Here is a 57,671-nt window from a genome sequence, read left to right on the forward strand (position 1 = left end):
TTCATAAAAAATATTTTTATCTCTTTAAAAACCTTAAAACCATTGATACATTAACTTTTTCGGAGGGAGTCTCGGGTTCTCCCTCCGCTTGTTCATAAGAAACAAATGGCGAATGATTCTTTAATTGAATCATTCGCCATTTTTTTGATTTTTAGTTTTGTCTAATTCTTGAATGTTTTATTAACGTAGGAATGAACGAAGCATCCAGTTGTGCTTCTCAAGCGATTGGTGAATCGCAAGCAGCATATCAGCCGTTGTTTGGTCGCCAAGGTTTTCAGCCGCTTCCATGCCTTCCTTCAGCTCATCAATTAAGATTGTAAAGTCATGAACGATATCTTCAACCATTGATTCTGCAGACAAATTATTTTCTGCTTCCTTCACTGTTGCTGTTTCAAGATGTTCTTTCATTGTTGCAAGTGGTTTACCTTTTAAAGCAAGTAAGCGCTCAGCTAATTCATCAATATAGCCAGATGCTTCATTATATAATTCCTCGAATTTTTCATGAAGAGTAAAGAATTGAGGTCCTTTTACATACCAGTGATAGTTGTGAAGTTTGGTGAAAAGAACGCTCCAATTCGATACTTGATTGTTTAAAATGTGTCCGATTTTTTCTTGTGACATGATCATGGCCTCCTATTATGATTTCTCTATAATCGTTTCCCGAAATTTGCTTTTTTAAACGCCTTGCACAAGGGACCATTCAGCTTCTCCACCGTGAACCTGAGTAAACATCTGAGCGGCACGGCTTAGAAGCTGACCGGCTTCATCAGCAGATAACGCAGGATTTAAATAAAAAATTTGGATGGCTTCAGTAGTTGTTGTCTGAATAGAAGAACGTACGGAATCCACTATCGGACTTCCAAATGGTCCATGTAGATCCGCACTGATTAGTTTTCCTTCAGCTTGGAACACTCGACCATTTAACCCATTATACATTTCTCCTGCCTTTCCTATACGAAAGCTTATCGGACCAGACAGCTTTGTCACATCATATATGCCAACAGGAATCTGATATTCTAAGGAAAAAAAGTTATTCAGGTCGATAGCAGAATGAGGAGCTTCGAGAAATTCTCCTTTTTTCACTCGGCGATAAAGTGCTTCATGTGAAGGACGATAACGCGAAGCAGGTATACCAAATGCGTTAAACACCTCTCGCCAAGCAGCAATGCCTTCTATAGTAGTTAGGTCACTCTCTTCTAAAGAAACAGAAAGTACCTCTTGAAAATACCTGATACGACCTTGTATCATTTGAGGTGACGTACTTATGGCAATTCGTTTGTAGGATATGATTCCAAATGTTAAGGTTGGATAAGTAGATAGAATGGTTGAGTCAATTGTAGCTTCTAGCACGGGACGAGCCCTCCTTTAAGAATAAGCATAGCATGATTATTGTTGGATATTAACTGAAATGCACTGTGAAAAAAGTGTAGGAAAAGGTGAGTAGGGCATGACATACGCCCAGTTAAAAGAAGAACTGATCGCATACAGTAAAACAATCGGGATCGATAAAATCGGGTTCGCGTCAGCGGATGCATTTTTAACATTAAAGGATCGACTTTTAGTTCAACAGGAGCTTGGATACCAATCGGGCTTTGAAGAACCAGATATAGATAAACGAGTGAACCCAGAGCTTAGCTTACCCAAGGCACGATCAATTATCTCTATTGCTCTTGCTTACCCCTCACGTATGAAGGATCCACCAAAAAGTACAAAAGGGGACCGAAGAGGCGTTTTCTGTCGGGCTTCATGGGGTAAAGATTATCACCACATTCTGCGTGATCGCTTAAAAAAACTTGAGGATTTTTTAAATGAAAAAGTCCCAGAAGCAAAAACACTCTCTATGGTCGATACGGGTGCTCTTTCAGACAGGGCTGTTGCAGAAAGGGCCGGTATAGGCTGGAGTGCCAAGAACTGTGCCATCATTACACCAGAGTTCGGCAGCTATGTGTACTTAGGCGATTTGCTTACAACCTTGCCATTTGAACCTGATACACCTATTACAGATCAATGTGGGACTTGTAATAAATGTGTGGATGCCTGTCCAACTGATGCTTTAATTCAAGGTGGGCAGCTCGACTCGACCAAATGTATCGCCTTTTTGACACAAACAAAAGGATTTCTGCCTGAACAATATCGTCAGAAGCTTGGGAACCGTATATATGGCTGTGATACGTGCCAGCAGGTTTGTCCAAAAAATAAAGGCATCGATGTGCACAATCATCCTGAGATGGAGCCGGACCCGGAAATTGCTAAACCACGGCTGGTTCCTTTATTAACAATGAGTAACCGTGAATTTAAAGAGAGATTTGGTGACATATCTGGCTCATGGCGTGGAAAAAAACCAATTCAACGAAATGCTATTATTGCACTTGCTCATTTTAAAGAAGAAAGTGCATTACCTGTCTTAAAATCATTGCTTACCTCTGATCCTCGGCCAGTGATTCGGGGAACAGCAGCTTGGGCGATCGGCAAAATCGGTCGGACGAATGAAGAAGAAGTAACCCTAAAACATGCAGAAAAACACGAAAAAGATGAAGATGTGTTGAATGAGATCAAGAAAGGTCTGGATTTGTTGGAAACAAACGTAACAAGGAACTAGCTTGTCTAGTGAACCTGGGTTAGAATGATAGGGACCTAAGGAAAGTGAGAGGAGGATTGTGAAATGAACCAACGCTCAGCTTGTTTTGTAGACGAAATGACAAGTCCCATTGGCCCATTAACCATTGTTGCATCCGAGCAAGGAGTATGTCACCTCCACTTTGGAACCACTGAAAGTATCCACTCAACTCTTAGAGCAAAGCTTTTAAAACTCGGAATGAGCGGAGAATGGCAGCAGTGTTCAGAAACATTAGCATCCGCAATTGAACAGCTGTCCGATTATTTTTCCGGTAAACGTCAAGCGTTTGATCTGCCTCTTGACTTATGTGGCACACAATTCCAAAAGCGAGTGTGGAAAGAATTAAGTGTCATTGAATTTGGTCAAACAAAGTCCTATAAAGAGATTGCAGAAGCCATTGGTGCACCGAAGGCCGTGCGGGCAATAGGGGGCGCGAATAACCGTAATCCAGTTCCCATTATTGTGCCGTGTCACCGTGTAATTGGCAGTAACGGTTCAATGGTCGGTTATGGTGGAGGGCTTGATAAAAAAGAAATGTTATTAATTCATGAAGGTTCAAGAGAAGAAGTATTAGCTCTTTAAGTAGATTAGACAGCATCACCTCATACAAATGAGGCAATGCTCGTCTTTTTTTTGTCTACTTTTCCAAGCTCTTTTCCTAAAAGAAGAACTGGCGTGGAGTGTTTTTGATCAGGGACAAAATGTTGATCTATCTGGTACCCATTTTTTTGATAAAAAGAGATGTTTTGAGTGAGACTTTTTCTAACCTTACATGTCACATGCATGAATCCTTTTTCAAGTGCGTAATCTTCCAGTTTGTGAAGGAATATACTGCCTACACCTGTGCCCTGCCTATCTGCTTTAACCGCAAATCGGAAAAAGTATATATTTTCCTCATACTCAGTAAATCGGCACATGGCAAGTAACTGTTGATCTTGATCCATTAGCAGAGCAGCATATTCACCGTTTTGAAGAGCTTGTTTTAAGGTGTCTTCAGTTTCAAGCAGTGCGCTTGACGGTGGATCAGTATAGATTGAAAAAGCTTCATGCATGAGCTGGCACATGGCTTGCGCATGCTCGGCGGTGGCGAGTTGGAAGGAAAAAGTCATAAAAGGCACCTCTTGTATATTTATAATTTTATATGTATTAATATAAGTCATCTCCACTGAATGAGTCAAGCCTTTCTCGAATAGCCTGTATAAGACATAGGAGGAGGGTGCGAATGGACCAATCTATTGTAAACGCCATTCATCAACTGGCAAAAAATCGAAATCAATCGTTTATTGAACCGGCTTTATATCAGACTAAAGATTTAATGAGAGGTAGAGACGCTCTCGATCGTCGTCAAGTGAGGCGTGTTCATTCAAAGGCTGCAGGAGATATTGTAAGGGTGCAGCGTATTACTAATCAAACCGTTGTTGATTATGTCATACAGTACGAATGGTTAATTAAACAAAAGGATCAGCTTTATGTAGAGGAAAGACAGGAAAGAAGAAGAGCTCAATTGCGAGCGGGAGAAGTAGAAAAAGATGAAGAGATCATGCTCGATGAACAAGAGCTCGATCCAACAAGTCCGCTCCTGCCAAACGTAGTGGAGAGGCTTGATGAGCTCAGGCATAAGAGTCGTTACAATCGCCTAGAAGCGGTTCGCTATGCCGAGCGTTGGTGGAATGACTACAACCCTGAGTACAATCGGTTCACTGACAATTGTACAAACTTCATTTCTCAGTGTCTCTATGCAGGAGGATCACCCATGAACCGAACCGGACAAAAGAGTAAGGGCTGGTGGACGGACGGGGCAAGCTGGAGTTTAAGCTGGTCCGTCGCGCATTCGTTGCGTTGGTATTTAAGTGGATCTTCACAAGGTCTTAAAGGGGAAGAGAAGGAGACGGCTTCAGAGCTTGAACCAGGTGATGTGATTTGTTATGACTTCACAGGTGATGGCCGGTGGCAGCACACAACCATCGTTGTGGCAAAAGATGAAAACAATGAACCGCTTGTTAACGCACAAACGGTCAATAGTCGAATGCGTTATTGGACGTATGAGGATTCAACGGCATGGACACCAGAGATTAACTATAAATTTTTTAAGATTGTCGTTATTTAGGAAAACTAATGATTCGTGGTATACTACAATCTGAACTTATCAGAACGAGGTGTACCAATGGGCTTAAATATTGTTTTATATCAACCTGAAATTCCTGCAAACACAGGGAATATTGCTAGAACATGTGCTGGTACGAATACATCACTGCATTTAATTCGTCCGTTAGGCTTTTCGACAGATGACCGCATGTTAAAAAGAGCGGGCTGTGACTACTGGCCGAATGTAAAGATCCATTACTATGATTCATTTAAAGAGCTGACTGATCGCTTCCCAGAAGCATCTGTTTACTTAATTGAAACAGTTGGCACAAAAAACTATTGTGATTATGATTACTCGGATGTTGATGAAGAGATCTTCTTTGTATTCGGACGGGAAACAACAGGATTGCCGGATGACATTATTGAAACGTACAAGGATGCATGCTTGCGGATTCCGCAAACGGATAAAGTGAGATCGTTAAACTTATCAAATACAGCAGCCATTGTTATTTATGAAGCGATTAGACAGCAAGGGTTTCAGGGGATTTAATGGCTCCGGTTTTATTGGATGTAAAAAAGGGCGGGACATAACATTAATGTAGCGAGTAAAACTCGAATATAGCAAATAATCCGCTACAGGAGAAACCCTCGCTTGTTCAAATAAAATTACGAAAGGCGAATGATTCTGCAATCGAATCATTCGCCTTCTTTAATTCGTTTTGAATTAAGTCCCAGTATCTAAATCCCTATGTACCTTTAAAACGGTATACTTTGAATAAAACTATTGTATAAGCGTAAGCTCGTATAGCCTACTAATAAAATAAAGGCTCCCCAGAAAACAACATGGAAGAAGATGAATCCGATTAATCCTAAAATACTTAGCGAATCATAGATTTTGTAGATGAAGAACATAAAATAAACGAGACATGCAGCAATAAAGAGAACAGCGATAAAAAAGATTTCCTGCATGAGTAAAAGGGATAGTAGACTGGCTCCGAGGAAAATCCATGATCCGGCCCGGACTTTATTTAGTTCAGATCCATCTTCATCCTTTGAGAAAAAAAGCATCGAAAGCTGAACCGTTGTATCAGAAATGAGTTTAAGAGCGGAAAAGACCATAAAGAAGATAAGTAAAAAGACAAATAGAATGGCTAGTTTGATTCCACCTTCAGTAAAAAACTCAAGCATTCCATTATACACACCTAAGTCTTCTAATTTATCTAAAACAAAGGATTGGGCATAGAAAGACAATGATAAACTAAATAAAATGATCGAGATTAGTGCAAAGTGCCCTGTTAAATATCGGTTTGACATTAGTAAAAAACTCCTGTTCTATACGCTGTAAATCGAATCTTATCTAGTTTAGATTGTACAGAGATTGGTAGTATTAGGCAAGTTAATCTTTCCTTTGACCGATGCGGCTCATGATGAATAATAGAGTAAGCCTTTTCAATCTACTCAGAATTCAGTATAATAAATCGTAAGCAATGGGTTTTCCGTTAAGGAGGCAGAAAAAATATGGGAACAGCATTAATTTTAGGTGTATGTGCCGTTTTTTTAGTGGCAATCTTCACAGCGGGCTACGATGGTAACCCTCACAAAAAGTAAAGACATGAAAGCAAGTGGCGAGCGTTCCAATCTAATGGAGCGCTCGCCATTTTTTAGTTCATAATATCATTAAAAATGCGTTGATGAGGATTTGACTGTGCAAAGCCTTCAATGCTTTTTGGTCCTTCTTGACCTTGGTCGCGGCCGATTAAGATACCAGCAGTGTATTGATCGGTAAGTCCTACAAACCAAATCTCATGGTAGCTATTTGATGTACCCGTTTTGCCTCCAACGTAAGGAGCATCAACACTTATCGTACGTCCTGTTCCGCTTTTTACAACATTCGCAAGCATTTGTCTCATCTTATCGTTAGTTGCTTGACTCCAAACTTGAGTTTCTGATTCATCCCAGCTGTATAACACATTTCCACCACCATCAACGACTTCGGTGATTCCATGTGCGGGGGAGTACGTTCCATTATGAGCAAAAGTCGTGTAGGCACGGGTTAACTCAAGAGGGGAGACTCCTTTGTTAAATCCACCTAAGGCAGAAGCTAGGTTTTGTTTATCTGATTCTTCAACATGTTCGAATTGAAATGGGTCAAGATAAGAATACGCCTTCTCAAGTCCAACACTATTAAGTAATGCTACGGCCGTCGTATTATACGAGCTTCCAAGTGCTTGATTTAATGTGACAGAGCCAACTTCTTTATCGTTATAGTTCTTTGGGCAATAATCTTCTGGACCATTAGGGTAACACTTATTCTTTGAATCAATTTTTGCAGATGGTCCAACCCCGGTTGTATCCATATATGGGGCGAAGGAAAGCAACGGTTTAATCGATGAACCCGGCTGTCTAAAATCTTGATAACCACGGTTAAAGTTAAATTTCTCGTAGCCTTTTCCACCTGTAATGGCAATAAGCTTGTTTGACTCATTATCAATAACTGCAAGCGAGCCTTGAATATCCTCATTAGGAATTCGGCTTACCACAGATTGAACGGCTTTTTTCTGCATTAAAGGTTTTAGGGCCGTATGGATAGCTATGCCTTCTTCGTAAAGTCTCTGAATGCGAGCATCCAGCTCCGCGTTAATGTCTTCTTTTTGTTCGGGTGTTGTCGCGTTTTTTAATTGATCAGCGAAGCCCTCTTTCTCAGCTACAAGATCCCTGAATTCGTCTCGGACATAAGTCACATAATCCGGAAACATATCGGTCCGATTTTGAACGGCAAGCTCGATCGTCTCTTCAGTCGCTTCAATGTATTCTTCTTCTGTGATGGTTTCTTCTTCAAGCATCTTTTTTAATACCCATTGTTTTCGCTCTTCCGTACGATCCTGATGATTAATCGGGTCATAGAAGCTTGGGTTGTTTGGAATGGCTGTAATAAAAGCAACCTGTGCAAGTGAGAGGTCATTGCTGCTTTTACTAAAATAATATTGGCTTGCTGCTTCAATGCCATAGGCCTGATGACCAAAAAAAATGGAATTTAAGTAGAGTTCAAGAATATCATCTTTCGTATAACGTTTTTCAAGCTCACGCGAGTACAAAATCTCGCTTAACTTTCGTTGATACGTTTGTTCATGACTTAAGTAAATGTTACGAACCAGCTGCTGCGTAATGGTACTTCCACCTTGCTCTGTTTCGCTACTAGATGTGTTCGCTACAAATGCACGAGCGATCCCGGCCGTATCATACCCTTCGTGTTCATAAAAGCGTCGATCTTCGGTTGATACAAATGAATCAATAAATAACTGAGGAATCTGATCAAATGGTTTATAAATTCGGTTGGTATCCTTATAGATCTCAGACACTAAGCGACCTTCAGAATCAAGGATGTAGCTATTAGATGAGAGAAACAACTCACCTAATTCGATATTTGTATCAAACGCCTCTGATAGTGTTTCTACTTCATTTACTTCTGCACCAACACGGGTTAACAGTAAGACAAATGAAGCACACAGTACGACGATGATAATCCAGCCTGTACTTTGTCTCATACTAATCTCACTTTCTTTAAGTCTACTTTTGCTAAAGTATACCATTGATTTGATGGAATTTACAGTTGACCAGCCGAATTTACTGCGACTTTATATGGGTTTATTTCATGTGTTGGATGATGAAAAAGGGGCATGTTCAACTGGGCTTTTGCATAGAATACATTAATCTCGGATTCACGAGGATGGAGGGGTATTGTGAGTATACTAAAAAAGATTGAGCGCTTTCGTGAAGAAGAAGAACAGTTGAAGTGGGAAGGAACCTTTGAGGATTATTTAGAGCTGATTAAAGAAAAACCTTATGTGACGCAGACCGCTCATTCCAGAGTGTTTAATATGATTGAAGATGCTGGAGTGGAGGAGAAGGATGGCAAAAAGACATTTTCCTTTTTTAAAGAGCAAATCTATGGGTTAGAAGAGTCAATTGAACAGTTGGTAGAAGAGTACTTCCACTCGGCAGCTAAACGATTAGATGTTCGTAAGCGAATTTTATTACTTATGGGACCGGTAAGTGGAGGGAAATCAACTCTTGTAACGATGCTTAAAAGAGGACTAGAGCAATATTCCAGAACGGATCGCGGAGCTGTCTATGCCATTAAAGGCTGCCCAATGCATGAAGACCCACTTCATCTGATACCTCAGCACCTTCGTGCCGACTTTCAAGAGGAGTATGGTGTAAAGATTGAAGGTCACTTATCTCCATTAAATATGATGCGACTTCAAGAGGAGTATGGAGGAAGAATTGAAGATGTGCTCGTTGAACGGATTTTCTTCTCAGAGGATAAGCGTACAGGAATTGGTACATTCAGTCCGTCTGATCCTAAGTCACAGGATATCGCTGATCTCACTGGAAGCATCGACTTTTCAACGATTGCTGAGTACGGCTCTGAATCGGACCCTCGTGCCTATCGTTTTGATGGAGAATTAAATAAAGCAAACCGAGGAATGATGGAGTTCCAAGAGATGCTGAAGTGTGATGAGAAGTTCTTGTGGCATCTTCTATCTCTTACGCAAGAAGGGAATTTTAAAGCTGGAAGATTCGCCCTAATCTCAGCGGATGAGCTAATTGTGGCGCATACCAACGAATCAGAGTACAAAACCTTTATATCAAATAAGAAAAATGAGGCGCTCCACTCACGAATTATCGTAATGAAGATCCCGTATAATTTGAAGGTGAGTGAGGAAGAGCGCATTTATAAAAAGATGATTGATGATAGTGATCTAGCACACGTCCATATCGCACCTCATGCGCTCAAAGTAGCAGCAATCTTTACAATCCTTACTAGATTAAAGGATACAACGAAGTCGGGTGTCGACTTAATCAAGAAGCTGCGCTTGTATGATGGGGAAAGTGTGGAAGGCTTTAACTCACAAGATCTGGCTGAACTGAAAAACGAGCATACGGATGAGGGAATGAGCGGGATTGATCCGCGTTATGTCATTAACCGTATCTCATCAGCCATTATTCGTAAGCAATTAACGTCCATCAACGCATTAGATGTGCTACGTTCCATTAAAGAAGGATTGGATCAGCATGCATCGATTTCAAAGGAAGAACGAGAGCGGTATATGGACTTTATCTCGATTGCACGAAAAGAATACGATACGATTGCGAAAAAAGAAGTACAAAAAGCATTTGTGTATTCGTACGACGAGTCTGCTAAAACGCTTATGGACAATTATTTAGATAACGTGGAAGCTTACTGCAACAAGAATAAATTACGAGATCCTTTAACTGGGGAAGAAATGACTCCTGATGAGAAGCTTATGCGCTCAATTGAAGAGCAGATTGGCATCTCTGAAAATGCAAAGAAAGCATTTAGGGAAGAGATCTTAATTCGGATTTCAGCGTATGCGAGAAAAGGCAAAAAATTCGATTACAACTCTCACGAACGCTTACGTGAAGCCATTCAGAAGAAACTGTTTGCTGACTTAAAAGACATTGTTAAAATCACCACATCTGTAAAAACACCAGACGAATCTCAGCTTAAGAAAGTAAACGAAGTGATTGCACGATTAATTGATGAGCATGGATATAATTCAACCTCTGCCAACGAACTTCTACGTTATGTGGGTAGCCTGTTGAATCGTTAAACAGGTGGAACCGGTGAAGCATAAAGCTCATCGGTTCTTTATGTACAGAAAGTAAGATAAAAAACGTTAATTTTACAAATAGATGAGGAAGGCTTGGTTTAAGCGTGTTGACTGCACAATCCGTTCTACATAGTCACTAGCAAAGCGGTACAGCAAGGTTGTCGTCTTTGTTTAAAAGTGGTAAATTGAAAAGAAAAGAATGGCGGAGGAACAGTGTGAGTACAACGAAAAGTGAGATCTTTGGCTGGGTAAAGGCAATTATTATTGCAATTCTACTAGCAGTGATCATACGTGCCTTCTTATTCACGAGTTATGAAGTCAGAGGTGAATCTATGCTTCCGACAGCTCATGAAGGAGAGCTGTTTATTGTGAATAAGTTAAATTATCAATTTGGGGAACCAAAGCATGATGATTTAATTGTTTTTCATGCGACAGAAGAGGAAGATTATATTAAGCGTGTGATTGGTTTGCCAGGTGATACGATTCGGGTAGAGAATGACATTCTCTATATAAATGATGAAGAAGTGTCAGAGCCCTATTTAGATGAAGTCAAACCAGGACCTGGAAAGTATACAGAGGACTTTGACGAGATTGTTGTACCTGATGGACATGTTTTTGTCATGGGAGATAATCGTCCAAGTAGTCTTGATAGTCGTCGGATTGGGCCAGTGAGTGAAGATCAAATTGTTGGAAAAGTTGATTTGCGCTTTTGGCCGTTACCTGAGTTTTCATTTATGGGAAATAAATAAGTAAAAGCCGGAATCCACTTGTGATTCCGGCTTTTTTAATGGTGATGCTGGCATGTATGAGAAGCAGATTCCTCTTCATCTTCCTCTCCTGGAGGCATGTCAATTCCACCTGGGTGAAAGGGATGACATTTAGCTAATCGTTTCAGTAGAAGCCACGATCCTTTTGCTGCACCATATCTTGTAAAGACCGTTGCTCCGTACTGCGAGCAAGTCGGGTAAAAGCGGCACGTTGGTGGTGTGTAGCGGGAGATAAACCGCCGATAAAACCGAATGATGGCTAAGATGAGTTGTTTCAAATGAACCTTCCTCCTAATGAGTAAAGGCTCGCAACGAGCGAGCCACACACATTATATTTCTTTCACCAAATCAAAGAATTCTTCAAGAGCTAATTGATTCTCATAAATCTCAATTGCTGCTTCTCCTACATAACGAAGATGCCAAGGCTCATAGCCGTATCCGGTGATTTCTTCTTTATCCTTTTGATAGCGAATAATGAAGCCAAAATGATGAGCATTCTCTGAAAGCCATTGACCTTCTTTTGTATCCTCATATTCCTGGACAAGACTATAGTTCACACTTGCACTTGAAACATCCATCGCAAGCCCCGATTGATGTTCACTACTTCCAGGGTTTGCGACAAATTCTTGATCAGGGCCAGACTTCGACACAGCTTGATCATAAAGCTCTTGTTGACGGTCATAAGAACGGTAACCTGAAACGGCAGCTAGTTCAATATTTTCCTCATTTGCAGCTCCAAATAGTGCCTCTAGAGCTCCAGCCGCTTCTTCGCGCATATAACTCTTAGGGATATCCTGATGACCATAAGAAAATTTCACATCAGGAATCACAAGATCCTCTGGTTCGTAGTCACTAGGTAACAAAAAGTCGTGATTCACAAAGGTTAAGATATTATCTGGATTTTGAATAATGGCTTGTCCATCAACTTCTTCAATGTCATTAAAATAGTCTGAGGGAAGAGACATAGTTTCTTCGTCAAAAGGTTCTTCTTCCTCTTCTTCAGTTGATTCGTTTTCATCCTCAGTTTTAGTTGAATCATCAGGTGCTGGTTGATGTTCTGTTTGGTCTTGTTGTTCATTCGATGGATTTGAATCGTCAGTTGACGACTGCTGGTCATCTTGTGAGCACGCACTAACCATTATGGCACTTAGTGCTACAATGAATAACCATTTGTTCTTCTTCATAAGTACATACCTGCCTAACTTAGTTTCTTTCATCTATATATATGATTATACCACACGGCTTATCTGTTCAAAAGCCAGCTACATAAGGATAGCCAGCTTTTTGTTGGTTTATCCGGACTTTGAGTAACGTTGTGTAACTGGCGCATAGGAAAGAATACGATCTAAGGAAAAACGCCTCATTTGCTTCTTGTGATGGCAATATGCAGAGAGAATCCCATTCGAGATGGACTCTGGTGTGATGACTCGATGACTGATTTCATTTGACTTTGAAAGGTACATAAGCTCAATCCGTGTTCTACTTAAACACATTTTTGTTAGCTGAGACGTATACACGTCATCACCTCCTTTAACAAAGTATATGCGAACATAAGTTCTTGAACAACTCTATTTACTCAATTGGAATACATTTCTTTATTGATTCAACTTGGACAGCAAAATGGTATTTGCCTTATAATGAGGGCTAAGTGAGGTGGATTGTATGGAAGCCATAACCGTGTCTCAGAAAATCTTGTCAAAATATAAAAATGTAAAACAAGCACTTGAGCTTGTTGAAGAGGGTGGAACGATTCGCCTTGATAAAGCCACATATAAAGGAAAGTATTTTATACATAAATCAGTAACGATTTGCGGTGCGTATACAAAAGACTCCGTTGTTTTAGAAGGCTCCTTTGTTATTAAAAATGGAGCCAAGGTAACCATTAAAAATATGACTCTTCAAGATGATGAAGTTGGTATCTTTGTTCAAGAGGGATCTCTAATTCTTGAGAACTGTGATATCAATCGAATGAGTGAATCAGCCCTTATGGTGAAGAAGAGTTGCCAAGCCACGTTACGAGATGTCATCATCCAAAATAATCAACACGCGCTTCTTTCCCAAGGGAAAGTGCAGATGCATTTTTGTGCACTATCAAACCAACAATCTACGCAAGTGATTCTTTACCCGGGTGCTGACTTAAAATCAAAGCATACGCATATACTTCAAGGAAAAAAAGAAGCCATGCTCCTAAAGGGGCAAACAAACGTAACGCTTGAAGACTGCTCCATCTTTGGTCATTCTGGAGAGTACGCTCAAATTCGTGTGCAAAAGGATGCAGAGCTTAATGTTTTGTCCAGTCGTATTTACGAAGGCGGCAATGGGGGGATTGACGTTCAAGGTGGCAGCTTGCTAATGAATGATGTGGAACTATATAAAAATGTAGGCACACAAATTCAGCTTGAAGACAGCACGGCAACGATTAGTCATTCAACGATGCATAGTTCAGATATTGGATGTGTGATTAGTAATGGCTCCACCCTTAATCTTCATCAATCGCGCCTGTCCGCTCACCTGCAAGCTCAGCTTCACGTAAGGGGTGGTGCCCTTCATGCGAAGCACTGTTCTATTCTAAGTGGGAAAAGTAACGCCATTCTTGTGACTGAATGCGGCGAGGCACATATAGCTGATAGTGAAATTGCCGATCATTTTCTACCACAGATTTGTGTATCCGAACAAGGCCATGCCCGGTTGGAACGCTCCTCCATTCATCATGGTGAGCATTATGGTGTGTGGTTAACTGAACAATCTTCTGCGAGTATTCTTCAATCAAACATCTATGGCCATCAGCAAATTCAAGTGGTTGTAGCGGGAGAGAGCTATTTAGAGATGGATACTAGCTCAGTGTACGAAGGCTATGAGAATGGATTGCATTTCCTTGAAGAAAGCAAAGGAGTCATTTCTCATTGCGAAGTGTACCGCCATGGACCTGAATTCCCGCAAGTGATCGTACGAGAGGGTGCAGATCCTCACTTTAAGCAGTGCACTATATCAGAAAGTCCATCGAATGCGGTTTGGTTTTTAGAGCATGCAAAAGGACAAGTTGAGCAGTGTACCATTGTTGGACATGGACTAGCGCAAATTGAAATAACGGGAGAAAGTAGGCCCCATGTATCTCATACAACGATCACAGAAGGAGGGGCGTGCGCGATTCACATTCACGAATCCGCACCCATTATTGAGGAATGTCTTTTTCCAGATCACATCGAAACAATCATCCTGGAGGGAAACTGCGCAGCTGAAATTGTGGGACAAGGAGCAGAGATTTTAGCTGATTATGCAGCATTTAAGCGTCACGAAGAAGAACGTCTCTCAAACCTTGATGAGAAGACGCTTGAACGAATTCAAAAAGCAGAGGACCTGGCTGAAAAAGAAGCCCGAACTGCTGAGATTGTTGGTTTAGTTGAAGAACTGGAGAGAAGACTCGGAACGAATTCATGAAGCAATAGAAGGGACAATCCTCAGATGAGGGTTGTCCCTTTTTGCCATGTAGAAAGGAAGGATGAGGCTTTTTAAGGTTGATCAGAATTTTTTGGCAACTCTTTCACTTGTCTGCATAGGATAAGGTAATCACTAAAAAACGACCTACTTTTAAATCTTGGACTGATTCCATCTTACTATATGCTGAAACGCCTGAATGTGTGCATAAAAGGCAGATCTGTTTATTGATATATTTAAGGAGGGAAACATGTGAAAAAAGATGACTATCAAGGGTTCGCTGTGTCTCAGGAGAATTGGTCCCTCCACCGAAAAGGCTACCAGGATCAACGAAGACACCAGGAAAAGGTGCAGGAAGCCATTAAACGTAATCTGCCTGATTTAGTAAGTGAGGAAAGCATCGTTATGTCGAATGGCAAAGATGTGATTCGCATTCCCATTCGTTCATTAGATGAATACAAAATTCGATATAACTATGATAAAAACAAACATGTGGGTCAAGGGCAAGGTGACTCAAAGGTTGGTGACGTCGTGGCAAAGGATCCAAATGCCCAAAAGCAACAAGGAGCCGGAAAAGGCCAAGGCGCAGGTGACAAAGCTGGTGAAGATTATTATGAAGCAGAAGTTTCAATAGCCGAGCTGCAGGATCTTTTATTCTCTGAGCTTGAGCTTCCTAACCTTCAGAAAAAAGAAGAAGACGAAATCCTGATTGAGGACATTTCATTTAACGATATCCGCAAAAAAGGACTAATGGGGAACGTTGATAAGCGCAGAACGATTCTTTCAGCGATCAAACGAAATGCGCTAAGTGGCAAACCAGGGATTAACCCGATCTCGAACGACGACCTCCGCTTTAAAACATGGACAGAAGTGACAAGGCCAGAATCCAAAGCCGTTGTCATTGCAATGATGGATACGAGTGGCTCTATGGGTCGATTTGAAAAATACATGGCACGAAGCTTTTTCTTTTGGATGTCGAGATTCTTACGGACTAAATATGAGACAGTAGATATTGAGTTTATTGCGCACCATACCGAAGCCAAACAAGTAACAGAGGAAGACTTTTTCTCAAAAGGAGAAAGTGGAGGAACCATTTGCTCATCTGCTTACCGCAAAGCACTTGAAATCATTGATGCCAAATACGATCCAAGCCGCTATAATATTTACCCATTCCACTTTTCAGACGGAGACAATCTCACGAGCGACAATGCCCGTTGTGTGAAACTAGTGAATCAACTCATGAATGTATCCAGTATGTTCGGATATGGTGAGGTCAATCAATACTCTAGGCATTCAACTCTTATGAGCGCCTACAAAAACATCGACGATCCGCGCTTCAGACACTACATTTTAAAAGAACAAGGCGATGTGTATCATGCGATGAAGGAATTTTTCAAAAAGGAATACGAAGAAGTGAGTGTATAGGAGAGGGGACCCGGCTTGGCCGGGTTTTTTTTTGTTACTTTCTTTGTCTTCTTTGCATGAACAAGTAAGTATTGTAAACTACAAAACAGATAGTAAATGTTATAGAAGAAACCCAAAGTAACATCAGCCAAAAAACTTGATCTCCTATGAGCCAGACTAAGAACCAGACCAAATAGAGTCCAATACCGAAGATAGACAATCTCTTAAAAAAAAGACATACATTCCTCCTGAAAAAAGGCTTGGGTGTATTGTACCGTACATCTGATTAAAAGCAATAAGTATAAAAACTAGATGGTGCATGCATGCTGATACATAAATTAAAATCTTCAGTGGCGATAACATTTTTTTTAATGATTCTTTTATCACCACTCATCATCATAGACGTACTGATCATTTATTTTCTCAGTGGTCCAATTATAAATATAACGCAGCTTTTACTCTTGCTCTTGATGTTCTATATTGTGGGTTTTATTTTAAGTATCGTTGTTGATGGGTTTATGGGAGTGCTAGGAAATCTATTTGATCTAAAGACACCAATAATAGTGTTAGTTGGTATAGATTTTCTATTAAGCTTAGGGGTTCTAGCCGTTTTACAGTCTTATTTTACTTCGGTTCAACTTTCGGTATCTCTTATGGTTTTGATTGTTAGTGTTCATGCTCTCGTAGGATTCCTTGTTGCTAAATCACCAGAAAAAGAAGAGGAAAAAGATGAGATCGAGTCGAATATTGAGAACGAAATCAAACACCTATTACATGAGAAAACCATTGTTGACTGCATAAATGAGATACGTGAGAATCATCCAGAGCTATCCAAGAAAACAGTAATGAAAGAAGTACGTAGGATCTTTAGAGAAATGAAAAGAGGAGAGAAAAATGACTAGTCATAGAGACTCTGAATACTATGATCGTTTAACCGACAATTTAAAACTTAATGATCGCATTAGTTATGATCATCTTTTGTATTTATTAGATCAGGGTAGAGAAATTGAGTTTACATACAATGGTGTAGAATATTTTATTGCTCATATGAAGGAAGGTAGAGTACTTTGGCATCAAAAACATCAACTCAGTGACTATTATGCTGATCGAAATGAGGCGTTTGTTGAAGAGACTAAAATTGACCAAATTAGTTTGGCGGATATCTTTAGACAGAAGAAAGCAGAGATCGGTACAATTTTTTAGAGTCATTACCTGATTAGAACCTGATCCATTCACGAAGCAGCCTCGTTAAGTAATAAGCGATTAACAAGATAAAAGGCGAGATAAAAAGTTGTAACGGCGCTTCAAAGGTGAGTGGGATGAAGGAATTCCATAAATAATTAAAACTCGTTAGCAAAAAAAGTAAACAAAAGATATAGATCGCACTTTCAATCAGCCACTGTTTTACATGTTGAAACAATCGCCCACCTCCATCTCGTGTTATTTTCCTATTCTACTAATTCTTTCTAAAGAAAGAATAAAGATTGTAGGGGAATGAAGACTGTCTGTAGAAAGTACTAGAGAGGAGGTGCGAGACATGTCGAGAGTGTTACCCTTTGGAATCTGTTTCATGGTTATGCTGCTTTCTGGTTGTGGTGGGACAAGTCATAATGATGATCCAACGACTCCTGCAGCTAGTCCAGCTAGAGACTCAGTAAATGTAGATTCAGACGTATCTTCAGCTCATTTCGCAACATCAGATGCGTTTTTTAAGGCAATTCTTCAAGAAGAGATGGACCAAAATGTGATGATCTCTCCATACAGTTTGCAGGTGCTTTTGTATATGTTAGCGAATGGACTTGGCGGGTCAGATCGAGAGGAGCTTCTTGAAGCATTACATGTGAATGAAACCGATCTAGAAGCACTTAATCAATCTGTTCAACAAACCATTCAATCCCTAGATGACCTACCTTTTTCTGATGTGAAAACCGCTAATTCGATTTGGCATCGAGATCATTTAGCCGTAGAGGATAGCTTTAAAGAAATGATAGGCACCTATTATAACGGTGAAGCTCACGAGCTAAAAGTAACAAACCCAGCTGAGGAGTTAAACAATTGGGTTCATCAGAAAACGAACGGATTGATTGAAGAGCTGGTAGATGAAGTACCATCCAACGTCATTGCATACCTTGTAAATGCCGTTTATCTTGATGCAGATTGGGAGAAACCGTTTGAAAAACATCTTACGAGTCCAGGTTCTTTTTATATGTTAGACGGCGAAGAAATTGAGCATCCAATGATGAAGCAAACAGAGACTTTTGAATACCTAGAGGGATCTTCGTTTGAAGCGGTCAAGCTTCCTTATCAAGATGAGGGGTTGTCTATGATTGTGGTATTGCCTGACACAGGTGCATATGAAGAAGTAGCATTCGATTTGGATTTTTCCATGTTTGTAGACGGAGATTGGAGCCGTTCAGAAGTGGACCTTCAATTGCCCAATTTTACATTTAAAAGGGAGTATGATCTAGAAGATATCCTAACAGAGATGGGTATGGGAATGTTATTTAATCAAGGCTTGAATACATCACCGCTATTTGGTGAAGGATCCAGTCACGAAATTGATGAGGTGTTCCAGAAAACGTACATCAACGTAGATGAAGAAGGAACAGAGGCAGCGGCAGTTACTGGTGCTGCAATAATAGAATCAGCTACAATTGTTGAAAAGCAATTTATCGTAGACCGGCCTTTTTTGTTTTCAATTATTGATGAAGAAACAGAAACGATTGTTTTTATGGGATCTGTCGTTCGGCCTGTGATTGAGCCATGAGATCTAGATTTAAAAGAATATTAAATGGAAATGGTCTTCTTTTAACGGCAATCGGCTTTGCTTTCTATTATATGTTTGCGAGTACTAAACTCCCTTATTCGTCGATGGGTAAGGTAGCGATCTTTTTCCTTGAGATACTTGTGCCGAGCTTTAATGATTGCGTTAGGTATGAAACTCCGCAAAGTCACATAAACAATTTACATGAAATTCATAATCGTTGTATATAATTTAAAAATGAGTGTTAAGTAGGATTGTCACTAGAGAAATGTGAACGGCGATCTTTTTGAGAGAGAGAAAAGGAAGGGTTCAATCATGCTTACAGAGTACATTATGGCATTTGTAGAATTCTTAAAAGGGTTTTCCTATTTTGGTATTATGCTAGCGTTGTGTTTTGAATTTGTTCCTGCAGAAGTGGTGTTGCCTTTAGCGGGCTTCTGGGTGTATGAAGGAGATTTTAACTACTACCTTGTTGTTATAGCTGGAGCAGTGGGAGGAACGATTGGTCCATTAACCCTTTATTACCTTGGGAAGTGGGGTGGGCGTCCCATGGTTATTAAATATGGAAAGTACTTTCTCGTTTCAGAAAAACAAATAAATGCGTCTGACCATTTTTTTGAAAAATATGGTGCAGGGGTGGCTTTTTTTGGTCGGTTTTTGCCCGTCGTTCGTACGGCGATCTCTGTTCCTTGTGGGATAAGCGAAATGAATGTTTTGAAATTTAGCGTTTATACATTTATCGCCATCCTACCTATAACTGCACTATATGTATACATAGGTTTTACGTTAGGTGAGAACTGGGAACAGGCAGGTCCACTCTTCAAGCAATATACGATGCCTATTGTCTACCTAATAATAACTGGGCTAGCCATCTATATTATCTATAAAATTATAAAGAGTAGAAGACTGAAGAAAGACAACATCTGAGTAGAAGATGTTGTCTTTTTTGATCTTGTTTAGAAAAATCCTTGCGCGTCTTCACTATAGCTAACGAGCAGATTCTTCGTTTGTTGATAGTGTTCAAGCATCATCTTGTGATTCTCACGGCCAATACCAGATTGCTTGTATCCGCCGAAGGCTGCATGTGCAGGATAGACATGGTAGCAGTTTGTCCAGACTCGTCCAGCTTGAATTTCTCTACCAAACTTATAGGCAGTGTTAATGTTACGAGACCAAATCCCGGCACCAAGTCCATAAAGTGTATCGTTTGCAATGGCTAGTGCTTCGTCTTCATCGCTAAAGGTGGTGACAGATAAAACAGGGCCAAAGATCTCTTCTTGAAAAATTCTCATCTCATTGTTGCCTTTAAAGATAGTTGGCTCAACGTAGAAGCCTTTTTCCATACCGTCAACCTGGCGTGTACCGCCCCCGATAAGACATTCGGCTCCTTCATTTTTTCCGATTTCAAGATAGGATGTAATTTTCTCGAGTTGCTCCTGAGAGGCTTGAGCCCCAATCATTGTGTTTGGATCGAGTGGATTTCCAGATGTAATTTCCTTCACTCGCTTCAGCGCTCTTTCTATAAATTGATCATATATGGATTCATGTATGAGTGTTCGTGATGGGCATGTACATACTTCTCCTTGATTTAGTGCAAACATGACAAAACCTTCAATTGCTTTATCAAGATACGCATCATCTTGATCCATGACATCTTTAAAGAAGATGTTTGGAGATTTACCACCAAGCTCAAGGGTGACTGGAATGAGGTTCTCTGACGCATATTGCATAATGAGGCGTCCTGTTGTAGTTTCTCCGGTAAAGGCAATTTTGGCAATTCGTTTGTTAGAAGCGAGAGGTTTGCCTGCTTCTTCTCCAAAACCGTTTACAACGTTAATCACACCGGCAGGCAGAAGGTCTTCAATTAATTCCATTAACACTAAAATGGAGGCTGGGGTTTGTTCGGCCGGTTTAAGGACAACGCAGTTACCTGCAGCAAGTGCAGGTGCCAGCTTCCAAACAGCCATAAGTATTGGGAAGTTCCAAGGAATAATTTGACCAACCACACCAAGCGGCTCATGAAAATGATAGGCAACCGTCTGCTCATCAATCTGGCTGAGAGACCCTTCTTGCGCACGAATGACCCCGGCAAAATATCGGAAATGATCAACTGCTAGAGGAATATCTGCATTTAACGTTTCTCGTACCGCTTTTCCATTGTCCCACGTTTCAGCAACGGCCAGTTTTTCAAGATTCTCTTCAATTCGGTCGGCGATCTTATTTAAAATAATCGCACGTTCAGTTGGAGTGGTTTTCCCCCAGCTTGACTTCGCTTCATGTGCGGCATCGAGTGATAACTCAATGTCCTCAGAAGAAGACCTTGCAATTTTGCAGAAGACTTCACCGTTCACCGGAGAGACATTGTCAAAATAGCGACCATTCGCAGGGGCTGTCCACTTTCCGCCAATAAAATTGTCGTACTGTTCCTTAAATGTAACCACAGAGTCGGTCGTTCCAGGCTGTTTGTAAACCATAAGAAATCCCTCCAACGTCATTTATTTGAACCACCTCCATTGTATACCCTTTTAGGAAGTTGTGTAAGCGCTTAATTTTATTTGGATAGGATTAATTTTTTGTTAAGAGGTTTGGGGGAGGAGGTGGAATCGATGAAGAGAAGGCGGTATCGACGAAGAGAGGTAGGAATCAACAAAGATGTCAGAGAATGATCTAAAGTTCACCACTCACAAAGTAGATCTAGTATAAATCGAAACAATTACGCTTTACATTCGGATGGGCCAGGTGTATAATTCGTAATTGTTACGATTTGAGTTCGTGAGAGGGGAAATGCTTATGTCAACAATACCTGTTACTGTGTTGAGTGGTTATTTAGGTGCGGGGAAAACAACGTTGATGAACCATGTGTTATCGAACAGAGAGGGACTCCGGGTTGCAGTGATTGTGAATGACATGAGTGAGATCAATGTAGACGCTGATTTGATTGAACAGGGTGGCTTCAACCGTACGGAAGAGAAGCTGGTTGAAATGTCAAATGGCTGCATTTGCTGCACGTTAAGAGAGGATTTGTTAATTGAGGTTGAGCGATTAGCGAAACAGGGAAACATTGATCATATTTTAATTGAGTCAACTGGAATTTCAGAGCCAGTGCCTGTTGCACAAACGTTCTCATATATTGATGAGGAGACGGGAATTAACCTTGGAGAGTATTGCCATCTAGATACGATGGTGACGGTTGTGGATGCAAATCGGTTTTGGCACGATTTTCATTCGGGTGAGTCCTTGCTTGATCGCAAACAAGCGGTAAGTGAAGCAGATGATCGAGATATTGTTGATTTACTTATCGATCAAATTGAGTTTTGTGATGTCCTTATCCTTAACAAAACAGACATGCTTGAGCAGAAGCAATTGAACCTCTTAAAAGGAGTACTAAAAAAGCTTCAACCCGAAGCTCGTTTGGTAGAGACAAATTACGGTGTGGTTGATCCGAAACAGATTCTAAACACTGGCCTGTTTAGCTTTGAATCTGCGAGCACAGAGGTTGGCTGGATCAAGGAGCTTGAGGCTGAGGAGCATACTCCGGAAACAGAGGAATACGGGATTGGTTCGTTTGTTTATAAGCGAAAGCGTCCATTTCACTCTGAACGATTTGAAGCATGGTCTGATTATTTTCCTAAAGAAGTGATTCGAGCGAAAGGAACGGTGTGGTGCGCGACTCGGAATGATCTTGCACTCATGCTTTCACAAGCAGGCCCGCAAGCGACACTTGAACCTGTTGCCTATTGGGTGGCTTCCTTACCTAAGGCTGAACAAGTCTACTATAAACAGATGAATCCAGATACTCTTTCTGATTGGGACGACATATGGGGAGACCGGAAAACAGAAGTTGTGTTTATTGGAATTGAACTAGATAAAGAACGGATCACTAGTGAATTGGATGGTTGTCTTTTAACAGATGAAGAAATGAAGCAGGATTGGAGTCAATTTGTCGATCCCTATCCGTGGCAAGTATCAAGAGCTGAACAAACCACTTAAATTGGAGGAAATAACATGGCCAAAAAATCTAAAATCGCAAAAGAACGAAAAAGACAGGAGCTTGTCGCAAAGTATGCAGAGCTTCGTAAAGAGTTAAAGGCAAAAGGAGATTATGCAGCATTAAGAAAATTACCACGTGATTCTGCGCCGACAAGATTAACCACTCGCTGCGAAGTAACAGGGCGCCCGCGTGGGGTGATTCGCAAGTTTAATTTATCGCGAATTAAGTTCCGTGAAATGGCTCATCAAGGGCAAATTCCTGGTGTGAAAAAAGCGAGCTGGTAGAAGAAGGTTATCCTTCTTCTGTTTTTTTATGTTTAATGTAGACTTTAATGTGGGTACCCAATAATTAGAGTTAAATTATTGGAGGCCTGTAACAATGAATATAAATGAACAATTAACAAATGGAATTCCGAAGCAGAAACAAGACAAACAACCTGGTAATGAACATGAAATGAATCCACTTCCTATCTATGAATATGAAGACTATCAGGGATCAGGTAAGCTAAAGGATAAAGTTGCTCTTATTACTGGGGGGGACTCAGGTATTGGTCGTGCTGTTGCAGTTGGTTATGCGAAGGAAGGTGCTCATGTAGCTATTGTATACTTAGATGAACACGAGGATGCGGAGGCAACAAAGCAACGAGTGGAACAAGAAGGGGTTAAGTGTATTACGATTTCTGGGGATGTAGCTGATGAAACCTTCTGTATTGAATCTGTACAGCGTACAGTTAATGAGCTTGGTGGATTAGATATCCTAGTAAATAACGCAGCTGAGCAGCACCCTGTGAATAGCTTAAAAGAGCTTTCTGCTGAACAGCTTCAACGAACATTTGCAACAAACTTCTATTCATATGTGTACTTTACAAAAGCTGCACTTGATTATTTAAAACCTGGAAGCTCCATTATTAATACATCTTCCATCAATCCGTACCGTGGAAATCCAACATTGATTGATTACACGAGTACAAAAGGAGCGATCAACGCATTTACTCGGTCCATGTCACAATCACTTGTAAAAGATAATATCCGTGTAAATGGCGTAGCGCCAGGTCCCATTTGGACACCGCTCATTCCAGCATCCTTTGAGGAAGACGTGGTAGCTGAGTTTGGCCAAAGCAATCCAATGGGTCGTCCAGGTCAACCGGTCGAACATGTTGGTGCATATGTTCTTCTTGCTTCTCATGAGTCTTCCTATATGACAGGACAGACTATTCATATCAATGGCGGAGATTTTGTCAACACGTAACCTCTCCTATATACAGAAAAACAGGACGCATCATGCATCCTGTTTTTTTATTCTTATTTTTTGAGTTTTGGTAGCTGCAAGTATGTGCCTGCACGCCAGAGCCATTCTAGTGGACCCATTCTAAAATAAGTTAACCAAACCTTACTTAGAATAAGCTGTAACACAAAGACGGCTATAGCAATGAGCGCACCTACAAACACACCAACAGAGTTAAATAATCCAAATCCATAATGATAAAAGATGGTTGTCATAATAAGTGATTGAAATAAATAATTGGTAAAAGCCATGCGACCTGCGTAAGAAAGAGGTTGAAGAATTTTTCTGCCTCTATCCGTTGTAGCTGCTAATACAAAAGCAGAGATAAAGAACATGGTAATGAAAGGACCACCTATAAAGATCTGGAGAGCTTCAAGTTGATTGCTATCTTTGTTAAATGTAATCGGCGTTTTAGATAACAAACCTACAGCGAGGCCGATCCACATCATGACTTTCCATTTTCCCTTGTGATTAAGTGGATCTGATATCCAGCCTTTTCTCATCACATAAGATCCGAGGAGGAATAACCCTAGCACCGCAAATATTGAATTAACAGTCATGAAAATGTTTCCGAAGACGCCAAACCCAAATGGATCTGCCGTTTGCCTGAATTCAACCGTATCGCCGTACGTACCTTCAGATAAAACAGATATTTCATCTTTATTAAACTGATATGTTGGATCTGTTTCTTGTGACACCCCTTGTTCTGCAAATTCATAAAAAGATTCAGGTACAGCAGCACAAGAGCCCATAAGTCCAACGAGGATCAAACCTGTGATCACGAGTCCTCTTGCCGGCATCATTAAAAAGAAAAATAATAGAACTGAGGTCCATGCGTAGGCAAGTAAAATATCCCCGTTCCAAAGATAAATCCCATGTAAATAACCGATGATCCCTAAAATAAGCGTACGTCGCCAAAAGACTGCATTAAAGCTTTGACCCCTATCAAGAAACCGTTGCTTCTGTAGAGCCATGCCATATCCAAATAAGAACGAAAACAATGGATAAAAGCTTGCTTGAACGAAGATTAAAATGGCGCTCTCAGCAAAGCGGTCTATCCCTCCGTTTGGATATTGGTTAAACAAACTGGTTTCATACAATAAGCCATATTGGAAATGAAAGCTGTTAGCCAGTATGATCCCGAGTAGTGCAAACCCTCGGAGCATATCGAGCGTAATAATTCGATCCTGCTCTAAGGTTGGGTTAGAACGTTGGTTCATTTTTTCAACTCCTTTTTCTATGTACAAATAAAGTGCTCTTGGTTTCGATCTTCACTTTGACATGATAAAGTAGAAGACAGTAACCACCAAAACTAAGTTTACACCAATTTCATCCAAATGTGTGATGATGTCCTACAAGAAAAAGAGTTTGAATATTTCATGAAAGAGGATGATCAAGATGACAAACCAAGTGATTCAAACAATGGGCGCTCACCGCTCGATTCGAAAATTTACAAATCAAGATGTAAGCACGGAACAAGTAGAGATGCTTACAGATACAGCCAGATGGGCGCCGAGCTCGCACCATGTTCAAGCGTACAGTATTATTGTTATTCGCAATCAAGAGAAAAAAGAAACACTAAAAACATTAACTGGAGGACAGCAATGGGTTGCAGATTGTCCTGTGTTTCTAGTGATTTGTGCGGATTATCATCGTATTGGGGAAGCAACCAAGCGACACGATCAGTCTTTAGAAATTGGAGGAGCAGAGCAATTACTTGTTGGTGCAGTAGATGCAGCACTTGTTGCTCAAAATCTTTTAACGGCAGCAGAATCGATTGGTTTAGGTGGAGTCATGATTGGTGGCATTCGTAACAATCCAGTAGAAGTGGCCTCCTTATTAAAGCTACCTAAAGCCTCGTTCCCTGTAATGGGTCTATGCTTAGGATATCCGGACCAAGAGATTGATCAGAAGCCTCGATTACCAAAACAAGCTTCTGTTTTTAATGAGCAATATGATGAGGAAGTCGTTGGTCAGGCTTTAACAGAGTACAATGAAACAATGCATACGTACTATGGAACTCGCGGGACAAATGCCAAACAACAAACATGGTCTGAACAAATGGCGAACTATATGGGTAAGCCGAATCGCCCTCACATGAATGAATTTTTAAAGAAGCAAGGTTTTTTAACTGACCTATAAAAAGCAGACAAATTTAAGGGGATAGGGGAATCTGTACATACGATGAAAAGTGATGCGCTTAAGAGATTACCAGATCAATTCTTTGCTGAGTTAGTGCGAAAGACTATGGAAGTGAAAGAGAGTCATGATGACGTCATTAATCTGGGACAGGGGAACCCAGACCAACCGACGCCCGCTCACATTATTGAGAAAATGAAGGAAGCATCTTCAAACCCTCTTTATCACAAGTATGCGCCATTTTCAGGGTTCCCCTTTTTGAAGCAAGCGGTCGCTGATTATTACTTACGTGAGTGCAATGTTGAAATTGATCCTGAGACAGAGGTAGCGATCATGTCAGGAACGAAGACAGGACTTGTTGAAGTGAGTCAATGTCTCTTAAATCCGGGAGACACGGCACTTGTACCAGATCCAGGGTATCCAGATTATTGGTCAGGTATTGCGCTAGCTGGAGCAGAAATGGTCGGGATGCCACTATTACCTGAAAATCACTTTCTGCCTGATTTTAAAGAGATCCCAGAAGATGACTTAACGAACGCAAAGCTTATGTTTTTAAACTATCCAAATAATCCAACTGGTGCTGTAGCGACCGATGCGTTCTTTGAGCAAGTCGTAAAGCTTGGTCAAAAACATCAGGTTCATATTGTTCACGATTATGCGTATGGAGCCATTGGGTTTGATGGGGAACGACCAATTAGCTTTCTTGAAACACCAGGTGCGAAGGATATAGGAATTGAGATGATGACTCTCTCAAAGACGTATAATATGGCAGGCTGGAGAGTTGGATTTGCAGTCGGAAACAAAGAAATCATTAAATCCATCAACTTAATACAGGATCATTATTATTGCAGTTTGTTTGGAGGCATTCAAGAAGCCGCAGCTCATGCACTAACAGCAGATCAGACTTGTGTAAGTAAGTTAGTAAAAATGTATGAGTCTAGGCGTAATGTGTTAGTGGAGGAAGCGTTGCGAATTGGATGGGAGGGTCAAGCGCCTGCTGGTTCATTTTTTGCATGGTTCCCTGTACCAGAAGGATATTCCTCTGAAGCCTTTGCCGATCTACTATTATATGAGGCGAGAGTTGTTGTTGCACCTGGAAATGGGTTTGGTGAACATGGGGAAGGTTTTGTAAGACTCGGATTGTTATGTGAAGAAGATGAGCTTAGAGAAGCCATTAAACGGATTGAGAAGCTAAATGTTTTCTAAAATTGATTAAAGGGAGAGAGAATGATGACGTTACAAGATGTGCAGAATATTTTTTGTGTTGGACGTAATTATGCGGAGCATGCAAAGGAGCTGGGGAACGAAGTCCCTGATACGCCAATCCTTTTTACAAAACCAACAAATGCTCTTGCTACAGCAGACGGACAGACATTAAGCTACCCAAATAATCAAGGAGAAATTCATCATGAACTAGAAATTGTCCTGAAGATAGGTAGGTCACCTAATTCAGATTCGGTAAATGATCGAGTCGTTGAAATGGCCCTAGGGATTGATCTAACGTTACGTGACCTTCAATCAACACTAAAGAAAAAAGGACATCCATGGGAGCGTGCAAAGGGATTCCGCAACTCAGCTATCCTTACGCCATTTTGGTCATTTCCATCCGTTGAAGACATCGAACACACAACATTCACACTTAAAAAGAACGGTGAAACGGTTCAGTACGGAAATAGCACACAAATGCTGTTTAACTTTCAACAGTTAATAGATGAGTGTGAGCAGGCATTTGGGTTAGATGAGGGAGATATCATATTCACGGGTACCCCAGAAGGCGTCGGACCGATTTCAGAGGGCGATCATTTCACTTTGATTTGGGGAGAAGAGGAAAAGGGTAGCTTTACCGTATCATTTACTAAGTAGGAGGGACCATGGTACAAACGAAGATCTTTGCACATAGAGGGTTTTCAGGGAATTATCCTGAAAATACGATGACCGCTTTTAAACAGGCTGTCAAAGCTGGCGCAGACGGAATTGAGTTGGATGTTCAATTCACACAGGATCACGTCCCGGTTATCATTCATGACCGAACCGTAAATCGCATGACCGATGGGAAAGGATTTGTTTGTGATTTCCCTCTTGCCGAGCTTCGGAAACTACAGATGAAAGAGGATCAATCTGAACGTATTCCTACTTTTGAAGAATTTCTACACTGGGTTGAACCACATCCTGTCCTTTTGAATGTTGAACTGAAAACAGAACTAAAGGATCGGGGGGGAATTCCTGAGCTGATCTTGCCCTTACTCGCGAAATACGGTGTGGAAGACCGGACCATTCTCTCGTCTTTTGATCACAAAGCATTACACGCGGCCAAACAAAAAAAGCCGCATATTGAGTCAGCGGCTCTGATCCATCAGGCTATGATAGACCCAAGTGAGTATTTGAAAAAGCTTGGTGTAGAAGGGGTGCATTTTAAGGCAGTAACTTTGTTAATGGATGAAGCAAACGAGCTACAAGAGAAAGGCTACTATCTCAGACCGTATACTGTAAATTCAGTGGATCAGATGAAACAATTCTTTACATGGGGCTGTGATGGAATCTTTACAGACTACCCTGATCTTGCCCTAACCGTACGCGAAGAACTGGATCGTCTATAATTTCCAGATCTCTTTAGCATACTCGGCAATGGTTCGATCGCTTGAAAAGTAACCAGAATGACTAATATTTATTAAGCATTTCTTCTGCCAGGTACGTGGAGCGAGATATAGCTCCTGTACTTGGTTTTGTGCTTGCACATAGCTTCCAAAATCTTTTAACAGAAAATACTCATCGCCGTTTTCGACCAAAGAATAATAGATATCCTGAAATGCTACTTGATCTCCTTTAAGTGAACCATTCACTAATCGATGCAGGACCTTTTGCAGCCTACGATCCTGATGGAACACTTCACGGGGATTGTATTGACCATTCTGTTCATAAGCCAATACTTCTTGGGCCCGAAGACCAAAATCAAAGAAATGATCGGTAGAAACTAAGTCTGTCATTTCAATATTTGCTCCGTCCATCGTGCCGATCGTTAATGCCCCGTTCATCATCATTTTCATATTCCCAGTACCAGACGCTTCTTTTGAGGCCGTTGAGATTTGTTCACTTACATCTGCAGCCGGAATGATAAGCTCCGCCTGTGAGACGTTGTAATTTGGTAGAAAAAGAACTTGAATTTTCCCTTTTGTTGCGGGATCTTCATTAATTTGACTTGAAACAGAAGCAATTAAGGAGATGATTCGTTTAGCATAAAGATAGCCAGGAGCCGCCTTTGCTCCAAAGAGAAAGGTCCGTGGAACTTTAATGGCTTCTGGTTTGTCGTGACAAAGATCCCAAAGATACATGACATGCAACAAATTTAACAGCTGTCGTTTATAGCCGTGAAGTCGTTTTATGTGTACATCAAACAAGAAACCTGGCATAATTTGATGGCCGGTTTTAGCAAGGATTTTGTCGGCTAGCCTTTGCTTGTTATGTTGTTTGATGGAGTGGAGCTCATCAAGAACGGCATCATCATCCACATAGTCTAGTAATCTTGTCAGTTCCTCCGGTTTTTCTTTCCATGAGCCTCCGATTAATCGGGTTATAAAAGCGGTTAACAAAGGATTTGCATTTAAAAGCCACTGTCTGTGACTGATTCCATTTGTTTTATTAGTAAATCTTTCAGGAAATCGAATCGAAAACGATTTTAAAAGTTTATCTCTCAAAATGGTTGAGTGAAGCTTTGCTACTCCATTTATCGTATGGCTGCCTATAACAGCGAGTCTCGCCATATGAATCACATCATCTGTGAGAATCGAAAGGTCGTCTAGGCTTTCCCATTCCTCAAGCCCACGATATTCAATGTCCATGCAATGTCTTCGATTGATCTCTTCAATGATTAAATAGATGCGCGGCAGCTGTTCATTCACTAGGAACACAGGCCACTTCTCTAGTGCCTCATTCATCAACGTATGATTAGTATAGGAGACGGTGGCTGACACAATACTCCATGCTTCCTCCCATGAGAGATCATGTTCATCCACTAGTAATCTCATGAATTCTGGAATAATTAGAGTGGGATGCGTATCGTTTATCTGGATAGCAAGCTTGGAAGGGATCTCTTGTAAAATGCCCCCTCCCTGCAGGTACTCAAATAAAATAGATTGGATTCCAGCTGACACAAGAAAGTACTGCTGGCGCAATCTTAGAACCTTGCCCTCATAATGAGAGTCATCCGGATATAGAAATTCAGTAATCTCTTCAGCTCTTCGTTTAGTTGATGCATAGGCTTCAAATTCAATATTTGACGTTGAGGGCATGGATTCCGCTCTCCAGATGGTAAGATCATTGACTTGATCATTTTTGTAACCAAAAATAGGGATTTGGTAAGGAATGGCCTTGATTTCTTCTGGATGATTATGATGGAATGTTAGACGGTTATTCGACTCGCTCATATGAACAGAACCACCAAAACGAACAATAATTGCTTGGTCAGACTTCTGTTCCTCCCAGGCGTAGCCTGAATCACCAACCCATTGATCTGGTAGCTCAACTTGTTGCTGGTGATTTATTTTCTGCTTAAACAGTCCATATTGGTAGCGTAGGCCCATTCCGTGACCGGAGTAGCCAAGTGCGGCAAGTGAATCTAAGAAGCAGGCAGCAAGTCTTCCTAACCCTCCATTACCAAGGGCAGCATCTAACTCGCTTTGAAATATCTCAATGGGTTCATATTCACACGCTTCTAAGACCTCCTTACAGGAATCAAGCAGGTCTAAGTTTAATAGGTTCGTTTCAATAAAACGCCCTGGAAGAAATTCCATTGAAAAATAATATACTTGCTTCTTTTGAGATGGTTCAAATTCTCCGTCCCTTAGAGCATAATCTTTTATCAAGGAAGCTATGGTGTGAAGAACATGTTGGGGCGTGCGCGACTCTGCATTAACTAATTGCTTCGATAATGCTTTTTTGAATTCGGCTTTGTTGATTGTCATCTTGAACAAACACTCCTTTTTGCTTACGAAGCCCGTCATATACACGCTGGTATTCTAATGCTGATTGTTGCCACCCGAGTTCTGTTCGAGCGCATCCAGCTACTAGTTTGTTCCACTGATATTTATGGTGAAAGTGGGAGAGAGCTCTTTGAATGGTTAAGCGCAGCTCACCAGGTGTCTGATTAAAGAATGTGAACCCATTCCCCGTCCCAGTGTGAGGCTGATAGGCTTGAATTGTGTCTTTGAGACCACCTGTTTCCCTGACTATCGGCACACAGCCATAACGCAAGGCAATAAGCTGACTTAATCCACACGGTTCAAATAGAGAGGGCATGATAAGAAGATCCGCGCCTGCATAAATCCGGCGAGCTCTTCCTTCGTCAAATCCTTGGAAGAAGCAGAGCTTAGTTGGATAACGATGCTGCAAATTGTACAGTCCGTTCTCAAGCTCAGGTGATCCATTTCCTAGAATAACCACTTGCATCCGCTCATGAGCAAGCATGTCATGTAAGGTTTCAATCAACAGTTGGATTCCTTTTTCAGGAACAAGCCTTGAAACGACGGCGAGGAGCGGGGTTGAGATTGAAAGTGATAGCCCAGCTTCTGCTTGTAAACTCCGTTTGTTAATATCTGAAGCGCTCGATCGATTTGTATAAGGTGCAATTAGCTCTTTGTCCGTCTGTGGATTGTATTCGTCTAAATCAATTCCGTTCACAATGCCAATCAGATCATTCGCTCGTTCTTTTAGTAAACGATCAAGCTTATAGCCAAACGCTGGCTCCTGAATTTCAAGAGAGTAGGAAGGACTGACGGTGGTGATCTTATCCGCTTCAGCAATACCGGCTTTTAAGTAATTGATTTGACCATCCATTTCCAAAATAGAGAATGCTGAATCATCGAAATGAAGTAATTCTTTGAACACAATTGCTGGAAATTGTCCTTGATAGGCTAGGTTGTGAATGGTCAATACCGTTTTGATGTGATCATTCCATTGCTTTGCTCGAATATAAGCGGGGAGTAAACCCGTCTGCCAGTCGTGACAATGGAGAATATTAGGCTTATGTTCTTGGGAAGAAATCCATTCTAAGACGGCATGGCAAAAAAACGCATACCGTTCTCCATCGTCATGACACCCGTATAAGAGAGGACGATTAAAATAGTACTCATTCTCAAAGAAAAGATAGCGAATTCCTTGATGTTCGAGCTCGAAAACATGGCAGGCTTGCTCGCGCCAACGTACCCAGACAGAAAGAGTGGTGACCCAGTTTAATTTGTCCGCCCACACACTCGCGAGTGACTGATGCTTAGGAAGAATAACAGTAACCGCTCCGCGAGGCATTGATAAGGCCTGCGGGAGCGAACCAATCACATCTGCTAACCCACCTGTTTTAAAAAATGGCGTACATTCTGTAGCAACATGGAGAATATCTAAATGGTTTTCAGTCATACAGGGTTACTCCTTTTACTTAATATTCTTGAGTAGATGATTACTGATCATGGAATGAGCTGGTTTCGTTTTAGAAAGTCGATGCACAACAGAGGGTGTAATGAGCATGATTTCATTGTCTGAGGCGAATGACATATGATCCGGGATATGAGTATTCTCAGCGACAATGACTCGATGCAGGTAGACATTTTTTCCAACTGACGCGCCAGGTAGAATCACAGACTGATAGACTGCTGCTCCTTCTGAAATATATGCAGTAGGCGAAATGACAGATTCAGCGATTTTCCGTTCCTTTGCTTCCTTTACTGACTGAATGGATATTGGCGTAAAGGCAGACGAGAGAGGTTTTGTAAATAATGGCCATTCTTTTTCTGTATGAAGGAAGGGTGATGTTCCTTTAATAAGATCCATTTGTGTTTCCCAGTAAGTTTGTAAGGTACCAACGTCACGCCAATATTGATCATAAGGAAATGCGAAAAGCTTAGCCTGGTGCACGAGTTTTGGGAGAATATCTTTACCGAAATCATGACTTGAGGTGGGATTCACAGAATCGTTTAGTAGGCATTCTTTTAAGTAAGACCAGTTAAACAGATAGATGCCCATCGAAGCGGTTTGACTTTTTGGATGGTCAGGCTTTTCTTCAAATTCGAGCACTCTATTGTCATCATCTACACGCAAAATACCAAAGCGACTTGCTTCATCTTTTGGAACTGAAAGTGTGGCTAGTGTAACGTCTGCATCTTTTTGTTGATGGAACGTTAACAGCTCTTCGTAATTCATCTGGTAAATATGATCTCCTGAGAGAATAAGGACATGAGTTGGTTCGTGTTCTTCAAGATACTGTACATTTTTGCAGACGGCATCTGCTGTTCCCTCGTATGTTGAATTGGTTGCTGGTAAGCAATCAATAGAAAGTCCATAGGACTCACTACTCTCTAGATGAGAACGAAGGGTTTCAGGCTTATACTGTGTTAACACACCAGCTTGTTTAATACCTGAATGTATACAATTACTAATTGTGTAGTCAATAATACGATGATTGCCACCAAAAGAGACGGCTGGTTTCGATTCATTTCTCGTTAAGGCACCTAGTCTTGTACCTGCACCCCCTGCTAAGATCATAGCGACACAATTCACCATAGAGTTCACGTAATTCCCCCTTTTTTTCTCACGCACATTCATGTAGAAGTGATTATGTATTGATACGTATGTCTATGTAACCGTTTTCTATTCCTCGATATCTCAGCTTTCTAAAAAAACAACTTTGTTCTGTATTAAATCCTTTAGATTTTACTTAGAACAGTCGATAAATAGATAACAAAGCATTGTCATTCTTGGATTGTAAAACATGAAGATAAACAATGAACCACTAGGGGGAACTATGGACGCTAGATATGTAAATGCGATTGTACGAGCAACAAAAGGGATACTTACCACACATTTAGGAGCTGAAGTAACATCTCTTACGCCTAAGGTTGGAACAGGAAGTGTCACAAGTAGTGAAATTTCTGTCATACTTGGAGTGAAGGGGCAGTTAGCAGGCCAGATTATATGCAGCTTTAAAAAAGACACAGCCTTACAGATCGTAGGTAAGATGATGGGAGGCATGGTGATTGCGGAACTCGATGAAATGAGTTGGAGTGCTGTAAAGGAATTTGGGAACTGGATCGCTGGCACAACAGCAACTGAACTATCAAACGAGAACTGTATCATAGATGTAACTCCACCAGTAACAAATGAGGGGTCATCAATCTTTCATTCTTCCGAAAAATATTTAACCTTATCTTTAGACACAACGGTTGGCTTAATTGATATTCATATCTCTTTTCAAGTTGTTGAAGAAACGCTTAGCATTTAATGTGCAAAACTAAATACATAAACAAGGCAAATGATTCAGTAATGGGTCATTTGCCTTTGTTTCTTTTACAAGAGGAGCGAAGAGAAATGCCAGCTTCGTTTTTATATACAGAAATCCTTCTGAACAATTAGGTGAAAATACTATTCAAACGTGTTAAAAAAGGGTAAACTACCTATCGTAATCAGTGTGAGATCTGGAAGGAGTGAACGATTTTGAAAGAAATTGATGTTTCAAAGTTTGAGAAGAAGATGATTATTCGAAACATCGAGGCGCGTGACTTCGATGATATTATAGCAATGTCGAAATTATGCTTTAAAAATATGGAGCCTTGGCGTTATGACCAGCTTCGTAGCCATATTGAAATCTTTCCTGAAGGGCAATTTTGCGTGGAATATGACGGTGAAATAATCGGTTCATGTTCAAGCTTAATTATTAACTTTGATGAATATGACGACCAACACACGTGGGATGAGATTACAGATGAAGGGTACATTACAAACCATGATCCAGAAGGCTACAATCTATATGGAATTGAAGTAATGGTTCATCCGAACTTTCGCAGAATGAAGATTGGTCGTAGATTGTATGAAGCACGTAAAGATCTAGCCCGTGAACTGAATCTCAAAAGTATTATCATTGGTGGGCGGATTCCAAACTATTCAAAGCATGCAGCAGAACTAACACCACGCCAGTATGTGGAAGAAGTGACGATGCACAACTTATATGATCCAGTTCTGACCTTCCAGGTTGTGAATGGATTTACATTAAAACGAGTAAACTCCAATTATTTAGATGATGACAAAGCCTCCATGCGTTATGCAACGCTTATGGAATGGAATAATATTGACTATAGACCAACGATTCCTAAACGTAAATTTAAGACATCGTTCCCAGTGCGAATTACAACGATTCAATATGAAATGAAGAAGATTGCTTCCTTTGAGGAATTTGCGGTTCAATGTGAATACTATACAGACGTTGCTGCTGGGTTTAATTCTGATTTTGCTATTTTCCCAGAGATCTTCACGCTGCAACTGCTTTCCTTTTTACCAGAGAAAAGCCCGAGTCGAGCGATTCGTCGTCTAACGGAATTTACCGAGGACTACATTGAACTCTTCACAACGCTTGCTGTTCGTTACAATATTAATATAGTTGGCGGCTCTCACTTTGTTGAAGAGGAAGGGAAAATCTATAACATCTCTTATCTCTTTAGACGTGATGGAACAATTGAAAAGCAATACAAAATTCATGTGACACCAAATGAGAGACTGTTCTGGGGTATTTCGGGTGGAGATGAAGTGAAGGTGTTTGATACAGATTGTGGAAAGATTGCGATTCAAATCTGTTACGATATTGAATTTCCAGAACTGGCACGAATTGCAGTAGATAAAGGGGCGAACATTATTTTTACGCCATTCTGTACAGATGATCGTCAAGGCTATCTGCGTGTTCGTTATTGTTCTCAAGCTCGTGCCATTGAAAACCAACTGTATACGGTGATCTCAGGTACAGTCGGAAATCTTCCTGATGTTGAAAACATGGACATTCAATATGCACAGTCTGGAATCTTCAGCCCGTCTGATTTCACATTTGCACGTGATGGAATTGTAGGAGAATGCAATCCAAACATTGAAACGGTTGTTGTAGGAGATGTTGACCTTGAAATTCTCCGTCGTCACAGACGTTCAGGCAGCGTGAATCAGTTGCGCGACCGTCGTCACGATGTCTACCATATATCATATAAGCAGCCTTAATAAGGCATAAAGAAGGACCGAAATGGTTCTTCTTTTTTTATGTTTGGAACGATTCGTGTTAGGCGAAGCTGTTTAAAAAAAGACTGGTAGGGATTTGTGTGATTGAACGATTACAACCAAGAGTAAATGTTTCTTTGTTAGGACTGATCATCTTTTTTGGTTTCCTTTTTTATCAAACCATTGTGAATCCGATGGTGGAAGCGGGTAATGAGGAAAGCTGGGACATGCATGTGGTTCATGTTGCTGAGGGCTATCGACCATTTAAATACGAGGCCGTTCAGCTGTTTTTACAAAACAGTCAAGGAGAATCTGCTGTGAGTGAGCAAGTTAAAATCGACTTCAGCTCGCAATCGGGATTAAAAGAAACGCATTGGATGCATCACGTAGAAGACGGGTTGTATCAAGCAGAACTATCGTTTAAAGAATCAGGAGATTGGAAGGGGATTGTAACCGTTTCAAACGGGAAGCATCAAGAAGAATTTCCGTACGCCATTTCTGTACAGCCGGGAGCAGAAAAAATACCTGCAGGTGATTATAGAAAATAGAATGAAAGAGTCGTTTGATGTATACTACAAGAAAAGGAAACAAGGCTGAAACATCAACCTGTTGAATTCCGTATAGAACTGGCAATAGGGATGTAGGGGGGAGTGGACCCGGTGAGTAGAACGTTTTCAGGGGAGAATCGAGCAAACCATATTGAAGAGCTTAAAGAAAAAGGGCTTGAGGTATTGGTGATTGGTGGGGGAATTACAGGCGCAGGGATTGCACTTGATGCCAGAGTAAGAGGGTTCAATACAGGAATCATTGATCAACATGATTTTTCAGGAGGGTCATCGAGTCGCTCTAATAAGCTTATTCAAGGCGGTTTAAGCGAACTTAAACATTTAGATGTAAAGGCCTTCGCTGAGCTTGGAAGAGAAAGAGCGGTCATTTTAGATAACGCTCCGCATCTTGTTTCACCTATTAGCATGATGATGCCAGTCTATAAAAAAGGAGCATTCGGTCGAATTCAAGCTTCTTTAAGTTTGCGTATTTACGATCGTTGGGTTGAATTAAACAAAAAAGATAGAAGACATATGTTAAATAAGAAACAAGTTCAAAAGCAAGAGCCGCTTTTAAGAACAGATAACTTAAAAGGAGGCGGGTTATACACGGAGTATCAGTTAAATGATGCACGGTTAACCATCGAAGTCTTAAAGGTAGCGACAGCGAGAGGCGTAATTGCTGCTAACTACTTAAAGGCAGAGTCCTTCTTATACGAGCAAGGAAAAGTAGTTGGTGTGATGGCGGTTGATCAGCTTACAGGTGAAGCACACAAGATTTTTGCGAACTTTATTGTAAATGCTGCGGGATCCAATATGAACCACCTGAGAGAACAGGATCGTTCGCTTGATGAGAGCGTAGACAAAACAAATGATAAGCTTCATATTGTGTTAGATCGTAAATCATTGCCCATCCAGCAAGGCATTTATTTTGAAAGTAAAGAGGGTCAAATGCTTTATGCCATACCATTTGGCGAAAAGATTTATGTTGGCGCGGCCTATGTTGACCGCTCATCAAAAGATGGGTTACCACAAGCCATTCAGACCCTTTTAGATTCCTTGAACCAAACGTTCCAATCTACTTTGTTAACACCAAAGCATGTGGAGTCATTCTGGGTAGATACTGAACGTAGTATGACAAATCAAAAGCATCATAAACCAGAAGAGATTGTCATTTCTTCCTCGGGTCTTAGGTCCGTGTATTGTCACCATACAGCTGGGTATCGAGTTGTTGCAGAGCGGGTGATTGATTCGATTGAGAAGGAGCATAGTCGATCTTTTGGAAGTCAAACGGATTCGATTACCCTCTCAGGGGGACAGGTCGGTGGTTTGGACCGGTTTGAAGACTTTCTGAAAACAAAAGCTGAAGAAGGGGAAGCCCTTGGACTTAGCTATGAAGAAGCGTATGCGCTATCTATCTTATATGGTTCAAATATTACAAATATATGGTCAAGAGTTCGGACGAGTAGAAGACGAGCAGCGGAATCTGGATTACCGCCTATTCTATTCGCTCAGCTAACGTATGCCATTGAAGAAGAAATGGTGGTTTCACCATTGGACTTTTTAGTACGACGCACCCATGCACTTTATTTTAATCGTCCAGTTATGGAGAAGTGGATGAATCCGATCTTCCGTTATATGCAGGATCGCTTTCAATGGGATGAACAAGAAAGTGTGCACTGGCAGGATGAATTGGACAAAGAATTAGCAACACATAGCCTAAGTGATGCAAAAAACAAACAGTAGCCGGAATAGGTAAATAGTAGTAAAATAGTAACGTCATAAACAGTGAGCAGATATATTTTAGGAGGAGATTTTTTGAATTGGAACGATAGCTATACAAAATGGTCAACATTTGCGACCCTTGAGCAAGATGTAAAAACAGAGCTGGATGCCATTAAAGGGGATGAAACAACTCTTGAGGACTGCTTTTATAAAAATCTAGAGTTTGGAACAGGTGGAATGCGTGGAGAAATTGGGCCTGGTCCAAATCGAATGAATACATACACAGTTCGTCGCGCAGCAAAAGGATTGGCTGATTATTTGGAAAGTAAAGGAGAAGACGCAAAAAAGCGTGGCGTTGTGATTGCTTATGATTCTCGTCATAAGTCACCGCAATTTGCTAAAGAGGCTGCCTTAACACTTGGTAAGCAAGGAATCACGGCGTATGTGTTTAACGATCTTCGCCCAACGCCAGAGCTATCTTATGCGGTAAGGCACTTAGGAGCATATGCAGGAATCGTTATCACAGCAAGTCATAATCCACCCGAATACAATGGCTTTAAGGTCTACGGTCCAGATGGTGGGCAGCTTCCTCCAGGTCCAGCTGATGAACTTGTAAGCTATGTTGATGCCATTCAAAACGAACTACTTATTGAGGTAGGAGAAGAAACGAAATTAAAAAGTGAGCTTCTCTATCAAATTGTTCCACAAGACGTTGATGATGCTTATAATGAACAACTTAAAACGATTTTGGTTCAGCCTGACTTAGTACGTGAACAAGGTTCAACCGTTAATATCGTATTTACGCCACTACATGGTACGGCGAATATTCCTGTTAGACGCGTACTTACAGATGCTGGGTTTACGAACGTCACTGTTGTTCCAGAACAAGAGCTTCCAGATCCAAATTTCTCTACAGTAAAGTCTCCAAACCCTGAAGAGCATGCTGCATTTGAGTATGCAATGAAGCTTGGTGAAGAGAACGAGGCTGACCTTCTTTTAGCTACGGATCCTGATGCTGATCGAGTAGGACTTGCTGTAAAAGATCATGAAGGAAACTATCAAGTTTTAACAGGAAATCAAACGGGTGCTTTGTTGCTTGATTACTTGTTAACTAAACTGAAGGAAGATGGCACTCTTCCACAGAATGGTATTGTGTTAAAAACCATCGTTACGTCTGAGATCGGAGCAAAAATTGCAGAGCAGTTTGGCTTGAAATCTCTTGATACATTAACTGGATTTAAATTTATTGGTGAAAAGATCAAGGAATATGAAGAATCTGGAGAGCATACGTTCTTATTTGGATATGAAGAAAGCTATGGCTATCTAATTGGTGATTTTGTACGAGATAAAGATGCGGTTCAAGCTTGTTTATTAGGAGCAGAACTGGCGCTATATTACAAAGAGCGTGGAATGACGATTTACGAAGGACTTCAGGAAGTGTTCTCGAAGTACGGCTTCTACCGTGAAGGTCTTGAGTCACTCACATTAAAAGGAAAAGCCGGTGCGGAGAAAATCAACAGTATTTTAGCATCATTCCGAATGGATCCTCCAAAAGAGATGAATGATATTCAAATTGAGTCAGTTGAAGATTACCAATCAAGTGAACGATCGTTGCTCGTCACAGGTGAAAAAGAAACGATTACGTTACCAGTATCAAATGTACTGAAGTATAAACTGACAGATGGCTCATGGTTCTGTATTCGTCCATCTGGAACAGAGCCAAAGGTCAAATTCTACTTTGGTGTGGACGCAGCAAGTGAGGAAGAAAGTAAAGAAAAATTAGCGACTCTTCGTACGGCAGTGATGGATTACGTAAATCAATTTATTTAAGAAAGTAGGAATGACATTATGGCGATTTTAGTTACTGGTGGTGCTGGATATATTGGTAGCCATACCGTTCTTTACCTGTTAGATAAGGGAGAAGACGTTATTGTTGTTGATAATCTAACAAAAGGCCATCTGGACGCATTACAAGGAGCTACGTTATATGAAGGAAATCTACTAGACGGTGCGTTTCTTGATAAAGTGTTCACAGAGCAACACATTGATGCGGTCATTCACTTTGCAGCGGATTCATTGGTTGGTGAGAGTGTAGCGGAGCCATTAAAGTATTATCATAATAATGTAATTGGTACACATTCGCTTTTAACAAAGATGGTCGAACACAACGTGAAAAATATTGTGTTCTCTTCAACGGCTGCAACGTACGGCGAGCCCAAACAGGTGCCGATTGTTGAGACGTTACCAACAAATCCAACCAATCCATATGGTGAAACAAAGCTTGCCATTGAAAAAATGCTTAAATGGTCTGATCAAGCATACGGGTTAAAGTCCATTTGTTTGCGTTACTTTAATGCAGCTGGAGCTGATCCAGAAGGACGTATTGGTGAAGATCATGATCCGGAATCTCATCTCATCCCAATTGTTCTTCAAACGGCTTTAGGTCAACGAGAACAGGTTCAAGTGTTTGGAGATGATTACGATACGGAAGATGGATCATGTATTCGCGATTATATTCATGTGATGGATTTAGCGGATGCTCACTTTTTAGCCGTGAAGAAACTAATGAACGAGCGAACAAGTTCAATTTATAATCTTGGAATCGGTCAAGGGTTCTCCGTCAAACAAGTAATTGACGTGTGTAGAGAAGTAACACAGCGTGAGATCCCTGCAGCGATTGCACCAAGACGAGCAGGAGATCCTGCGGTGTTAATTGCTTCCCCTGAAAAAGCAAAATCAGAGCTTTCTTGGGAACCGAAATTCACAAAGCTACACGACATCGTTAAGCATGCATGGAGCTGGCATTCTGCCCATCCAAATGGATACGATGATTAATCTATAGAACATAAAGCGAGTTCTTCCGATTAGGAGAGCTCGCTCTTTTTTTGATCTTTCATGATGTGTACGAGAATTCGCTCATAATTTATGGAGACCACTTCATATAGTAAAAGAAGGAACAAGTGAGGGGGAGAACGTCCGTGTCAAATGATTGGAAAGACTTAGAACATGCCATTGGCGAGATCACGGAGATTGCAACAGGTTTTGGATTAGACTTTTATGATATGCGTTACGAGATCTGTCCTGCAGAAATTATTTACACCATTGGAGCCTATGGTATGCCCACACGTTATAGTCACTGGTCCTTTGGAAAACAATTTCATAAAAGCAAGCTGCAATATGATCTAGGGTTAAGTAAAATCTATGAGCTGGTTATTAACTCAGACCCTTGTTATGCCTTCTTACTTGACAGTAATGCGTTGATTCAAAACAAACTTATTGTGGCACACGTCCTAGCCCACTGTGACTTCTTTAAAAATAATGTCAGGTTTTCGAATACAAGACGGGATATGGTTGAAAGCATGAGTGCCACGTCGGAACGTATTGCTCATTACGAGCATTTGCATGGAAAAGAAGAGGTAGAAACCTTTTTAGATGCGGTACTAGCTATTCAAGAACATATCGATCCAAGTCTATTGCGTCCAAAGTTGACTTGGTCACTGAATGAAGAGGAAGAAAAGCAATTAAAAAGTAGAAGTGAATACGATGATTTATGGAATTTAGACGGGACAAAGAAAGCAGAGCTGGAATCACCTCTCAAGAAGAAACCGCAATTCCCTCCTCAACCCGAGAAGGATATTCTCTTATTCATTGAGGAATACAGCCGTGAGCTTGAAGATTGGCAACGCGATGTGCTGACGATGATGAGAGAAGAAATGCTATATTTTTGGCCACAGCTTGAAACAAAAATTATGAACGAAGGCTGGGCTTCTTATTGGCACGCTCGAATTTTAAGAGAAATGGATTTAACTACAGATGAGACCATTGAGTTTGCGAAATTGAATGCAGGGGTCGTCCAACCTTCAAAAACCTCAATTAATCCATATTATTTAGGATTAAAAATCTTTGAGAACATTGAGCAGGAATACGATAACCCAACTGAAGAAATGCAAAAGCGCCAAGGAGTAAAGCCTGGCAGTGGTCGCGAGAAAATGTTTGAAGTACGAGAAATTGAGTCTGATATCTCCTTTATCCGAAATTATTTAACAAAAGATCTTGTCATGCGCGAGGATATGTATTTGTTTCAGAAACAAGGAAGTGAATACAAGATCATTGATAAGCAATGGGAAACGGTTCGGGATCAGCTTGCCTCTTCTCGCGTAAATGGTGGATTTCCTTATTTAAGCATTACAGACGGAGACTACTTAAAAAATGGGGAGCTATATATTACTCATAGTTTTGAAGACACAGAACTTGATGTTTCCTATTTAGAAAAGGTCATGCCTTACTTATATCAGCTTTGGGGAAGACCAATCCATTTGCAGTCGCAAATTAATGATAAGCCAATTTGCTTTTTGTTTGACGGAAAGAAAATGCAACGAAAATATATTTAGTTAAGAATTTACATGTTGGGCGACGGATCCTTTTAATAGGATTTTCGCCTTTTTTTTGTTTACATAACATGACAACACATCAGGACATACTAAGAAAAAAAGGAGAACTTCGTATGCGTTCTATTTTTAAGTTCATATGTCTATTCGTCATTGTTATGCCTCTCGTAAGTTGTCAAAACCAAGAAAAAGAGCAACCTCCTCCTGCACACGTTCAATCAGTGGGAGATTATGAAGAAGCAATAGAAACACTCACCTTGCAGGTTGTGTATGAAAATGGTGAAGAGGTACGAGTACACTATGTGAAGAATGACCCAGAGGAATGGGTATATCACAATGATCTCGTAGCAGGAGTAAACGAAGAAAACGTACAAGAAAAAATCGACCAACTAACAATTGATCCCCAAACATTTTCAGAAGTTGTGCTTCAACAAGTCCGTTATGTTTTTGAATTTGGCGGTACGTACGATGTCTTGGATTTAGCAATTACCTTTAAGGATGGAAAAGAAAAGAGATATGGGACAAACGATCAATAAGATCGTTTTTCTTTTTAGACGAATAATGACGGTATGACACACATAGAATGAAAGCGCTCTTTTAAAACGTCAGAAATGTAAAAATAATTAGTAAGAAACAATTGACTGTTTGAGGGGATCAAGGTAAGATTAACTTTGCTATTTTATTCTTCGTGGCTCTAAATAAATGAACAGGTTGAAATGGGGGGTTTCATGGATACGTTTAAAAGACTGTCTCGGTTTTATTTGCCAGATAAAAAGCTTTTTATTTGGTCATTGATTGCATTAGCTGCTGTCTCGGGATTAACGGTGTTGTATCCAATTATTCTGCAATACACAATTGATACGGCTGTAGTTGGTGGGGAGTATGGAATGATTCCCTATCTTGCTTTAGGATTTATAGGCATTATGGCTTTAAAAGGGGGAGCCGTCTATATTCATCAATACTTAGGGGATATGTTTGGCGTCAAATCCGTCTATCGTCTCCGTAATTCCCTTTATGAGAAACTTCAGTTTTTACCTTTCCGATACTATGACAATGCAAAAACAGGAGATCTAATGTCGCGTTTAACAGCTGACGTAGAAGCCTTTCGCTTTTTCCTTTCGTTTGGCTGTGCGCAGCTTGTCAACCTCGTGCTACTGATTGGATTTAGTATGGCCGTTATGTTCTACTATTCCATTCCACTAGCTTTAGCTACTATGGTAATGATGCCACTTCTAGTGTTTGTGGTCATTCGGTTTGACAAGCGTGTCCACCCAGCGTTCAGAGGCATTCGTAAATCTCTTGCACAATTAAATACAAAGGTTCAAGAAAACGTGAGTGGAATGCAAACAGTTAAAGCGTTATCACAGGAAGACGAAGAAATTTTGCGCTTTTCTGGGAAAAATGAAGATTATCGTAGTAAACATCTTCATGTTGCTAAAATTTGGGGCACCTATTTTCCGTTAATGGAGTTAGTTGGGAATCTATCCGCTGTTATTCTCCTCGCTTTTGGAGGATACCTCACCATTACGGGATCTTTGACACCAGGTGAACTCGTTGCATTCTTCAGTTTAGTTGCCTATATTACAGGTCCAATTATGGGACTTGGTTTTATTATCAATACGTTTTCTCAATCAAAAGCTTCAGGTGAGCGTTTACTAGAAGTTCTTGATGAAGTGGAAAGACCGGATGGTTCAGGTGTTGAACAAACGAAGCGATTAGTTGGTGAAGTTGAATTCAAACACGTGACCGCTCAATACGACTCAAAAAATAAGCCGGCAGTCACAGATATAAACTTTCATGCTACAAAAGGGAAAACGATTGGATTGGTTGGAGCAACAGGCTCAGGGAAATCAACAATTATTCAATTATTGCTACGTTTTTATGAAAAACAATCAGGAGATATTTTGATCGATGGACGGCCAATTGAACAGTACACTTTAAAAGAATTGAGACGAAATATTGGTGTCGTTCTTCAACAGACCTTCCTTTTCTCATCGACCATTCGGGATAATCTCTCTTATGGTAATCCAGATGCAACGATGGATGAGATTATTGAAGCAGCAAAACGAGCCGATGCCCATGAATTTATTGAAAATCTTCCTAATGGATATGAAACGGTGCTTGGCGAAAAAGGACTTGGGTTATCCGGTGGACAAAAGCAGCGGATTGCTATTGCTCGTGCCATTATCATGAACCCAAGTATCCTTATTTTAGACGACGCAACAAGCGCGGTTGATATGCAAACGGAAGTGAAAATTCAAAAGGCATTTAAAGAAGTAATGAAAGGTCGAACAACATTCATCATTGCGCATCGTATCTCTTCTGTAAAACATGCAGATGAAATCATCGTCCTTGATAGTGGCGAAGTGAGCGAACGCGGAACACATGAAGAGCTTCTGAAAAACCGTGAGGGAATGTACCGTAGAATTTATGATATTCAAAATCAGGACCAGCAACATGTGTTGCAACGGGCGTAAGGAGGTAGGCACTTGGAAGAAACAACCAAAAAATCGCGGTTTCATTATCCGGTAGAGCAAATCATTGAAAAGCCATTTAACTGGATGCAAATGACAAGACTATTTGGATACATGAAGCCTTATGCCAAGACCCTACTCCCAAAAACGATTATTGCCATGTTCATTTCGACGCTTGTTCGACTTGCCATTCCTATTTTTATCGGCGTGTATGCGCTTGATTACGGAATTTCAAGTAATGACGTTTCGTTTATGTTTATGCTAGCAGGCATTGTTTTTGGGATGTACATTTTGTCATATGTCGCAAACTATTATCGGATTCGCTGGATGAATGAGCTTGGTCAGCACATTATATATGATATTCGATCAGATTTATTTAAGCATATCCAGAGACTGTCACATCGCTTTTTTGATAAGCGTTCAGCAGGTTCCATTCTTGTACGTGTAATAAACGATATAAATTCACTTCAGGACTTGTTTACAAACGGTGTAGTCAACTTATTGATGGATATTGTCATGCTTATTGGGATTGTCATCATTCTATTCACACTAAGTCCGCAGCTGGCGCTTGCCATCTTAATTGTGCTACCTATTATGTTTTTTATCTCTACCAAACTCCGTCGGAAAATTCGTCGAGCCTGGCAAGTGGTGCGTATTCGTCAATCCAGGTTGAATTCTCATTTAAATGAAAGCATTCAAGGAATTCGTGTGACACAGGCATATGCTCAAGAAAAAGAGAACATGGAATTCTTTGATACAGTAAACACGGATAACTATGAGAGCTGGAGACAGGCATCACGTATGAATGCGATGTTTAGACCATTTGTTGAAATGGCAAGTGCGCTTGGCGGAGCTATCCTTATTTGGTACGGAGCTTATTTAATCCAAGGAAATGATCCAGCCATTACCATTGGGGTATTTGTTTCATTTGCTTTCTACTTAGGAATGTTCTGGGAGCCGATCTCAAGACTTGGGCAAGTGTACAATCAGCTATTAGTCGGAATGGCTTCATCTGAGAGAATCTTTGAATTTCTTGATGAAAAACCATCTGTTCCTGAAAAAACAGATGCAAAGCCACTCAAGGATGTAAAAGGTGAGCTTGTTTTTGAACATGTTGAGTTTGCATACGATTCTAATCGAAAAGCGTTAGATGATATCAATTTAACATTTGAAGCAGGGAAGACCATTGCCTTAGTTGGACATACGGGTTCAGGAAAATCAACGATTGTTAATTTAATGAGCCGTTTCTATGATCCAACGAAAGGAAGAATTCTCCTTGATGGAGTCGACCTAAAAGATCTGAAACTGAATGAGCTACGCACAAATGTCAGTTATGTTCTTCAGGATACCTTTATCTTTGCAGGGACAATTATGGAAAATATTCGTTTTGGTAACGTTCGTGCGACAGATGAGGAAGTAATTGAAGCGGCAAAAGCAATCGGTGCAGATACATTTATCTCGAAACTCGAAAAAGGCTATCATACAGAGGTAGAAGAACAAGGAAATGTGTTGTCAGTTGGGGAAAGACAGCTGTTGTCATTCGCTAGGGCTCTTCTAGCAGACCCACGTATTTTAATTCTGGATGAGGCTACGGCAAGTATTGATACCGAAACCGAATTAATCATACAAAAAGGCCTAAAACGACTGCTTCATAATCGAACGGCCATCATGATCGCGCATCGCTTATCAACTATCCGCGATTCTGATCAGATCATTGTTTTGGAACAAGGAAATGTTATTGAACAAGGAACACACCAACAGTTAATGAATCATGAAGGAAAGTACTACAATCTTGTTAAATCACAATATGCAGCATTAGAAAAGTAAATGGGTACCGGCTGAGATAAAACTAAATACCAATTAAAAATCGGCGGATGATTCTACGAATGAATCATCCGCCTTTAGTATTTTGGAAAGCGAGGGATTCTCCTGTAGCGGATTTACTGCTATGTTCGTATTTTAATAGTAAATGATTTACTGTTTTTTCTTGCAACATTTTTTCGACTCCTACGTATATGATGGTAAGTAGAAATTATAAAAGGTTGGATGTATAGTAAGTAAAAACGGGTATTAACTATATGAGAGAGAGGAGTGAGAGAACATGCTCACCACGACGATTCAAATTGTGATCACATTAGTTGGAGCTGCACTTATTATTTTGGTTGTTCAATCGTTCCTTCAAAGAAAGAAGAATCGTTTTTTAGAGCAAGAAATCGAAGAGTTATCTAAGAAGCATGATCAGCTATTGGCTGAGGTCTTACAGCCATACCATGATTCTTCCGATAAATTAAAGCTAACACGAGGAAAAACAAAAAAACGCTTTGAAGAATTAAGTGAAGGATTCTTTAGCATTCTCCATGCCGTTAAAGAAGCTCAACAGAACTTAGACGGGTTACGTGTTACACGAGCTTCTTATGGAACCATTGTCGCTGTTTTGCCAAGAGCAAAATCACAGCTGGATGAAGAGTTTGAAAAGCTGAATAAAATGAAAACCGAATTAGACCAGCTGGAAAAAGAAGATACAGATGTCGCTTTTCTTGAAAAAGAAGAAAGAGCTCAATTAGAAGAGATTGAAAAACAGCTACAAGCTCACGTTCGAAAAACAGATTATCCTTTGAACAACCTTGTTCAAAAACTCAATTATTTAAAAAAAGAGTTAGATGAAGTATCGGCTGAGGATTTAGATTCAATTACGGCTAAGCATGATCTAGAGCACCTTCAAAATGACCGGGTAGAGCTTTTGAAGAGATTAACTAGACTTCAAGCACTTCTTAGAGAACAACGTCATCTTGCTGCTCAATTTGAAGGAACAAATACTTCCTCACCAGCTTCTTATGAGCGTTTCTTAGGCTCCTTACAAGCGGGTGAGGTGGACCGTGCAGAAACGCATCTAAAAATAGTACATGAGGACATGGTCAAGCGAGTATAGAAAAAAGCTGAGAACTCATTAGAGCGCTCAGCTTTTTTATTATTCGTTATTCTGTTTCCCTGCCATTTTTGTTTTTAACTGCTCTAGTTCACTGTCTACTTTACTTTTTGTTGTGAGTGCAGCAAGATCATCATCTAGTGTTTTGTTAATGCTTCTTAGTTCCTCAGAAGACTCTGCTTCTGCTTCACTTCGCATCACTTTTTCCTCCATACGGTCAAAGCCACCTTTGGCACCCGAATTCATCCCGGATAACGAACGGTTTACCTTTGCACGTGCCCGAGCACTTTCGTTACGCGCTTTTAAGGAGTCCTTTTTCATTGTCATTTCACGAAGCTCATCCTTCATTTCACGAAGTTTATCCTTAAGCTCTGATGACAATTTTGTTGCTTCGTTATGAGACATTTGCAAGCTATCCGCCTGTGTTTCCTGTTTTGATTTCTCTTCAAGCACTCTGCGCGCTAAATCCTCATCTCCAGATTCAAGTGCTACCATCGCTTGTTCTTCACGTTTTGTAACGGCATCTAATGATTCGTCTAGTTGCTTTTTCAACAGCTTTTCACTTGCAATTTGTTTTGCAACGGCTGCTTCAACCTCTTGAATATCATTTTCCATGTCATAAATAAATTGATCAAGCATCTTGCCCGGATCCTCTGCTTTATTTAACAAAGAATTTAATTCTGATGAAACAATGGTACGAACGCGAGAAAAGAAACGAAACATACAAATCCCTCCTAATATTGTTAATAACCTAAGTTTATCACAGGCTATTTTATCTGTAATACTTTCTTAACTGTATATACGGGCAATAGCAAAAAATGTTTCATATTCAAATAAAAAATCTAAAGATTGACTTTACTGATAAATCAGATAAAATAAAAACTATTACATTTGACTAAATAGAGAGAACATTCTGAGGTGTTGAGAGATGAGATACGCTTTTTCTAAACGGGTAAGACATTTACAATCGTCTGCAGTACGAGATATTTTAAAGGTTGTGGGAAACGGAGATGTAATTTCGTTTGCTGGAGGTCTTCCAGCTGATGATTTGTTTCCAGTTGAAGCGATCGAGCAGGCATTTTCACGTGCGTTTGCATCAGGCACAAAAGCTCTGCAATATATTGAAACAGAAGGGTATGCTCCATTGCGTGAACTCGTTGTAGAACGGATGAGTCGGAAAGATATTACAGGATTTACGGCGAATGATGTATTACTTACAACAGGGTCACAGCAGGCTATTGATTTGTTTTCAAGAGTCATGTTCAGTCCGGGAGATATCGTTTTAACAGAAGACCCAACTTATCTTGCAGCCCTTCAAGTGTTTCAATCGTACGAAGCAGAAGCTGTTGCTGTTGAATCAGACGATGAGGGAATGATTGAAGAGGACCTAGAAGCAAAGCTGCGTAGCTTAAGACCAAAGTGTATCTACGTGGTTCCTACATTCTCTAACCCTGCCGGAAAGGTCTGGTCGCTTGAACGCCGGAGAATGCTTGTCAGATTAGCTCACAAGTACAACTGTCTGATTTTAGAGGATGACCCTTATGGAGACATTCAATTTAATCAAAACGAAACGTACACCCCCATCGCTGCGTTAGATGATGGATCAAGAGTATTATATACAAGTACCTTTTCAAAAACAGCTGTCCCAGCACTTCGAACTGGCTGGATTGTCGGTCCATTCCAGGTAATTCGAATGATGGCACAGGCTAAGCAAGCGAATGACTTACATTCAAATTCGCTGTCTCAGCAAGCTATTTATCAGCTATGTACACACTTTGACTTTGATGGTCATATTCAAGGAGTTACCAACCTCTACAAGCAAAGAAGAGATGTGATGGTGGACTGCATTAGAAACTCCAATCTACCGAATGTCCACTTTGTCGAACCAAAAGGAGGCATGTTCCTGTGGATCGAGCTGGATGAACGAGTGAACACAACATCCATGCTAACCGAAGCCGTAAAAAAAGGAGTGGCATATGTTCCTGGAGCCCCTTTTTACGCTGGTGTCCCAAAAACCAATACAATGCGGTTAAACTTTACACATGCGACAGACGAAGAAATCAAAAAAGGAATTCATTTATTATCAGATGTGTTTACACACACAGATGATCAAGTGAAAACAGTTATTTAATAAAGAACGAATAAGTTAAGAGTAATAGAGACCGGGACATAACTTAAAATCAATAAGGAAATGGCGAATGATTCAATTGTTGAATCATTCGCCATTCTTATTTTTTATAAAACGAGAGGAGGGAGAACCCAAGACTCCTGCAGCGGATATTGTGCTATGTTCGTATTTTGCTATCCACCCTCTTTTGCATTTTTATGCAATGAAGCGAAACTGGAAACATTAGCTTACATCGATTCTAATCGTTTAATTCGCGCTTCAGGTTGTGGGTGAGTCGAAAAAAGACTAGCTGCTTTCTTTTTTAATGGATCCGCAAAGTATAAAGAAGCAGACGTATTCGATGCTTCTTTCACCGGTGTAGAAGTATTCGTAATTTTTCTCAACGCATTTGCCAGAGCATGTGGATTTCGCGTAAGCTCTGCAGCCGTGGCATCAGCGAGAAACTCACGATTACGTGAGATCGCCAGCTGAATTAGTGTGGCGACAATCGGCGAAATAATGATAAGAAGTAGAGACAAAATCATGATGATGCCATTTTGTTTACTGTCTCTATTCCCTCTAGCGCGACCATAATACATGGAACGTGCTCCAATGTCGCTTAAAATAGCAACAACTGAGACTAAAGCAATAGCAACGGTGGCCAATCTGATATCATAATTTCGTACATGAGCAATTTCATGTGCAATAACGCCTTCGAGTTCTTCTCTGTTTAATTGATCAAGCAAACCTGTTGTCACCGCAACAGCCGCTTTTTTAGGGGAGGTGCCCGTTGCAAACGCATTTGGACTTTGATCATGAATGATGAATACCCTTGGTTTTGGGATTTGTGCAACCATGGAGAGACTGTCAACTGTATTCCACAAATACGCATGGTCATCCGAGCTGCGAATCTCCCTTGCATGATTCATTTTCATCACAACATTTGTGCTACTAAAGAGCATGATAAGGGTGTAGCCTCCACCCAAAAGGGCGGCAAGGATGAGACCACTAATGTAATCACCTATGTAAAGATAGGTAATAGCAGCCCCTACGGCCAGAACAAATAGAACAAATCCAGTTACGATAAAAATGGTTTTACGTTTATTTTGACTGATTTGTTGATATAGATGCATGAGCTACCCTCATCTCTAATTTAATCAAAATCAACACGAACGGACTGGCGCTCTTCATTTGAGGCTTCTAAGTATCCATGCTTACGGAAGTTATGAACGGATGCGATGAGGTTACTTGGAAACGATTCAACCTTGTTGTTATATTGCATGACAGTTTTATTGTATAGCTGTTTAGAATAAGCAACCTTGTTTTCAGTTGCAACCAAGTCTTCATGAACTTTAGAGAACGTCTCATTTGCTTTTAAATCGGGATAAGCTTCGGTTAAGGAGAAAAACTGTCTTAGTGTACCTGATAATTCATTATCCGCTTGAACCTGTTCTTCGCGACTTAAATCAGGTGAAACAATTTGATTTCGCATTTTTACAATTTCAGCTAATGTTTCTTTTTCATGTTTCATGTAGGTTTTGGCGGTGTCAACTAAGTTTGGTATTAAATCATATCGTCTTTTTAGTTGTACATCGATTTGTGACCATGCTTCTTCTTTCCAACCTCTTAACTTAATTAAGCCGTTGTAATTCATAATCCAAAACAGTCCTATGACTACAATAATGGCTCCTGCAATAATAAATCCCATCTTCTTCATCCCTTCTGATCAACGTTGATTAGTTAGTTACGATTAAACACGTTCTTTGGTTTCATTTATCAGTGTAGCATGGAAAATTAAGAAGGATGAACAAAAATAATGACCCTTTAAAAAATCTAAGTTTTACCAAATATTTCGATACATACTTCAAACTAAAAAAACCTACACTATGATTACACAAGGAGGAGGTGAAACACATGGCTAACAACAACAGCAATTCAAATGACCTTCTTGTACCTGGTGTACAACAGGCTCTAGATCAAATGAAATACGAAATCGCTTCTGAGTTTGGAGTAACTCTTGGAGCTGATACAACTGCTCGTGCAAACGGTTCAGTTGGTGGTGAAATCACTAAACGTTTAGTACAAGCTGCTGAACAACAACTTGGTGGATACCAACGTTAATAATGATGGATATAAGGGGATGGCCTAGCGCCATCCCTTTTTCGTAAAACGAAAAAAAAGACGCTCCATCTTGGAACGTCTTCCCGCAGTCAACTTAACGAATACGTTGCTCATTATCCGCATCGAAGAAGTGACATTTGTTTAAATCAAGGGCTAAGTCAAGCTTCTGACCAGAAGAGATGTCTGTTCTAGAATCGACTCTAGCTACAAGCTCTTGCCCGTTTACACTTGAGTAAAGAACAGTTTCTGCTCCTGTTAACTCAGCCACATCAATGACAGCATTTAGCTTTGTATCAGGAGAAGACTGTAGGAATAACAACTCATCATGTACATCCTCTGGTCTTACACCAAGAATGATATCTTTATCAGCATAGCCTTTTTCACGAAGTGTTTTTAGTTTTCCCTCAGGTACTCTTAGAGAGATATCTCCAACAACAAATTGATCTCCGTTCAGGCGACCAGTTAGGAAGTTCATAGAAGGTGAGCCGATGAATCCACCTACGAATACATTCTCAGGGTTATCGTACACTTCTTTCGGTGAACCAACCTGTTGAATGAGTCCGTCCTTCATAATAACAATCCGTGTGGCCATTGTCATAGCCTCTGTTTGGTCATGCGTTACGTAGATCGTTGTTGTTTGCAGGCGTTTATGAAGCTTTGTGATCTCTGCTCTCATCTGAACACGAAGCTTTGCATCAAGGTTTGAAAGCGGCTCATCCATAAGGAATACTTGTGGATCACGTACAATGGCGCGTCCCAAAGCAACCCGCTGACGCTGACCACCTGACATTGCTTTTGGTTTACGATCAAGCATTTCAGTTAGTCCTAGAATTTGGGCAGCATTTTTCACTCGCTTATCAATTTCATCTTTTTTAAACTTACGTAGCTTTAATCCAAAAGCCATATTATCGTATACGTTCATATGTGGATATAAGGCATAGTTTTGGAATACCATCGCGATATCACGATCTTTTGGAGCAACATCGTTCATACGCTTGTCTCCAATATGAAGGTCACCTTTCGAAATATCTTCAAGTCCAGCAATCATTCGAAGTGTTGTTGATTTACCGCAACCAGATGGACCAACAAATACAATAAATTCTTTATCTTGAATACTTAAATTGAAATCCGTTACGGCTGTTACATCACCATCGTAAATTTTATAGATATTTTCTAAGCTAATCTCTGCCATGCTTAACCCCTCCATATTGTAAGTATAAATGAATTGTAAGCCTTTTCATTGTTTTCGAATATGGAAAAGGTGCACAAAGTTCATCCTTTTTTCTGGGCAAGGTGCACAAGCATATTAACGATCCTGTAACAAAAGCACAAAGTGCATATAAGCTGCATGCTGAAATTGTTTAATATCAATTCCGGTTTTCTCAATAAACTTATCAATTCGATATTGGAGGCTATTACGATGCATATGTAAGCTTTTTGCAGCGGATGAAAGATTCATATGGTGATGAAGATAACTTGAAATACTCTTCATCATATCTGAATCCTGCAATATCTCATCTGTCAGTACTTGAGTTTGTATATAGGTGTTTTCCGATTCAGGGATAAATTGAATAAGGTAATAGGGAATCGCTTCATGTTCTTTAAAGATATGCTGCGCATTTACATGTGGTAAGGCGGCTCGGAAACAGGCTTGTTCCCAGGTAAATGTTGACCTTGCTTGTTCAATCGACCTGGTTGAGCCAATTAAAAGAGTGAGATCTACATAGAAATCAGTCGCAATGGCTTGAATGAAATGAGAGAACTCATTTGTCTCTTCATCAACCCGATCAATCACAACACCGTTTAAGGCATCCATCCAGATCATTGTGTGTAAGCCTGGCAATAGGTTTTGCCACGCTTCATAAAAGTCAGTATACGTATCAATACTCTCAGAAAGTGAAAAATGCACAAAGCGAATGGATTCATTAGTAGGCGCAGCAACAGGCTGAGATGAATCTTGAAAAAGCCATTCTTTCCATTGTTTCTCGGATACGGTCTCGGGCACAGGGTATGGTTTCCAAACAGGCAAGAGCAGCATAAGAAGCTGCTGCTCTCTTTGAGATAAATGCTCTTTATAAAAACCAATTGGCTTGGATTGTTCATCTTGTAGCCAGAGAACATCAAAGCGATGATAATCAGATGGGTTGGTTGTTATAGCTGATCCGAATTGTCTTTTTAACGATTCCGTGATCATACACAAACGCTCCTTACTACTGTAGAATAGTTCCAGTATATCGTTTGCGCGTTGTGTCGGTAAAGAATTAATCCTGAATGGATGGGGGATCTTCTTTTTCAAGCTCTCGTGCTTGTTCGATTCGTCCAGCATGATGTCCTGCAACCCGGCCTCCGCCTAACCCTTCGTTAATCATCCGATCCACGTCCATAAAGTAGTGCTCTTTTCCTTGATCAGACTCTTTTCTATGCTTAGATTCCTTCATTTTGGCAACTCCTTTTATTTGAATTGGTTCGTAGTATGCTTCAACATTTAGGTGCTATTCTAAACAGAGTGACCAAGTGTTTTGCTCGGGGAAGAAAATCGATTATACTAGGTGAGCAAAGTTTTTTAGCAAGTGAAGGAGTGTACACAGTGGAACCATGGATGTTTATTAGTTTTATGGTGATTGTTGGAGCGGCATTAGGTGGAATTACTAATGCAATGGCTATACGAATGTTATTTAAACCACATAAGGCATACTACGTTGGGAAGTGGAGGGTTCCATTTACCCCTGGATTAATTCCAAAAAGACATAAAGAAATTGCAATTCAATTGGGCGAAATGGTGGGAACCTACCTGCTTACAGCAGAAGGCCTAGAGAAACAAATCAAACAAACGGCCTTTAAACAGGGAGTGTCTGATTGGCTAGAAGCGGAAGCAACAAAAGCGATAAACAGTGAGCAATCGTTAGAAACATATGTTGAACAAATGATTGGAGTAAAGAATCTGCAAGAGATTCTTCATCATCGTACAGATCGTATCATTGAAACGGGAATTAGTCGTTTTTTAACAAATAATCAAGAGAAAACGATTGTTGAGTTATTGCCTGAGGCCCTTGTTGACCGGGTAGAAGGCTATCTACCGGAGCTTTCACGGGCAGTGTTGACTAAGGCAACAGATTATTTTGAAAGCAAGGAAGGAAAAGAAAAACTAAGCGGCATGATTGAAGAGTTTTTAGATCATAAAGGTCGACTAGGAAGCATGATCTCAATGTTTATGGGAAATGAACGATTAGTTGATAAGGTACAGCCTGAGATTTTACGATTTCTGCAAAACGAGCGAACAAACCAATTAGTAAGTGAGTTGCTTGAAAAAGAATGGAATAAAGTAAAAGAACGTCCTCTGGGGGAACTTCATGCATTTATTAATGAAGAAAAAGTTAGCCACTTTTTAAGTCAGCTTGTAAAGGATAAAGCGCCTGTCCTACGGTCAATTACTGCGCCGTTACATACATGGATGCCAGTGTATCAGAATCGAATCGTACAAACGTGGATCCCTACTGTAACAGATGGAATGATTGGTGTTGCGAGCAAGCAGGTTGGTCAATTCTTAAAAGCATTCCAAATTGAACAGGTGATCAGCAATCAAGTTCTTGCATTTTCAACGAAATACTTAGAAGAGCTTGTGATGTCGGTGGCAAATAAAGAGCTTAAGTTAATTACGTATCTAGGTGCGCTCATTGGTGGTGTGGTGGGGTTATTCCAAGGATTATTCGTTCTACTTATCAACTCGCTTTAAGTTTTTTTCAGTGGTTTGAATGACTTTCCGTGAAATCTCACTCTGAACATGTTATAGTCGTGTAGACTATTAAGAGGGGGAATTAACTGTGGCACAACTTCAAGACAAAGCGCAAGAACTTAAGCAAGCATTAGCAGAAAGTGACGAGTTCAAATCACTTCAATCTCTACACAATCAAATCAACGAAGATGAGATTGCTAAAAAAATGTTGGACAACTTCCGTCAGTTGCAGCTTGAGCTTCAACAGAAGCAAATGCAAGGCATTCAAATTTCAGAGGAAGAAGCACAACAAGCACAACAGCAATTTGAGCTTGTTCAACAGCACGAACTAATTTCTAAATTGATGGAAGCGGAGCAACAGCTTAGCGTCATCATTGGTGACATTAACAAAGTGATCACAGAGCCATTAGAAGAAATTTACGGTACACCAGAACAATAAGTAAGAGAAGCTCCCTCCGAGAAATCGGAGGGATTTTTTGTGCTTTCTCTACATTCATGTTCTGATGGGGGACGGGACTACATATGCTAAATCAGATACGACGAGCCTCCTAAGAGACACCAATGGAGAATACAACAAGAGGGGAAGAAGGCATGTATGACGTATACTTTTTTAGCAGTAAACATTGATGGTGCACTACTCAGATCTAATTCAAAGTTAAGTAAATCTACCCGACAATCGATGGAATACTTAACAAAAAAAGGAGTAGATATCGCCTTAGTTACGTCAAGACCGTATCTATCTGCTCAAAAAATTGCTAAAAGCTTAAAAATTGATGGCTACTTAATTGCACATGACGGAGCTTACGTGAGTGAGACTAAAAAGAAAAAGCTCATGTCTAAAGAGATTCCAGAAGCTAGTGTCATGAATATGATGGAAGGGCTTGAGCGCTTTCGCTGCCGAACTCATTTAATGTATGAAACACATGCAGTTACGAGTAAAGAAAAGCAAAAAAATCAGCTCATTGCGAAAATGACACTTGGTACAACCGATCAATTATACTATCCGTTAACGTACGTTGATTCGTTATATAATTATGTGATGGATGAGGGTCAAGGACCTCTGACTATGCAAATTCAATTTGAATCCTCGATCCAACGAAAACAAGCGCTTGACTTATTAACAGAACAAAACGATGACGTTCTGGTGAAGCGCCTTGGTAAAGATCGTTTATCCATCGTTTCCTCAGATGTATCAAAAGCAAAAGCTCTTCAATGGCTCTGCCACCGCAAAGGTGTAAGTAACGAGGAGTTAATTACGATTGGTGCATTTGAAGAAGACATTGAAATGATGCAAATGGCTGGCCTTGGTGTGGCAATGGGGAATGCTCCAAAACCACTAAAGGATAAAGCAAACTGGATTACGCGCTCTGTTGATGAAGACGGGGTCTCGTATATGATCCATGAAGTATTCAGAAAGCAGCTGCGCATAAACCTGGATCGACACAGTCTCAAATAAGAGGCTGTTTTTTTTCGGAGTATGTTCGAATGCACCAATTGGGCATGGGTGAATAGACTA

General features: G+C 40.5%; 54 protein-coding genes and 1 pseudogene (1 of these 55 running past the window's edge). 36 read left to right on the top strand and 19 right to left on the bottom strand.

The window, feature by feature from the left end; genetic code table 11:
- Nucleotides 1-180 precede the first annotated feature (180 nt).
- Together ACQKKO_RS13145 and ACQKKO_RS13150 are read right to left on the bottom strand one after the other, a co-directional pair.
- Nucleotides 181-621 (bottom strand): Dps family protein, encoded by a 441-nt coding sequence (locus ACQKKO_RS13145; RefSeq protein ID WP_479828133.1) that lies wholly within the window; start codon nt 619-621, stop codon nt 181-183.
- A 54-nt stretch (nt 622-675) separates the two neighbouring features.
- The gene (locus tag ACQKKO_RS13150; RefSeq protein ID WP_498647886.1) at nt 676-1,350 is read right to left on the bottom strand and encodes a B3/B4 domain-containing protein; all 675 of its coding nucleotides are present in this window, start codon (nt 1,348-1,350) and stop codon (nt 676-678) included.
- Between the two features lie 97 nt (nt 1,351-1,447).
- On the opposite strand from ACQKKO_RS13150, the gene queG reads away from it, so the two are divergent.
- Both queG and ACQKKO_RS13160 read left to right on the top strand, forming a co-directional pair.
- Nucleotides 1,448-2,599, top strand: coding sequence for a tRNA epoxyqueuosine(34) reductase QueG (queG, locus tag ACQKKO_RS13155; RefSeq protein WP_498647887.1), 1,152 nt, complete (start codon nt 1,448-1,450; stop codon nt 2,597-2,599).
- A gap of 63 nt (nt 2,600-2,662) precedes the next feature.
- Nucleotides 2,663-3,199, top strand: a complete 537-nt coding sequence (locus ACQKKO_RS13160; RefSeq protein ID WP_498647891.1) for a methylated-DNA--[protein]-cysteine S-methyltransferase — start codon at nt 2,663-2,665, stop codon at nt 3,197-3,199.
- Between the two features lie 20 nt (nt 3,200-3,219).
- On the opposite strand, the gene ACQKKO_RS13165 is transcribed toward ACQKKO_RS13160, so the two are convergent.
- Nucleotides 3,220-3,726 carry a GNAT family N-acetyltransferase gene (locus tag ACQKKO_RS13165; RefSeq protein WP_498647893.1) on the bottom strand — a complete coding sequence of 169 codons (507 nt, stop codon included), beginning with the start codon at nt 3,724-3,726 and terminating at the stop codon, nt 3,220-3,222.
- Between the two features lie 113 nt (nt 3,727-3,839).
- Here ACQKKO_RS13165 and ACQKKO_RS13170 point away from each other — a divergent pair, with 113 nt between their 5' ends.
- Nucleotides 3,840-4,724 carry an amidase domain-containing protein gene (locus ACQKKO_RS13170; protein WP_498647895.1) on the top strand — a complete coding sequence of 295 codons (885 nt, stop codon included), beginning with the start codon at nt 3,840-3,842 and terminating at the stop codon, nt 4,722-4,724.
- Nucleotides 4,725-4,781: 57 nt separating this feature from the next.
- Entirely contained in the window at nt 4,782-5,252 is a 471-nt protein-coding gene (trmL, locus tag ACQKKO_RS13175; protein WP_498647897.1) for a tRNA (uridine(34)/cytosine(34)/5-carboxymethylaminomethyluridine(34)-2'-O)-methyltransferase TrmL, read from the top strand.
- Between the two features lie 206 nt (nt 5,253-5,458).
- Here trmL and ACQKKO_RS13180 read toward each other — a convergent pair whose 3' ends face one another.
- On the bottom strand, nt 5,459-6,016 hold the full coding sequence (locus ACQKKO_RS13180; RefSeq protein WP_498647899.1) for a DUF5366 family protein: 558 nt from the start codon (nt 6,014-6,016) through the stop codon (nt 5,459-5,461).
- 347 nt (nt 6,017-6,363) lie between these two features.
- On the bottom strand, nt 6,364-8,247 hold the full coding sequence (locus ACQKKO_RS13185) for a transglycosylase domain-containing protein (protein WP_498647901.1): 1,884 nt from the start codon (nt 8,245-8,247) through the stop codon (nt 6,364-6,366).
- Between the two features lie 195 nt (nt 8,248-8,442).
- On the opposite strand from ACQKKO_RS13185, the gene ACQKKO_RS13190 reads away from it, so the two are divergent.
- Together ACQKKO_RS13190 and lepB are read left to right on the top strand one after the other, a co-directional pair.
- Nucleotides 8,443-10,338, top strand: a complete 1,896-nt coding sequence (locus ACQKKO_RS13190; RefSeq protein ID WP_498647903.1) for a PrkA family serine protein kinase — start codon at nt 8,443-8,445, stop codon at nt 10,336-10,338.
- Nucleotides 10,339-10,553: 215 nt separating this feature from the next.
- Complete coding sequence (gene lepB, locus ACQKKO_RS13195) at nt 10,554-11,087, top strand: signal peptidase I (protein ID WP_498647905.1); 534 nt, start codon at nt 10,554-10,556, stop codon at nt 11,085-11,087.
- Between the two features lie 35 nt (nt 11,088-11,122).
- Here the strand turns inward: lepB and yidD are convergent, their stop codons facing one another.
- From yidD to ACQKKO_RS13210, 3 genes and pseudogenes are all read right to left on the bottom strand, one after another.
- On the bottom strand, nt 11,123-11,383 hold the full coding sequence (gene yidD / locus ACQKKO_RS13200; RefSeq protein WP_498647909.1) for a membrane protein insertion efficiency factor YidD: 261 nt from the start codon (nt 11,381-11,383) through the stop codon (nt 11,123-11,125).
- A gap of 119 nt (nt 11,384-11,502) precedes the next feature.
- Nucleotides 11,503-12,322, bottom strand: a pseudogene (locus ACQKKO_RS13205) (M15 family metallopeptidase); the annotation flags it as partial.
- 75 nt (nt 12,323-12,397) lie between these two features.
- Nucleotides 12,398-12,622: a WYL domain-containing protein gene (locus ACQKKO_RS13210; RefSeq protein WP_498647914.1), complete on the bottom strand. Its 225-nt coding sequence runs from the start codon at nt 12,620-12,622 to the stop codon at nt 12,398-12,400.
- 145 nt (nt 12,623-12,767) lie between these two features.
- Here ACQKKO_RS13210 and ACQKKO_RS13215 point away from each other — a divergent pair, with 145 nt between their 5' ends.
- The 6 genes from ACQKKO_RS13215 to ACQKKO_RS13240 all read left to right on the top strand — a co-directional run bounded on the left by ACQKKO_RS13215 (nt 12,768) and on the right by ACQKKO_RS13240 (nt 19,635).
- Entirely contained in the window at nt 12,768-14,543 is a 1,776-nt protein-coding gene (locus ACQKKO_RS13215) for a right-handed parallel beta-helix repeat-containing protein (protein WP_498647916.1), read from the top strand.
- Between the two features lie 249 nt (nt 14,544-14,792).
- Entirely contained in the window at nt 14,793-15,965 is a 1,173-nt protein-coding gene (yhbH, locus tag ACQKKO_RS13220) for a sporulation protein YhbH (protein ID WP_498647918.1), read from the top strand.
- 302 nt (nt 15,966-16,267) lie between these two features.
- On the top strand, nt 16,268-16,846 hold the full coding sequence (locus tag ACQKKO_RS13225; RefSeq protein WP_498647920.1) for a hypothetical protein: 579 nt from the start codon (nt 16,268-16,270) through the stop codon (nt 16,844-16,846).
- On the top strand, nt 16,839-17,147 hold the full coding sequence (locus ACQKKO_RS13230) for a hypothetical protein (RefSeq protein WP_498647922.1): 309 nt from the start codon (nt 16,839-16,841) through the stop codon (nt 17,145-17,147). The genes ACQKKO_RS13225 and ACQKKO_RS13230 overlap by 8 nt, the downstream gene beginning before the upstream one ends.
- Nucleotides 17,148-17,481: 334 nt before the next feature.
- Nucleotides 17,482-18,711 (top strand): serpin family protein, encoded by a 1,230-nt coding sequence (locus ACQKKO_RS13235; RefSeq protein WP_498647924.1) that lies wholly within the window; start codon nt 17,482-17,484, stop codon nt 18,709-18,711.
- 312 nt (nt 18,712-19,023) lie between these two features.
- On the top strand, nt 19,024-19,635 hold the full coding sequence (locus ACQKKO_RS13240) for a DedA family protein (RefSeq protein ID WP_498647925.1): 612 nt from the start codon (nt 19,024-19,026) through the stop codon (nt 19,633-19,635).
- 29 nt (nt 19,636-19,664) lie between these two features.
- Here ACQKKO_RS13240 and exaC read toward each other — a convergent pair whose 3' ends face one another.
- Nucleotides 19,665-21,182 carry an acetaldehyde dehydrogenase ExaC gene (gene exaC, locus ACQKKO_RS13245; protein WP_498647927.1) on the bottom strand — a complete coding sequence of 506 codons (1,518 nt, stop codon included), beginning with the start codon at nt 21,180-21,182 and terminating at the stop codon, nt 19,665-19,667.
- Between the two features lie 316 nt (nt 21,183-21,498).
- On the opposite strand from exaC, the gene ACQKKO_RS13250 reads away from it, so the two are divergent.
- The 3 genes from ACQKKO_RS13250 to ACQKKO_RS13260 all read left to right on the top strand — a co-directional run bounded on the left by ACQKKO_RS13250 (nt 21,499) and on the right by ACQKKO_RS13260 (nt 23,947).
- A complete protein-coding gene (locus ACQKKO_RS13250) occupies nt 21,499-22,698 on the top strand; it encodes a GTP-binding protein (RefSeq protein WP_498647929.1) in 1,200 nt (399 codons plus the stop codon).
- Nucleotides 22,699-22,713: 15 nt separating this feature from the next.
- Nucleotides 22,714-22,983, top strand: coding sequence for a 30S ribosomal protein S14 (gene rpsN / locus ACQKKO_RS13255; protein WP_498647931.1), 270 nt, complete (start codon nt 22,714-22,716; stop codon nt 22,981-22,983).
- Nucleotides 22,984-23,077: 94 nt separating this feature from the next.
- Nucleotides 23,078-23,947, top strand: a complete 870-nt coding sequence (locus ACQKKO_RS13260; RefSeq protein ID WP_498647933.1) for an SDR family oxidoreductase — start codon at nt 23,078-23,080, stop codon at nt 23,945-23,947.
- A gap of 53 nt (nt 23,948-24,000) precedes the next feature.
- Here ACQKKO_RS13260 and ACQKKO_RS13265 read toward each other — a convergent pair whose 3' ends face one another.
- A complete protein-coding gene (locus tag ACQKKO_RS13265) occupies nt 24,001-25,203 on the bottom strand; it encodes a DUF418 domain-containing protein (protein ID WP_498647935.1) in 1,203 nt (400 codons plus the stop codon).
- A 178-nt stretch (nt 25,204-25,381) separates the two neighbouring features.
- On the opposite strand from ACQKKO_RS13265, the gene nfsA reads away from it, so the two are divergent.
- From nfsA to ACQKKO_RS13285, 4 genes are read left to right on the top strand one after another with little or no spacing between them, the layout of a single operon-like run.
- Nucleotides 25,382-26,125, top strand: coding sequence for an oxygen-insensitive NADPH nitroreductase (gene nfsA, locus ACQKKO_RS13270; protein ID WP_498647937.1), 744 nt, complete (start codon nt 25,382-25,384; stop codon nt 26,123-26,125).
- A 42-nt stretch (nt 26,126-26,167) separates the two neighbouring features.
- Complete coding sequence (locus ACQKKO_RS13275; RefSeq protein WP_498647939.1) at nt 26,168-27,328, top strand: pyridoxal phosphate-dependent aminotransferase; 1,161 nt, start codon at nt 26,168-26,170, stop codon at nt 27,326-27,328.
- 24 nt (nt 27,329-27,352) lie between these two features.
- Nucleotides 27,353-27,985, top strand: a complete 633-nt coding sequence (locus ACQKKO_RS13280) for a fumarylacetoacetate hydrolase family protein (RefSeq protein ID WP_498647941.1) — start codon at nt 27,353-27,355, stop codon at nt 27,983-27,985.
- Between the two features lie 8 nt (nt 27,986-27,993).
- Complete coding sequence (locus ACQKKO_RS13285) at nt 27,994-28,719, top strand: glycerophosphodiester phosphodiesterase (protein WP_498647943.1); 726 nt, start codon at nt 27,994-27,996, stop codon at nt 28,717-28,719.
- Here ACQKKO_RS13285 and ACQKKO_RS13290 read toward each other — a convergent pair.
- Genes ACQKKO_RS13290 through ACQKKO_RS13300 form a run of 3 tightly spaced genes read right to left on the bottom strand, consistent with a single transcriptional unit; the run spans nt 28,714 to nt 33,667 of the window.
- The gene (locus ACQKKO_RS13290; protein ID WP_498647945.1) at nt 28,714-31,080 is read right to left on the bottom strand and encodes a glycogen/starch/alpha-glucan phosphorylase; all 2,367 of its coding nucleotides are present in this window, start codon (nt 31,078-31,080) and stop codon (nt 28,714-28,716) included. The two genes, ACQKKO_RS13285 and ACQKKO_RS13290, sit on opposite strands and share 6 nt — an antisense overlap.
- Nucleotides 31,028-32,527 carry a glycogen synthase gene (locus ACQKKO_RS13295; RefSeq protein WP_498647947.1) on the bottom strand — a complete coding sequence of 500 codons (1,500 nt, stop codon included), beginning with the start codon at nt 32,525-32,527 and terminating at the stop codon, nt 31,028-31,030. The genes ACQKKO_RS13290 and ACQKKO_RS13295 overlap by 53 nt, the downstream gene beginning before the upstream one ends.
- Before the next feature lie 15 nt (nt 32,528-32,542).
- A complete protein-coding gene (locus tag ACQKKO_RS13300; RefSeq protein WP_498648291.1) occupies nt 32,543-33,667 on the bottom strand; it encodes a sugar phosphate nucleotidyltransferase in 1,125 nt (374 codons plus the stop codon).
- A gap of 241 nt (nt 33,668-33,908) precedes the next feature.
- Here ACQKKO_RS13300 and ACQKKO_RS13305 point away from each other — a divergent pair, with 241 nt between their 5' ends.
- The 11 genes from ACQKKO_RS13305 (at nt 33,909) to ACQKKO_RS13355 (ending at nt 48,197) form a co-directional block, all read left to right on the top strand.
- Complete coding sequence (locus ACQKKO_RS13305) at nt 33,909-34,385, top strand: chemotaxis protein CheX (protein ID WP_498647949.1); 477 nt, start codon at nt 33,909-33,911, stop codon at nt 34,383-34,385.
- 248 nt (nt 34,386-34,633) lie between these two features.
- Entirely contained in the window at nt 34,634-36,139 is a 1,506-nt protein-coding gene (locus ACQKKO_RS13310) for a GNAT family N-acetyltransferase (RefSeq protein ID WP_498648292.1), read from the top strand.
- A gap of 98 nt (nt 36,140-36,237) precedes the next feature.
- Complete coding sequence (locus ACQKKO_RS13315; protein ID WP_498647951.1) at nt 36,238-36,684, top strand: FixH family protein; 447 nt, start codon at nt 36,238-36,240, stop codon at nt 36,682-36,684.
- A gap of 111 nt (nt 36,685-36,795) precedes the next feature.
- A complete protein-coding gene (locus ACQKKO_RS13320; protein WP_498647953.1) occupies nt 36,796-38,427 on the top strand; it encodes a glycerol-3-phosphate dehydrogenase/oxidase in 1,632 nt (543 codons plus the stop codon).
- A gap of 72 nt (nt 38,428-38,499) precedes the next feature.
- Entirely contained in the window at nt 38,500-40,236 is a 1,737-nt protein-coding gene (locus tag ACQKKO_RS13325) for a phospho-sugar mutase (RefSeq protein ID WP_498647955.1), read from the top strand.
- 18 nt (nt 40,237-40,254) lie between these two features.
- Complete coding sequence (galE, locus tag ACQKKO_RS13330) at nt 40,255-41,241, top strand: UDP-glucose 4-epimerase GalE (protein ID WP_498647957.1); 987 nt, start codon at nt 40,255-40,257, stop codon at nt 41,239-41,241.
- A 143-nt stretch (nt 41,242-41,384) separates the two neighbouring features.
- On the top strand, nt 41,385-42,797 hold the full coding sequence (locus ACQKKO_RS13335) for a SpoVR family protein (RefSeq protein ID WP_498647959.1): 1,413 nt from the start codon (nt 41,385-41,387) through the stop codon (nt 42,795-42,797).
- Nucleotides 42,798-42,910: 113 nt separating this feature from the next.
- Nucleotides 42,911-43,330 carry a hypothetical protein gene (locus tag ACQKKO_RS13340; protein WP_498647961.1) on the top strand — a complete coding sequence of 140 codons (420 nt, stop codon included), beginning with the start codon at nt 42,911-42,913 and terminating at the stop codon, nt 43,328-43,330.
- A gap of 192 nt (nt 43,331-43,522) precedes the next feature.
- Nucleotides 43,523-45,271, top strand: a complete 1,749-nt coding sequence (locus ACQKKO_RS13345; RefSeq protein WP_498647963.1) for an ABC transporter ATP-binding protein — start codon at nt 43,523-43,525, stop codon at nt 45,269-45,271.
- 12 nt (nt 45,272-45,283) lie between these two features.
- Nucleotides 45,284-47,095: an ABC transporter ATP-binding protein gene (locus ACQKKO_RS13350; RefSeq protein WP_498647965.1), complete on the top strand. Its 1,812-nt coding sequence runs from the start codon at nt 45,284-45,286 to the stop codon at nt 47,093-47,095.
- Nucleotides 47,096-47,369: 274 nt separating this feature from the next.
- Nucleotides 47,370-48,197 carry a hypothetical protein gene (locus ACQKKO_RS13355; RefSeq protein WP_498647967.1) on the top strand — a complete coding sequence of 276 codons (828 nt, stop codon included), beginning with the start codon at nt 47,370-47,372 and terminating at the stop codon, nt 48,195-48,197.
- A gap of 39 nt (nt 48,198-48,236) precedes the next feature.
- Here the strand turns inward: ACQKKO_RS13355 and ACQKKO_RS13360 are convergent, their stop codons facing one another.
- The gene (locus tag ACQKKO_RS13360) at nt 48,237-48,917 is read right to left on the bottom strand and encodes a PspA/IM30 family protein (RefSeq protein WP_498647969.1); all 681 of its coding nucleotides are present in this window, start codon (nt 48,915-48,917) and stop codon (nt 48,237-48,239) included.
- Nucleotides 48,918-49,122: 205 nt separating this feature from the next.
- Between ACQKKO_RS13360 and ACQKKO_RS13365 the strand changes: the two genes are divergently transcribed.
- Nucleotides 49,123-50,325, top strand: a complete 1,203-nt coding sequence (locus ACQKKO_RS13365; RefSeq protein ID WP_498647971.1) for an aminotransferase-like domain-containing protein — start codon at nt 49,123-49,125, stop codon at nt 50,323-50,325.
- Nucleotides 50,326-50,549: 224 nt separating this feature from the next.
- On the opposite strand, the gene htpX is transcribed toward ACQKKO_RS13365, so the two are convergent.
- Entirely contained in the window at nt 50,550-51,434 is an 885-nt protein-coding gene (htpX, locus tag ACQKKO_RS13370; RefSeq protein ID WP_498647973.1) for a zinc metalloprotease HtpX, read from the bottom strand.
- A 20-nt stretch (nt 51,435-51,454) separates the two neighbouring features.
- A complete protein-coding gene (locus tag ACQKKO_RS13375; protein ID WP_498647975.1) occupies nt 51,455-52,009 on the bottom strand; it encodes a LemA family protein in 555 nt (184 codons plus the stop codon).
- A gap of 206 nt (nt 52,010-52,215) precedes the next feature.
- Between ACQKKO_RS13375 and ACQKKO_RS13380 the strand changes: the two genes are divergently transcribed.
- Complete coding sequence (locus ACQKKO_RS13380) at nt 52,216-52,422, top strand: alpha/beta-type small acid-soluble spore protein (protein ID WP_203086242.1); 207 nt, start codon at nt 52,216-52,218, stop codon at nt 52,420-52,422.
- A 94-nt stretch (nt 52,423-52,516) separates the two neighbouring features.
- Here ACQKKO_RS13380 and ACQKKO_RS13385 read toward each other — a convergent pair whose 3' ends face one another.
- The 3 genes from ACQKKO_RS13385 to ACQKKO_RS13395 form a co-directional block, all read right to left on the bottom strand.
- Nucleotides 52,517-53,614 (bottom strand): ABC transporter ATP-binding protein, encoded by a 1,098-nt coding sequence (locus ACQKKO_RS13385; RefSeq protein WP_498647977.1) that lies wholly within the window; start codon nt 53,612-53,614, stop codon nt 52,517-52,519.
- Nucleotides 53,615-53,728: 114 nt separating this feature from the next.
- On the bottom strand, nt 53,729-54,616 hold the full coding sequence (locus ACQKKO_RS13390) for a PucR family transcriptional regulator (protein WP_498647979.1): 888 nt from the start codon (nt 54,614-54,616) through the stop codon (nt 53,729-53,731).
- A 67-nt stretch (nt 54,617-54,683) separates the two neighbouring features.
- On the bottom strand, nt 54,684-54,860 hold the full coding sequence (locus ACQKKO_RS13395) for a hypothetical protein (RefSeq protein WP_498647981.1): 177 nt from the start codon (nt 54,858-54,860) through the stop codon (nt 54,684-54,686).
- A 149-nt stretch (nt 54,861-55,009) separates the two neighbouring features.
- Between ACQKKO_RS13395 and ACQKKO_RS13400 the strand changes: the two genes are divergently transcribed.
- The 4 genes from ACQKKO_RS13400 to ACQKKO_RS13415 all read left to right on the top strand — a co-directional run.
- A complete protein-coding gene (locus ACQKKO_RS13400) occupies nt 55,010-56,155 on the top strand; it encodes a DUF445 domain-containing protein (RefSeq protein WP_498647983.1) in 1,146 nt (381 codons plus the stop codon).
- Nucleotides 56,156-56,243: 88 nt separating this feature from the next.
- Entirely contained in the window at nt 56,244-56,594 is a 351-nt protein-coding gene (locus ACQKKO_RS13405; protein ID WP_498647985.1) for a YlbF family regulator, read from the top strand.
- A gap of 156 nt (nt 56,595-56,750) precedes the next feature.
- Complete coding sequence (locus ACQKKO_RS13410; RefSeq protein ID WP_498647987.1) at nt 56,751-57,611, top strand: Cof-type HAD-IIB family hydrolase; 861 nt, start codon at nt 56,751-56,753, stop codon at nt 57,609-57,611.
- Nucleotides 57,612-57,659: 48 nt separating this feature from the next.
- Nucleotides 57,660-57,671: the 5' portion of a hypothetical protein gene (locus ACQKKO_RS13415; RefSeq protein WP_498647989.1), read on the top strand. It continues 405 nt past the right edge of the window; only the first 12 of its 417 coding nucleotides appear in the window; it begins with the start codon at nt 57,660-57,662; the stop codon falls past the right edge of the window.

The sequence above is a fragment of the Alkalihalobacillus sp. NPDC127517 genome (assembly GCF_050276055.1).
Taxonomy (GTDB): Bacteria; Bacillota; Bacilli; order Bacillales; family Bacillaceae_D; genus Alkalicoccobacillus.

Bases quoted from the DNA above. Each gene is read 5' to 3' on its own strand.
- ACQKKO_RS13390 (WP_498647979.1), bottom strand. From the start codon at position 54,616: ATGATCACGGAATCGTTAAAAAGACAATTCGGATCAGCTATAACAACC.
- ACQKKO_RS13185 (WP_498647901.1), bottom strand. From the start codon at position 8,247: ATGAGACAAAGTACAGGCTGGATTATCATCGTCGTACTGTGTGCTTCA.
- nfsA (WP_498647937.1), top strand. From the start codon at position 25,382: ATGACAAACCAAGTGATTCAAACAATGGGCGCTCACCGCTCGATTCGA.
- ACQKKO_RS13240 (WP_498647925.1), top strand. From the start codon at position 19,024: ATGCTTACAGAGTACATTATGGCATTTGTAGAATTCTTAAAAGGGTTT.
- galE (WP_498647957.1), top strand. From the start codon at position 40,255: ATGGCGATTTTAGTTACTGGTGGTGCTGGATATATTGGTAGCCATACC.
- ACQKKO_RS13410 (WP_498647987.1), top strand. From the start codon at position 56,751: ATGACGTATACTTTTTTAGCAGTAAACATTGATGGTGCACTACTCAGA.
- ACQKKO_RS13250 (WP_498647929.1), top strand. From the start codon at position 21,499: ATGTCAACAATACCTGTTACTGTGTTGAGTGGTTATTTAGGTGCGGGG.
- ACQKKO_RS13365 (WP_498647971.1), top strand. From the start codon at position 49,123: ATGAGATACGCTTTTTCTAAACGGGTAAGACATTTACAATCGTCTGCA.
- ACQKKO_RS13380 (WP_203086242.1), top strand. From the start codon at position 52,216: ATGGCTAACAACAACAGCAATTCAAATGACCTTCTTGTACCTGGTGTA.
- ACQKKO_RS13145 (WP_479828133.1), bottom strand. From the start codon at position 621: ATGTCACAAGAAAAAATCGGACACATTTTAAACAATCAAGTATCGAAT.
- ACQKKO_RS13305 (WP_498647949.1), top strand. From the start codon at position 33,909: ATGGACGCTAGATATGTAAATGCGATTGTACGAGCAACAAAAGGGATA.
- ACQKKO_RS13230 (WP_498647922.1), top strand. From the start codon at position 16,839: ATGACTAGTCATAGAGACTCTGAATACTATGATCGTTTAACCGACAAT.
- ACQKKO_RS13165 (WP_498647893.1), bottom strand. From the start codon at position 3,726: ATGACTTTTTCCTTCCAACTCGCCACCGCCGAGCATGCGCAAGCCATG.
- ACQKKO_RS13385 (WP_498647977.1), bottom strand. From the start codon at position 53,614: ATGGCAGAGATTAGCTTAGAAAATATCTATAAAATTTACGATGGTGAT.
- ACQKKO_RS13300 (WP_498648291.1), bottom strand. From the start codon at position 33,667: ATGGTGAATTGTGTCGCTATGATCTTAGCAGGGGGTGCAGGTACAAGA.
- ACQKKO_RS13275 (WP_498647939.1), top strand. From the start codon at position 26,168: ATGAAAAGTGATGCGCTTAAGAGATTACCAGATCAATTCTTTGCTGAG.
- ACQKKO_RS13345 (WP_498647963.1), top strand. From the start codon at position 43,523: ATGGATACGTTTAAAAGACTGTCTCGGTTTTATTTGCCAGATAAAAAG.
- rpsN (WP_498647931.1), top strand. From the start codon at position 22,714: ATGGCCAAAAAATCTAAAATCGCAAAAGAACGAAAAAGACAGGAGCTT.
- htpX (WP_498647973.1), bottom strand. From the start codon at position 51,434: ATGCATCTATATCAACAAATCAGTCAAAATAAACGTAAAACCATTTTT.
- ACQKKO_RS13160 (WP_498647891.1), top strand. From the start codon at position 2,663: ATGAACCAACGCTCAGCTTGTTTTGTAGACGAAATGACAAGTCCCATT.
- queG (WP_498647887.1), top strand. From the start codon at position 1,448: ATGACATACGCCCAGTTAAAAGAAGAACTGATCGCATACAGTAAAACA.
- exaC (WP_498647927.1), bottom strand. From the start codon at position 21,182: ATGGTTTACAAACAGCCTGGAACGACCGACTCTGTGGTTACATTTAAG.
- ACQKKO_RS13225 (WP_498647920.1), top strand. From the start codon at position 16,268: ATGCTGATACATAAATTAAAATCTTCAGTGGCGATAACATTTTTTTTA.
- ACQKKO_RS13235 (WP_498647924.1), top strand. From the start codon at position 17,482: ATGTCGAGAGTGTTACCCTTTGGAATCTGTTTCATGGTTATGCTGCTT.
- ACQKKO_RS13285 (WP_498647943.1), top strand. From the start codon at position 27,994: ATGGTACAAACGAAGATCTTTGCACATAGAGGGTTTTCAGGGAATTAT.
- ACQKKO_RS13340 (WP_498647961.1), top strand. From the start codon at position 42,911: ATGCGTTCTATTTTTAAGTTCATATGTCTATTCGTCATTGTTATGCCT.
- trmL (WP_498647897.1), top strand. From the start codon at position 4,782: ATGGGCTTAAATATTGTTTTATATCAACCTGAAATTCCTGCAAACACA.
- ACQKKO_RS13265 (WP_498647935.1), bottom strand. From the start codon at position 25,203: ATGAACCAACGTTCTAACCCAACCTTAGAGCAGGATCGAATTATTACG.
- ACQKKO_RS13215 (WP_498647916.1), top strand. From the start codon at position 12,768: ATGGAAGCCATAACCGTGTCTCAGAAAATCTTGTCAAAATATAAAAAT.
- ACQKKO_RS13170 (WP_498647895.1), top strand. From the start codon at position 3,840: ATGGACCAATCTATTGTAAACGCCATTCATCAACTGGCAAAAAATCGA.
- ACQKKO_RS13375 (WP_498647975.1), bottom strand. From the start codon at position 52,009: ATGGGATTTATTATTGCAGGAGCCATTATTGTAGTCATAGGACTGTTT.
- ACQKKO_RS13355 (WP_498647967.1), top strand. From the start codon at position 47,370: ATGCTCACCACGACGATTCAAATTGTGATCACATTAGTTGGAGCTGCA.
- ACQKKO_RS13280 (WP_498647941.1), top strand. From the start codon at position 27,353: ATGACGTTACAAGATGTGCAGAATATTTTTTGTGTTGGACGTAATTAT.
- ACQKKO_RS13180 (WP_498647899.1), bottom strand. From the start codon at position 6,016: ATGTCAAACCGATATTTAACAGGGCACTTTGCACTAATCTCGATCATT.
- ACQKKO_RS13395 (WP_498647981.1), bottom strand. From the start codon at position 54,860: ATGAAGGAATCTAAGCATAGAAAAGAGTCTGATCAAGGAAAAGAGCAC.
- ACQKKO_RS13290 (WP_498647945.1), bottom strand. From the start codon at position 31,080: ATGACAATCAACAAAGCCGAATTCAAAAAAGCATTATCGAAGCAATTA.
- ACQKKO_RS13295 (WP_498647947.1), bottom strand. From the start codon at position 32,527: ATGACTGAAAACCATTTAGATATTCTCCATGTTGCTACAGAATGTACG.
- ACQKKO_RS13310 (WP_498648292.1), top strand. From the start codon at position 34,634: ATGATTATTCGAAACATCGAGGCGCGTGACTTCGATGATATTATAGCA.
- ACQKKO_RS13260 (WP_498647933.1), top strand. From the start codon at position 23,078: ATGAATATAAATGAACAATTAACAAATGGAATTCCGAAGCAGAAACAA.
- ACQKKO_RS13360 (WP_498647969.1), bottom strand. From the start codon at position 48,917: ATGTTTCGTTTCTTTTCTCGCGTTCGTACCATTGTTTCATCAGAATTA.